64 protein-coding genes and 4 pseudogenes (1 of these 68 running past the window's edge) are annotated in these 57,671 nt (G+C 39.9%); 63 read left to right on the plus strand and 5 right to left on the minus strand.

What is annotated here, in order from left to right; translation table 11 throughout:
- Positions 1–466: 466 nt before the first annotated feature.
- Both ROSEINA2194_RS21475 and ROSEINA2194_RS06060 read left to right on the plus strand, forming a co-directional pair.
- The gene (locus ROSEINA2194_RS21475) at positions 467–982 is read left to right on the plus strand and encodes a hypothetical protein (RefSeq protein WP_217284412.1); all 516 of its coding nucleotides are present in this window, start codon (positions 467–469) and stop codon (positions 980–982) included.
- Positions 983–997: 15 nt separating this feature from the next.
- Positions 998–1,237 carry a hypothetical protein gene (locus tag ROSEINA2194_RS06060; protein WP_007884535.1) on the plus strand — a complete coding sequence of 80 codons (240 nt, stop codon included), beginning with the start codon at positions 998–1,000 and terminating at the stop codon, positions 1,235–1,237.
- Between the two features lie 44 nt (positions 1,238–1,281).
- Here ROSEINA2194_RS06060 and ROSEINA2194_RS06065 read toward each other — a convergent pair whose 3' ends face one another.
- Positions 1,282–2,460: an IS110 family RNA-guided transposase gene (locus ROSEINA2194_RS06065; protein WP_007884536.1), complete on the minus strand. Its 1,179-nt coding sequence runs from the start codon at positions 2,458–2,460 to the stop codon at positions 1,282–1,284.
- A 232-nt stretch (positions 2,461–2,692) separates the two neighbouring features.
- Here ROSEINA2194_RS06065 and ROSEINA2194_RS06070 point away from each other — a divergent pair, with 232 nt between their 5' ends.
- The 10 genes and pseudogenes from ROSEINA2194_RS06070 (at position 2,693) to ROSEINA2194_RS06110 (ending at position 7,359) form a co-directional block, all read left to right on the plus strand.
- A complete protein-coding gene (locus tag ROSEINA2194_RS06070) occupies positions 2,693–3,007 on the plus strand; it encodes an SUKH-3 domain-containing protein (RefSeq protein WP_007884537.1) in 315 nt (104 codons plus the stop codon).
- Between the two features lie 265 nt (positions 3,008–3,272).
- Positions 3,273–3,593, plus strand: coding sequence for a hypothetical protein (locus ROSEINA2194_RS06075; protein WP_007884538.1), 321 nt, complete (start codon positions 3,273–3,275; stop codon positions 3,591–3,593).
- Between the two features lie 10 nt (positions 3,594–3,603).
- Positions 3,604–3,945, plus strand: a complete 342-nt coding sequence (locus ROSEINA2194_RS06080) for a PoNe immunity protein domain-containing protein (RefSeq protein ID WP_007884540.1) — start codon at positions 3,604–3,606, stop codon at positions 3,943–3,945.
- The gene (locus ROSEINA2194_RS06085; protein WP_007884542.1) at positions 3,939–4,286 is read left to right on the plus strand and encodes a PoNe immunity protein domain-containing protein; all 348 of its coding nucleotides are present in this window, start codon (positions 3,939–3,941) and stop codon (positions 4,284–4,286) included. Before ROSEINA2194_RS06080 ends, ROSEINA2194_RS06085 begins: the two co-directional genes overlap by 7 nt.
- Positions 4,287–4,618: 332 nt before the next feature.
- A complete protein-coding gene (locus tag ROSEINA2194_RS06090; RefSeq protein ID WP_007884543.1) occupies positions 4,619–4,798 on the plus strand; it encodes a hypothetical protein in 180 nt (59 codons plus the stop codon).
- A 245-nt stretch (positions 4,799–5,043) separates the two neighbouring features.
- Positions 5,044–5,157: pseudogene (locus tag ROSEINA2194_RS23495) on the plus strand (RHS repeat-associated core domain-containing protein); the annotation flags it as partial.
- Between the two features lie 54 nt (positions 5,158–5,211).
- The gene (locus ROSEINA2194_RS20935) at positions 5,212–5,763 is read left to right on the plus strand and encodes a YwqJ-related putative deaminase (RefSeq protein WP_172727053.1); all 552 of its coding nucleotides are present in this window, start codon (positions 5,212–5,214) and stop codon (positions 5,761–5,763) included.
- Positions 5,764–5,785: 22 nt separating this feature from the next.
- Positions 5,786–6,223, plus strand: a complete 438-nt coding sequence (locus ROSEINA2194_RS06100) for an SUKH-3 domain-containing protein (protein ID WP_007884548.1) — start codon at positions 5,786–5,788, stop codon at positions 6,221–6,223.
- 29 nt (positions 6,224–6,252) lie between these two features.
- Entirely contained in the window at positions 6,253–6,942 is a 690-nt protein-coding gene (locus ROSEINA2194_RS06105) for a restriction endonuclease fold toxin (RefSeq protein WP_007884551.1), read from the plus strand.
- An 18-nt stretch (positions 6,943–6,960) separates the two neighbouring features.
- The gene (locus tag ROSEINA2194_RS06110) at positions 6,961–7,359 is read left to right on the plus strand and encodes an Imm7 family immunity protein (protein ID WP_007884552.1); all 399 of its coding nucleotides are present in this window, start codon (positions 6,961–6,963) and stop codon (positions 7,357–7,359) included.
- Between the two features lie 67 nt (positions 7,360–7,426).
- On the opposite strand, the gene ROSEINA2194_RS06115 is transcribed toward ROSEINA2194_RS06110, so the two are convergent.
- A complete protein-coding gene (locus ROSEINA2194_RS06115) occupies positions 7,427–8,605 on the minus strand; it encodes an IS110 family RNA-guided transposase (protein WP_007884555.1) in 1,179 nt (392 codons plus the stop codon).
- A 449-nt stretch (positions 8,606–9,054) separates the two neighbouring features.
- Here ROSEINA2194_RS06115 and ROSEINA2194_RS06125 point away from each other — a divergent pair, with 449 nt between their 5' ends.
- Positions 9,055–9,447, plus strand: coding sequence for a hypothetical protein (locus ROSEINA2194_RS06125; RefSeq protein ID WP_007884557.1), 393 nt, complete (start codon positions 9,055–9,057; stop codon positions 9,445–9,447).
- Positions 9,448–9,551: 104 nt separating this feature from the next.
- On the plus strand, positions 9,552–9,842 hold the full coding sequence (locus ROSEINA2194_RS06130; RefSeq protein ID WP_044927351.1) for a hypothetical protein: 291 nt from the start codon (positions 9,552–9,554) through the stop codon (positions 9,840–9,842).
- Positions 9,843–9,850: 8 nt separating this feature from the next.
- Here the strand turns inward: ROSEINA2194_RS06130 and ROSEINA2194_RS23860 are convergent.
- Positions 9,851–9,975 (minus strand): annotated as a pseudogene (locus tag ROSEINA2194_RS23860) (IS110 family transposase); the annotation flags it as partial.
- Between the two features lie 180 nt (positions 9,976–10,155).
- Between ROSEINA2194_RS23860 and ROSEINA2194_RS06135 the strand changes: the two are divergent.
- The 10 genes and pseudogenes from ROSEINA2194_RS06135 (at position 10,156) to ROSEINA2194_RS06175 (ending at position 16,427) form a co-directional block, all read left to right on the plus strand.
- Positions 10,156–10,536 (plus strand): SMI1/KNR4 family protein, encoded by a 381-nt coding sequence (locus ROSEINA2194_RS06135; RefSeq protein WP_007884561.1) that lies wholly within the window; start codon positions 10,156–10,158, stop codon positions 10,534–10,536.
- A gap of 166 nt (positions 10,537–10,702) precedes the next feature.
- Entirely contained in the window at positions 10,703–11,155 is a 453-nt protein-coding gene (locus ROSEINA2194_RS06140) for an Imm30 family immunity protein (RefSeq protein WP_007884562.1), read from the plus strand.
- 214 nt (positions 11,156–11,369) lie between these two features.
- Positions 11,370–11,576 (plus strand): hypothetical protein, encoded by a 207-nt coding sequence (locus ROSEINA2194_RS20940; RefSeq protein ID WP_007884564.1) that lies wholly within the window; start codon positions 11,370–11,372, stop codon positions 11,574–11,576.
- A complete protein-coding gene (locus tag ROSEINA2194_RS06145; RefSeq protein WP_007884566.1) occupies positions 11,573–11,953 on the plus strand; it encodes a hypothetical protein in 381 nt (126 codons plus the stop codon). The genes ROSEINA2194_RS20940 and ROSEINA2194_RS06145 overlap by 4 nt, the downstream gene beginning before the upstream one ends.
- A gap of 348 nt (positions 11,954–12,301) precedes the next feature.
- Complete coding sequence (locus ROSEINA2194_RS06150; RefSeq protein ID WP_007884567.1) at positions 12,302–12,961, plus strand: hypothetical protein; 660 nt, start codon at positions 12,302–12,304, stop codon at positions 12,959–12,961.
- 435 nt (positions 12,962–13,396) lie between these two features.
- Positions 13,397–13,633: pseudogene (locus ROSEINA2194_RS23500) on the plus strand (DUF6572 domain-containing protein); the annotation flags it as partial.
- Positions 13,620–14,339 (plus strand): T6SS immunity protein Tdi1 domain-containing protein, encoded by a 720-nt coding sequence (locus ROSEINA2194_RS06160; protein ID WP_007884569.1) that lies wholly within the window; start codon positions 13,620–13,622, stop codon positions 14,337–14,339. The pseudogene ROSEINA2194_RS23500 and the gene ROSEINA2194_RS06160, both read left to right, overlap by 14 nt.
- An 83-nt stretch (positions 14,340–14,422) precedes the next feature.
- Positions 14,423–14,992 carry a glycoside hydrolase family 19 protein gene (locus ROSEINA2194_RS06165; protein ID WP_007884570.1) on the plus strand — a complete coding sequence of 190 codons (570 nt, stop codon included), beginning with the start codon at positions 14,423–14,425 and terminating at the stop codon, positions 14,990–14,992.
- Complete coding sequence (locus ROSEINA2194_RS06170) at positions 14,989–16,110, plus strand: PDDEXK nuclease domain-containing protein (RefSeq protein WP_007884572.1); 1,122 nt, start codon at positions 14,989–14,991, stop codon at positions 16,108–16,110. The genes ROSEINA2194_RS06165 and ROSEINA2194_RS06170 overlap by 4 nt, the downstream gene beginning before the upstream one ends.
- 44 nt (positions 16,111–16,154) lie before the next feature.
- On the plus strand, positions 16,155–16,427 hold the full coding sequence (locus ROSEINA2194_RS06175) for a hypothetical protein (protein WP_007884575.1): 273 nt from the start codon (positions 16,155–16,157) through the stop codon (positions 16,425–16,427).
- A 714-nt stretch (positions 16,428–17,141) separates the two neighbouring features.
- Here ROSEINA2194_RS06175 and ROSEINA2194_RS06180 read toward each other — a convergent pair.
- On the minus strand, positions 17,142–18,026 hold the full coding sequence (locus tag ROSEINA2194_RS06180) for a LysR family transcriptional regulator (RefSeq protein ID WP_007884582.1): 885 nt from the start codon (positions 18,024–18,026) through the stop codon (positions 17,142–17,144).
- A gap of 373 nt (positions 18,027–18,399) precedes the next feature.
- Here ROSEINA2194_RS06180 and ROSEINA2194_RS06185 point away from each other — a divergent pair, with 373 nt between their 5' ends.
- Positions 18,400–22,203, plus strand: a complete 3,804-nt coding sequence (locus ROSEINA2194_RS06185) for a phosphoribosylformylglycinamidine synthase (RefSeq protein ID WP_044927353.1) — start codon at positions 18,400–18,402, stop codon at positions 22,201–22,203.
- A 187-nt stretch (positions 22,204–22,390) separates the two neighbouring features.
- Positions 22,391–23,383, plus strand: coding sequence for a metallopeptidase TldD-related protein (locus ROSEINA2194_RS06190; protein ID WP_044927368.1), 993 nt, complete (start codon positions 22,391–22,393; stop codon positions 23,381–23,383).
- Between the two features lie 307 nt (positions 23,384–23,690).
- On the opposite strand, the gene ROSEINA2194_RS06195 is transcribed toward ROSEINA2194_RS06190, so the two are convergent.
- On the minus strand, positions 23,691–23,927 hold the full coding sequence (locus ROSEINA2194_RS06195) for a helix-turn-helix domain-containing protein (RefSeq protein ID WP_005341369.1): 237 nt from the start codon (positions 23,925–23,927) through the stop codon (positions 23,691–23,693).
- Positions 23,928–24,137: 210 nt separating this feature from the next.
- Here ROSEINA2194_RS06195 and ROSEINA2194_RS06200 point away from each other — a divergent pair, with 210 nt between their 5' ends.
- The 37 genes and pseudogenes from ROSEINA2194_RS06200 to ROSEINA2194_RS06360 form a co-directional block, all read left to right on the plus strand.
- Positions 24,138–24,449, plus strand: coding sequence for a hypothetical protein (locus tag ROSEINA2194_RS06200; RefSeq protein WP_215727210.1), 312 nt, complete (start codon positions 24,138–24,140; stop codon positions 24,447–24,449).
- Between the two features lie 40 nt (positions 24,450–24,489).
- Entirely contained in the window at positions 24,490–24,822 is a 333-nt protein-coding gene (locus ROSEINA2194_RS06205) for a DUF5720 family protein (protein ID WP_005341391.1), read from the plus strand.
- Between the two features lie 187 nt (positions 24,823–25,009).
- Positions 25,010–25,917: pseudogene (locus tag ROSEINA2194_RS06210) on the plus strand (ParM/StbA family protein).
- Positions 25,914–26,204 (plus strand): hypothetical protein, encoded by a 291-nt coding sequence (locus ROSEINA2194_RS06215; RefSeq protein WP_007884594.1) that lies wholly within the window; start codon positions 25,914–25,916, stop codon positions 26,202–26,204. The pseudogene ROSEINA2194_RS06210 and the gene ROSEINA2194_RS06215 overlap by 4 nt, the downstream one beginning before the upstream one ends.
- A 154-nt stretch (positions 26,205–26,358) precedes the next feature.
- Complete coding sequence (locus ROSEINA2194_RS06220) at positions 26,359–26,910, plus strand: hypothetical protein (protein ID WP_007884604.1); 552 nt, start codon at positions 26,359–26,361, stop codon at positions 26,908–26,910.
- Between the two features lie 70 nt (positions 26,911–26,980).
- Positions 26,981–28,276, plus strand: coding sequence for a DNA (cytosine-5-)-methyltransferase (dcm, locus tag ROSEINA2194_RS06225; protein ID WP_007884607.1), 1,296 nt, complete (start codon positions 26,981–26,983; stop codon positions 28,274–28,276).
- A 2-nt stretch (positions 28,277–28,278) separates the two neighbouring features.
- Positions 28,279–29,235, plus strand: coding sequence for an amidoligase family protein (locus ROSEINA2194_RS06230; protein ID WP_006426990.1), 957 nt, complete (start codon positions 28,279–28,281; stop codon positions 29,233–29,235).
- Positions 29,236–29,247: 12 nt separating this feature from the next.
- Positions 29,248–29,730 carry a gamma-glutamylcyclotransferase family protein gene (locus tag ROSEINA2194_RS06235; RefSeq protein WP_006426989.1) on the plus strand — a complete coding sequence of 161 codons (483 nt, stop codon included), beginning with the start codon at positions 29,248–29,250 and terminating at the stop codon, positions 29,728–29,730.
- 73 nt (positions 29,731–29,803) lie between these two features.
- On the plus strand, positions 29,804–31,963 hold the full coding sequence (locus tag ROSEINA2194_RS23865) for a thioester domain-containing protein (RefSeq protein WP_330370307.1): 2,160 nt from the start codon (positions 29,804–29,806) through the stop codon (positions 31,961–31,963).
- 113 nt (positions 31,964–32,076) lie between these two features.
- The gene (locus ROSEINA2194_RS23870) at positions 32,077–34,179 is read left to right on the plus strand and encodes an MSCRAMM family protein (RefSeq protein ID WP_438942527.1); all 2,103 of its coding nucleotides are present in this window, start codon (positions 32,077–32,079) and stop codon (positions 34,177–34,179) included.
- 88 nt (positions 34,180–34,267) lie between these two features.
- On the plus strand, positions 34,268–35,428 hold the full coding sequence (gene metK / locus ROSEINA2194_RS06245) for a methionine adenosyltransferase (protein ID WP_167528845.1): 1,161 nt from the start codon (positions 34,268–34,270) through the stop codon (positions 35,426–35,428).
- Positions 35,428–35,793: a hypothetical protein gene (locus ROSEINA2194_RS23875; protein WP_007884614.1), complete on the plus strand. Its 366-nt coding sequence runs from the start codon at positions 35,428–35,430 to the stop codon at positions 35,791–35,793. The genes metK and ROSEINA2194_RS23875 overlap by 1 nt, the downstream gene beginning before the upstream one ends.
- 23 nt (positions 35,794–35,816) lie before the next feature.
- Positions 35,817–36,068 (plus strand): DUF3991 domain-containing protein, encoded by a 252-nt coding sequence (locus ROSEINA2194_RS23880; RefSeq protein WP_330370309.1) that lies wholly within the window; start codon positions 35,817–35,819, stop codon positions 36,066–36,068.
- Positions 35,960–36,403 (plus strand): toprim domain-containing protein, encoded by a 444-nt coding sequence (locus ROSEINA2194_RS23885; protein ID WP_007884617.1) that lies wholly within the window; start codon positions 35,960–35,962, stop codon positions 36,401–36,403. Before ROSEINA2194_RS23880 ends, ROSEINA2194_RS23885 begins: the two co-directional genes overlap by 109 nt.
- Before the next feature lie 6 nt (positions 36,404–36,409).
- A complete protein-coding gene (locus tag ROSEINA2194_RS06255) occupies positions 36,410–37,156 on the plus strand; it encodes a hypothetical protein (protein WP_007884619.1) in 747 nt (248 codons plus the stop codon).
- Positions 37,157–37,176: 20 nt separating this feature from the next.
- On the plus strand, positions 37,177–37,980 hold the full coding sequence (locus tag ROSEINA2194_RS06260; RefSeq protein ID WP_226793175.1) for a DNA-methyltransferase: 804 nt from the start codon (positions 37,177–37,179) through the stop codon (positions 37,978–37,980).
- 81 nt (positions 37,981–38,061) lie between these two features.
- Complete coding sequence (locus ROSEINA2194_RS06265; RefSeq protein WP_015513330.1) at positions 38,062–38,385, plus strand: DUF7768 domain-containing protein; 324 nt, start codon at positions 38,062–38,064, stop codon at positions 38,383–38,385.
- 138 nt (positions 38,386–38,523) lie between these two features.
- Positions 38,524–38,694: a DUF3789 domain-containing protein gene (locus tag ROSEINA2194_RS20945; protein WP_117482321.1), complete on the plus strand. Its 171-nt coding sequence runs from the start codon at positions 38,524–38,526 to the stop codon at positions 38,692–38,694.
- Positions 38,673–38,981: a plasmid mobilization protein gene (locus ROSEINA2194_RS06270; RefSeq protein ID WP_024852688.1), complete on the plus strand. Its 309-nt coding sequence runs from the start codon at positions 38,673–38,675 to the stop codon at positions 38,979–38,981. The genes ROSEINA2194_RS20945 and ROSEINA2194_RS06270 overlap by 22 nt, the downstream gene beginning before the upstream one ends.
- A 6-nt stretch (positions 38,982–38,987) precedes the next feature.
- Positions 38,988–40,277 (plus strand): relaxase/mobilization nuclease domain-containing protein, encoded by a 1,290-nt coding sequence (locus tag ROSEINA2194_RS06275; protein WP_007884624.1) that lies wholly within the window; start codon positions 38,988–38,990, stop codon positions 40,275–40,277.
- Between the two features lie 2 nt (positions 40,278–40,279).
- A complete protein-coding gene (locus tag ROSEINA2194_RS06280; RefSeq protein WP_007884625.1) occupies positions 40,280–41,086 on the plus strand; it encodes a PcfB family protein in 807 nt (268 codons plus the stop codon).
- A 5-nt stretch (positions 41,087–41,091) separates the two neighbouring features.
- On the plus strand, positions 41,092–42,066 hold the full coding sequence (locus tag ROSEINA2194_RS06285) for an ArdC family protein (protein ID WP_044927355.1): 975 nt from the start codon (positions 41,092–41,094) through the stop codon (positions 42,064–42,066).
- Positions 42,067–42,115: 49 nt separating this feature from the next.
- Complete coding sequence (locus ROSEINA2194_RS06290; RefSeq protein WP_007884627.1) at positions 42,116–42,460, plus strand: hypothetical protein; 345 nt, start codon at positions 42,116–42,118, stop codon at positions 42,458–42,460.
- 16 nt (positions 42,461–42,476) lie between these two features.
- Positions 42,477–42,755, plus strand: a complete 279-nt coding sequence (locus ROSEINA2194_RS06295; protein WP_024852684.1) for a DUF4314 domain-containing protein — start codon at positions 42,477–42,479, stop codon at positions 42,753–42,755.
- A 254-nt stretch (positions 42,756–43,009) separates the two neighbouring features.
- Positions 43,010–44,503: a VirD4-like conjugal transfer protein, CD1115 family gene (locus tag ROSEINA2194_RS06300; protein ID WP_256922714.1), complete on the plus strand. Its 1,494-nt coding sequence runs from the start codon at positions 43,010–43,012 to the stop codon at positions 44,501–44,503.
- Positions 44,504–44,590: 87 nt separating this feature from the next.
- On the plus strand, positions 44,591–44,908 hold the full coding sequence (locus tag ROSEINA2194_RS06305; protein ID WP_044927371.1) for a glutamyl-tRNA amidotransferase: 318 nt from the start codon (positions 44,591–44,593) through the stop codon (positions 44,906–44,908).
- 87 nt (positions 44,909–44,995) lie between these two features.
- The gene (locus tag ROSEINA2194_RS06310) at positions 44,996–45,838 is read left to right on the plus strand and encodes a VirB6/TrbL-like conjugal transfer protein, CD1112 family (RefSeq protein WP_172590441.1); all 843 of its coding nucleotides are present in this window, start codon (positions 44,996–44,998) and stop codon (positions 45,836–45,838) included.
- 4 nt (positions 45,839–45,842) lie between these two features.
- On the plus strand, positions 45,843–46,274 hold the full coding sequence (locus ROSEINA2194_RS06315) for a DUF4313 domain-containing protein (RefSeq protein WP_007884639.1): 432 nt from the start codon (positions 45,843–45,845) through the stop codon (positions 46,272–46,274).
- 3 nt (positions 46,275–46,277) lie between these two features.
- A complete protein-coding gene (locus tag ROSEINA2194_RS06320; protein WP_007884640.1) occupies positions 46,278–46,718 on the plus strand; it encodes a PrgI family protein in 441 nt (146 codons plus the stop codon).
- The gene (locus tag ROSEINA2194_RS06325; RefSeq protein WP_199596345.1) at positions 46,711–49,041 is read left to right on the plus strand and encodes a VirB4-like conjugal transfer ATPase, CD1110 family; all 2,331 of its coding nucleotides are present in this window, start codon (positions 46,711–46,713) and stop codon (positions 49,039–49,041) included. The genes ROSEINA2194_RS06320 and ROSEINA2194_RS06325 overlap by 8 nt, the downstream gene beginning before the upstream one ends.
- Positions 49,041–49,391, plus strand: coding sequence for a hypothetical protein (locus ROSEINA2194_RS06330; RefSeq protein WP_006426970.1), 351 nt, complete (start codon positions 49,041–49,043; stop codon positions 49,389–49,391). The genes ROSEINA2194_RS06325 and ROSEINA2194_RS06330 overlap by 1 nt, the downstream gene beginning before the upstream one ends.
- A gap of 29 nt (positions 49,392–49,420) precedes the next feature.
- Complete coding sequence (locus ROSEINA2194_RS06335) at positions 49,421–51,112, plus strand: lysozyme family protein (protein ID WP_006426969.1); 1,692 nt, start codon at positions 49,421–49,423, stop codon at positions 51,110–51,112.
- A gap of 170 nt (positions 51,113–51,282) precedes the next feature.
- Entirely contained in the window at positions 51,283–53,544 is a 2,262-nt protein-coding gene (locus tag ROSEINA2194_RS06340; protein WP_007884642.1) for a glycoside hydrolase domain-containing protein, read from the plus strand.
- A gap of 80 nt (positions 53,545–53,624) precedes the next feature.
- Positions 53,625–54,185, plus strand: coding sequence for a hypothetical protein (locus ROSEINA2194_RS06345; protein ID WP_006426967.1), 561 nt, complete (start codon positions 53,625–53,627; stop codon positions 54,183–54,185).
- 403 nt (positions 54,186–54,588) lie between these two features.
- Positions 54,589–55,302, plus strand: coding sequence for a LytR/AlgR family response regulator transcription factor (locus ROSEINA2194_RS06350; protein WP_007884644.1), 714 nt, complete (start codon positions 54,589–54,591; stop codon positions 55,300–55,302).
- Positions 55,299–56,573, plus strand: a complete 1,275-nt coding sequence (locus ROSEINA2194_RS06355) for a sensor histidine kinase (RefSeq protein ID WP_007884649.1) — start codon at positions 55,299–55,301, stop codon at positions 56,571–56,573. Before ROSEINA2194_RS06350 ends, ROSEINA2194_RS06355 begins: the two co-directional genes overlap by 4 nt.
- 191 nt (positions 56,574–56,764) lie before the next feature.
- Positions 56,765–57,671, plus strand: partial view of a DNRLRE domain-containing protein gene (locus tag ROSEINA2194_RS06360; protein ID WP_007884650.1) — the beginning only. The gene runs 6,875 nt beyond the window's last position; only the first 907 of its 7,782 coding nucleotides appear in the window; the start codon lies at positions 56,765–56,767; its stop codon lies beyond the right edge, outside the window.

Raw genomic sequence — 57,671 nt, forward strand, 5'->3', positions numbered from 1 at the left:
GCCTAGTCAACGTTATGGATTGCACCACAAAATCTGCAATTTACATTATGGAACTCACGGTTATGGGATGAGTGCCTATATTGGGTTCTGCCGCTCGTAACATGGATTGACGGATTTTCATTGACACAATTCTAAGATTGCTTTATACTAAGCCTACATCAAAGTCGCAGACAAATAACAGTTACGATTATGAAAAATTCATAATCGTGATCATTCTTAACAACGTTTCTGTCTGCAGATTCAAAACCTGATATATGGTCAAGGATATGATCTCAAAATTCAGTGCCGGTTCGGCAGGAGATTCCATTTTGATGAACAATTCAATGCAGGGAGCATCTCATCTCAAAAAAGCCAATGCAGATCGATGTGCTGGTCAAAAATGAAAAACATGTAAAGCTCAAAAAGAATATCAGGAGAATCTTCCGGCAGTACAATATCATAGAATACAAATCACCGGAAGATGGCAGTGGAACAGGAAGACAGCGGCATATACTACCCCATCGGGGATGCCATCCCAATACAGCTTGTCATAGTCCCAAAGCTGTCAAAGGAGCATAACTACTGGCTGAATAATTTAAGGAATGACCTTAAGGCAGGCAGTGAAATCAAAAAAATTACAGAGACCAGTTATGGGAAGTCAAGCGAAAAATTAAACTGGGACGCAATTGTTAGTAAGAAAGGTGAAACCAGGGTTGAGCATATTAAGCGACATATGGTTCAAAATAATAGTCGAGAAACACATAGTGTATTTAACGGGAATCCGATAGATATGGTAAATGATGCATGGGAACAACGTCATTTGGTTGAACCGATATCGGATGGAATGGGAGGAACAATTTATAACATTCCGTACAAAAATGCAGGCTATGAAAGTGGATATATTAATACTGGTGCTCAAATGGATTATATAACAATAGTAACGCTGGATGAAAGTACTGATTTAATAACCGCATTTCCGTCTTTTGGAGATTATCATAAGTGATAGGAGGAACCTAAAATGTATAATATTGGTTACTGTAAGATATGTAAGCAAGGCTTACTTGAAATTGTAAAAGATAAATTAACTAAAAAAATATTTATATGTTGTGATGAATGCGAAGCAGAGTGGAATAATCCAGAGGATGCATTAAAAGGTATCAATGGAACAAGAAATAAACATGGAGAAATAGAATATCCAACTATAGAAGATATACTAAGAGAAAAATGGAGTGTTTCAATAAATGAGCATCACAACTAAGCCTCCCCACCGGCAGGCTTAAATCCTAGTCTTACTACCAGACATTAACAAAAACTTTTAGGCTCATAAGGCTTACCATCTCGCAATACAGCATAGATTACGGTGGTAAGCTTTCTTGCTACTGCGCCAGTGGCAGTCAGATGGTGTTTGCCCTGTTCACGCTTCTTTTTATAATAGGCATTTAAAGGACTGTTGTGAAAAGAACAGGTGGTTGCAGCAAGGAAGATTGCATGTCTCAGGTAAGGGGAACCTCGTTTCGACATGTGGTTATGTATGCTGTTAAATTCGCCGGATTGCCTTACGGTTGGATCAATACCGGCAAAGGCAACTAAGGCAGATGAATTTTTAAACCTGTGTATATCTCCAATTTCAGCTAAAATGGCTGCAGCAGCAATCATGCCGATTCCCGGAATTGTATGGAGGTAACAATCAAACTTCTCATAGTAACTGAGAATTTCATGGTCAAGAGCTTCCAGCTGTTCATTAAGGAAATTCAATCTGTCAATCAGCTGTTTTAACTGGAAAGCGAACGCATCTTGTGCTATTTTAATACCAAAGGTATCAGCCGCAGCATCTTTGATAGAAACAGCTTTTTTTATGGTAAGTTTGTTGTGGCTCTTATCTTTTATAATTTCAAAGAGCTCATCTATGGGGGCGTTCTGAATGTTCTCAGGGGTGAGGTACTTTTCAAGAATGCCCATGGATGTGCCGAGCCATAGAGAGGAAAACTGTTTTTCGTATTCCGGGAAAATCTGTTCCATAATCGTACTGATGCGAAGCTTGATTTCTGTTCTGGAGGAAACAACAGAATCCCGGTAACGGCATAACTGCCGCATGGCAAGTATGTTTTCATCTGCCATGGAAGTAGCCTCAAACTGCCCAAAGCGTATTACTTCTGCAATCAGAAAAGAATCGATGGAATCATTTTTTGTTTGTCGGATATACATTTTTCTGAGAGAATCGGACTGGATAGGATTGATCACATAGATGGTATATCCTTTGAATTTGAGAAATGAATAAATTGGATACCAGTAATGACCGGTGGCTTCCATGCCAAAGACACAAGGGGAATCACCGATGTTTTTGAATATAAAGCTTATAAGAGAATCTGCACCTTTGTGTGTAGTTGCAAAGCGGAGAGAATGTCCGATTTGCCTGCCTTTCGGAGAAACAATGGAAGCTTCATGATGATTTTTGCCAATATCAATGCCTATGATGTACATAATGAAATTCCTTTCTTTTGTTTAGTGTAAGTAGATAGAATCCTCACTTCAATGCGGGTTACAATCTGGTTCGAGATACGAAGTACAGTGAATATACTGCCAACATCTAGCTAATACGCAAAATCCTGCAAAGCAGAGGGAGCAGTCTCAGGTTACGAGGTCACAAGTGCCTCAAGAGTGGTGACGCACACCTCTATCTATTACAGGATGATTGTGATATAGGAAGGTTAATATGGTTAGTAATTTATTAGATGAATATGTATTAAATGTATTGAAAAATAGTGGATGGAGTGATGGGAGAAAACAAGACATAACTCAATGGATTCAAATTTTGACAGAAGAAGGATATATTGTTAATGAATATGCAAAATCAATTTTATCTGAATTAGGGGATTTACAAGTTAGAGTTTCTAGTGATAAAAATCACTTAGGGGTAACAATGCATTTTAATCCCGTAAATGCCGCAAGTGGTGAATATGATAGAATGGAAATATTTAATCAAGCAAGCAATGAAGAGTTATTTCCAATAGGTGAATGTTATGACTAGGTTATTTATGTAAGTGATAGCAAAAAAGTATATCTTGGTGATTGGATGAGCTTGTCGATTGCGGGAGATACAATAGAAGATTTTTTGAACAATATATTCAATCCTCAATTTCAGTTAAAAGAGATATACACAAATAAAAATTAGGAGTGTAATGATAAAATGATATTAGAACCAGCTGTGTATTGATAACGTCAGCTGGCTCTTGCTTACCAGGGGAACCCATTGTAGATATTCATGATTTTGATTAGAAGGAGCGAATAATAATATGGATACTGTAGGAATAAAAGTGATATCCCGGAATGAAATTAATCGTTGTATAAAGATCCTGAGAAAATATTGCAAACTTTCAATTGGTGAAATAAAAGAGGCAATTATTAGCAATAATTATGTTGTTGAATGCAGTTATGTAAAAGAGGAGGGGATTGTAAATATTATTAAGTTATACAAGGAATTATGTGATAATAACATTCAAGCTCAATTGTATGAACATGAACGAATAACAAATGTTGAGTTTCTTGAAAATTTGGTTGAAACATATTATGAAATAAATGAAGAAATCGCTGACAGAATCTGGATTAAGGAGTAAAGGAATTGATATGAGAGATAAAATAAAAGATATAGAATATTTTAACACATTTATAAATGAAGATTTGGCAAGAGTAAAAAAATTTTCTGATAAACTAGAAAATGGAGAGGTAAAAGAAGATAGAATACTTCCTGTGAAATCAAAAGTACATGACTTAAAACTTGGAATAATGATAGCTGGATATTCTAAAGGCGATGAGTTAACTTTATTGGAAGAAGAGTATTTAGACTTGTTAGCAGAATGGGAGGAAGTTTGGGAACCAGAATATTATAATAAAAATTTAAAGATGATTTCTTTGGGTATTTTATTTCAGGTAGATAGAGCATTTGTAAAAAAAGTAAAAATATGTTGAAAAAATCAAACATAAATGATTGGCTATATAATTTTTTGTTAGATTCATTAGATGGTGAACAAATAGAGGTGAGCAAAGAAATGCTTTTTCCTAATTCCTTTACTACCTTGCAGAGGGTAGTATATGAAGAAAATAAAATAGAACTATTGAAGAAATATTTGAATAATGATTGGTATAATGAAGATTGTGGTTGCTATGAAGCACACAAAAGCAAGCAGAATATATACTATGGATATTGGAGTTTTGAGGCAGGCGCAATTGCAAAAATTTTGAAAATAAATGATACACAATTGCGTGATACGCAATATTATCCATATGACATGGTTCATTATAAAGAATAGTGTTTTTGTCTGTGCCTATGGAGAACTGATAGAACCTATTTCGTCAGGTCAGGAACAATTCTTTTAGATCAGAAAAAAAGTAACCGGGTATTTCAGAAGATTTCATTTGTTATGATGTTGTTACGAGGACAAGCCTGTCGCTGGGGGACAGGGTAACATGTGAAGGAAGGGAGCTGCTTGTTTCTCGGAAAAAACAGAACTGGCAGAAGGGGCATCCAGTCTTTGTGCGAACGGCAGTGTGGATATGCTGGGCAGGTATGAATAATTTGAGATTGCCAGACATGAATAATAGAGAGACATTTCAACTATTTTCTCCAGAAGGTGATTAGGAAATGATATGTGAAAAATGTAAAGGAAAAATGAATTGGAGTATCGAAGGTGCTACTCAAGGATGGAGATGCCCTATGTGTGGGTGGAATATAATAACAACATACATTGAAGATATAGATAGAGATGAAACGGAATACAGTCTGTATATAAAAAATGTAACAGAAGTTGATGCAGAAAAATAAAATTTGTTGCAAAAACAGCTAATGTTAATTTTGTTATTGCGAAGCAAATGCTTGAAAAAAGAGAAGTATGTATATTAAAAGCTAAGGCACCTAAGATTAAACCAATAATTACAAAATTACAAGAATTGGGGATTGATTTTAATGTAAATCCTTCATTCAATTATTGAGAATGTCTTAAAGATAATTTGCAGATTGTAACTAATTAGTAATTAGTAAAAGCCAGCAAGGATAATCATAACGATTTTCTGCGGGCGAGATTTTACAATCCGGTGCTGGGAAGGTTTGTGCAGGAGGATGGGTACCGCGGGGACGGGCTGAATCTGTATGCGTACTGTAAGAATAATCCGGTGGTGTACTATGATCCGAGTGGGTACAAGGATAAACGTCAGACCCCATGCAAGGAAGAAACAAGTGTGGGGGAAAGTGGTGCTGGAGAGAGTGGTAATTACTCTAGCTTAAGAGAGCTGATGTTACCAGAAGAAGTTGCCAGGTATGACGAGCATTGGCTTGATGTTGCAGAAAAGATAAGTAATGAGGCTCTTGATAATCAAATTGATTTTATTAAAAATGGTGGAATAACTAAGCCGGGAGGTGGTGCATATAAACCTGCGAAGATAAGTGCTGCTGTAGATTTAAATACTGGTGATATATATTTTGGATATAACGGTGCTAATAAGTTTAATCCTTCAATTCAAGAAATACATCCAGATTTACAACAAAGAATAAATAGAACTATGAGTCTGGCAGGAAATTCAATTGATAATGAATATGCAAGTAGAATGAGCTTTGAAAAGTGGAGTGTAGATAATTGTGCAGAAATATATTCTGTAAACAATGCATTACAAAATCAAGCAACGTTAGATAATATTTTTATTAATACAAAATATTTTAAAGATGGAAAATACGCTTTGCCGTGTCGAAATTGCCAAGTGACATTTGAAGGATGTTTATTCCCAAAACAATAGGATTGAAAGGAATGTTAATATTATGGAAAAAGTGACGGAGGAGAGACTAGTAAAAGCTGGTTGGGATGAAAAAAGAACAATAGATATATCTAATATTAAAGATGTGTATCAGAAGCTTGGGCTTGTCATGCCGATGAATGTAGAAAAATTTTTGACGGTATACGGTATGCTTGTTTTTGAAGATGATGAAAGAAAAGAAAATTTGGAGTTTATCCCAGAAAAAGCACTGGGATGCAATTTGGATAAAGTATATTTTGAAGAGTTACTGGAAGAATATGATATTAATGAAATAGTATATCCTGTAGGGGTTGCGTGTAGAGGAAATTTAATGGTGTTAATGACGGAACAAGATGTGTTTTATTGTTATACAGATGGGTATTTAGAAAAAGCAGGAGAGAATGTTGAACAAATGCTTGACTGTTTAGTAGGAGAATGCAATGAGGCAGTAGTAATAAGTTAAAGATGTATCAGCGGTATTTTTAAGGCTCTTTGCTTGGTGCTGGAAGTATTTTAGCCGGGGTGTTTATAGGTGCGGGTATTGGTGCATTATCTACGACAGCGATGAAAGAAGGAGAGGAGATTTCGACTGGAAATGTCCGAAGTGCAGGTGAAAGACTTGCGTATGCAGTCTTTGATGACAGTATGTCATGGGATGAGAAGTGGGCATATGCTTTTGATCCAGGACAGATGGTGGCAGATTTTGTAACAGGTGTTGTCATAGGAGAAATCCTCGATGGGATAATGGCAGCAACACAGAATAAGTTAAGAAGTATTTTTGCAAATTATGATGCTACGATGCGTGAGGCTATTGAGACCAGCTATGGGAAGTCAAGGGAAATAATTCAATGTAATACTAAAGATGCAGCAGCTGATGAATTAGCTAAAAGAATTGGAGGTCAATCGAGATCTGCTTTTGCGGATGATCCAATTCAGCGTGAATTTGATGTGATTTCAGATCAATATATTGCACAAGCTAAACCACCATTAAAATGTGTTAATAAAACGGTTAGAACACAGATGAAAGCGACTTTTGAAGCAGCAAAAAAATACGAAAGAAAAGTTTATTATCAATTTGAGGGAATTCCGAGTCAGGAAGTACTTGATAAATTATACGAGTATAGCGAGAGATATGGGGTTGAGGTAATAATAGATACTGAACCTTTGGGAATTTTAAATTAGAAAAGAAAGAGGATTACTATGGTAACGATTTATGCGTGGTTAGAGATAAGAGCTACATATTTGGATGAAGATTTACATCCAGAAATAGATGAAAAAAAAGTATTTGATGACATTGATAATTTAATCAAGAAGTTAAAATACAATGAATTAAAAGTAATAGAAAAAAATTATTCGCGTTTTGTTCAGTTTAGTGTGATGGAAAACCATAAGACAGAAAGAACAGAAGAGATGATTAGTATGTATGAGAACATTACTAAGATTGCCACGGGTAGTTATGGCTTGCTGTATTATTTGGATGATGAAGATGAAGTATATAGTGATGAATTTAGGGTTCTAGTATCTAAGAAAGGTAAGTGTGAATGGAAAAGAGATGAAAATTTTAGTCCATGTAGCATTATGATAGAGGAGTTTGATTAAGCTTTACACATGCAAACTAAGCCTCCCCACGGGCAGGCTTAAATCCTAGTCTCACTATACCAGACATTTAACAGAACTTCTTAGGTTCATAAGGTTTACTATCCCGTAACACGGCATAAATTACGGTGGTAAGCTTTCTTGCCACGGCTCCTGTGGCAGTTAAGTGATGTTTACCTTGGTCACGTTTCTTTTTGTAATATGCATTCAACGGGCTATTGTGAAAAGAGCAGGTGGTAGCCGCAAGAAAAATGGCATGTCTTAAGTAAGGTGAACCACGTTTTGACATATGGTTATGTGTGCTGTTAAATTCACCCGACTGACGTACAGTTGGATCAATGCCAGCAAAGGCAACTAATGCAGAGGAATTTTTAAATCTGCTTATATCACCGATTTCAGCAAGAATAGTAGCAGCACCAATTATGCCTATTCCCGGGATTGTATGTAAGTAACAATCAAACTGCTCATAGTATTTCATGATTTCAATATCAAGAGCTTCAATCTGCTTATCATGAAAATTCATTCTGTCAATGAGCTGTTTTAACTGGAAAGAGAAAGCATCCTGTGCTATCTTAATACCAAAGGTATCAGCTGCAGCTTCTTTGATGGAAATGGCTTTAGCTTTGGTAAGTCGGTTGTGGCTCTTATCTTTTATGATTTCAAAGAGCTCATCTATTGGTGCATTCTCAATATTCTCAGGGGTGAGATACTTTTCCAGAATGCCCATGGATGTGCTCACCCAAAGAGAAGAAAACTGTTTTTCGTACTCTGGGAAGATTTGTTCCATAATTGTGCCGATTCGGAGCTTAATTTCAGTTCTGGAAGAAATGACAGAATCACGATAACGACATAACTGACGCATGGCAAGGATGTTTTCATCAGCCATGGAAGTAGTCCCAAACTGACCGAAACGTATCACTTCTGCAATTAAAAAAGAGTCAATTGAATCGTTTTTGGTTTGTCGTATATACATTTTTCTTAAAGAATCAGACTGGATAGGATTGATTACACAGATGGTATATCCTTTTGCTTTTAGAAATGAATAAATGGGATACCAGTAATGACCTGTAGCTTCCATGCCAAATACACAAGGGGAATTACCGATGTTTTTGAAGATAAAGCTCATAAGAGAATCTGCACCTTTGTGTGTAGTTGCAAAGCGAAGAGAACGGCCGATTTGTTTGCCTTCAGGTGAAACAATGGATGCTTCATGATGATTTTTGCCAATATCAATGCCTACGATGTACATAATTGAAATCCTTTCTAATGTGAATTGTAAGTAGATAGAATCCTCACTTCAATGCGGGTTACAATCTGGTTAGATATACGAAGTACAGCACAAATGCTGTCAACATCCAGCTAATACGCAAAATCCTGCAAAGCAGAGGGAGCAGTCTCAATGAACGAAGTCACAAGTGCTTCAAGAGTGGTGACGCACACCTCTATCTATTACAGGATAATTGTGAAATAGGAATAAAAGAAAAGCAATAGATAGAAAAAGACTGCTTTGATTCCTATGTGTTTAGCATACCAGAGTGGTAGTACAACCGCAGATATTTACTCTTTTGGTAATAAATCAGCGCCAAGAGGAGCAAGACCTCAACAGGACTTTAATGTTGAAAACTTTGATAGTATTGTAGGCTATAATGAGTTTAATGAGTTATACAAATCATTACCATGGCAATACGGAGGAAAAAAATGACAAATATGTATGAAACATGGTTGATGGAGCAAATACATAGTATTGCTAATTTTCCATATGAAGATATAAAGATATTGGATAAATATCCATTGGATGTGTCAAAACAAGTTCTTAAAGTTTTAATTGAGAATTCATGTTTAGGACAAAATTATGGTCCTATAGATATTAGTCGTAAAAAAATCAATGAAATTAATAAAGATTGGCTAAATCAATTTCTTCTTGAGGTTGCGAGCACGTGTATTGATTGTTCAGATGAATGGGAATATAGACGATTAGTTGAATTAGTTGTTCTTGTGCTTCCTGAATTGAAGCAAGAAGTATTAAAATTGGGTGCACAATCTGAGAATGAAGAAGTGAGAGAAGTAGTAGAAGATTTTCAAAATTTGTGAAATCTGCTTATGCAAAAAAGAATAACAGTTTTCGTACACATACACCAATCTTGGATCCATATCAAAATTGAATTAGTGGGTGATTAATGGAGGTGTTAAGGATATTGGATGAAAAAAAATTAGAGGAGTTGGTCTCCAATATGGATGATAGAATTAGAATGCACGATTATTCCAAAGAACAACTTTTGTTGTTAATTGAAGACTATGTAACAATTAATTTTCAAGGTATGAAGTATCAGACAAGAGAGGCAATATTGAATATGATATGTGATGCTGTGAATTATTATGATATAGGAAAAGATTTAAATTGGGAATCAATTATTGCTATAAGGGAAGATTTGGAAGATGATTTGAAAGAATATGTTGATGAGATTATTTCTATGCACCACAATTAAGCCTCCTCATCAGCCGCAGCATCTTTGATAGAAACATCTTTTTTATGGTAAGTTTGTTGTGGCTCTTATCTTTTATAATTTCAAAGAGCTCATCTATTGGGGCGTTCTGAATGTTCTCAGGGGTGAGGTACTTTGACCGGTGGCTTCCATGCCAAAGACACAGGGGGAATCACCGATGTTTTTGAATATAAGAGTGGTGACGCACACCTCTATCTATTACAGGATGATTGTGATATAGGAACGTAATAAAAGCAATAGATAGAAAAAGACTGCTTAGAAATTCTCAATTTCCGTATTATGGAGGCAATAAATAATGGTTAGTTTAGTATGTATCGAGAAGAAGCAAAATATCAAATTCCCAGAGGTATATACGAAATTGTATCAATCAAATTTTAAAGGCATAAGTAAAATGAAGATCCAAATAGATGAAGATTCTATAAATATCAGAAAATTTTTAAATGCAAATGAAATTAATGATGTTTTAGATGAGTTTTATGATTATTTTGGATATGATATAGTTCCGATTGCTGAAGTGGAATACGAGGATTTTATATGCTTGGATTTTAGAGTTAACAAGCAAAATCCAGAAATAGTATATTGGAACTATGAATTGGCATTAGAAAATCCAATAGAAGGAATAACACTATTGTATAGTAGTATGGATGAATTAATAATCGAACTGAAAAAAGGATGAAAGATTATTTTTATTATTATGTCTCCACATAAGGACATTTGAAATCAAAAAAGAATAATGTTCCATCTGAATATATGTCTCAGCATGGAGTGGGAAAAAAAGATGGTCTATGTATGAATATGGAAATGCCTGAATTATTTGATAAATAGGGAAGGAGAATTTAGTAATGGACAAAAATAATCACATACAGCAATTAATCAATTCAAGGAAGCTGAGTACTAACGAAGAATATGAATTATTTGAAGGTGCATTACAGGCGTTACATATGAGCATATCGATTGATGATATTGCTGACATATGTAAAGCTTTTTGCGATGATACAAAAGATGATGAAGTTATGTTTGGAATTATTCATCTAATTGAACAATTGCAAGGAGAGGAATATTTAAAGACGATTGCAATATGCACACCAGATATGAAGGATGCTCATGATTGGGCAATGACGTTAAATAAACGAATAATTAATAGTCAAAAATATTTTGAAAAATACATTGAGATTATTGGCGAGTTAGAAAAGGACTATAAGGAAAAAATATTAAAATTGTTAGTTGATGTTAAAAATGATAATCCTAAAAGATTTGGTAACAAAATAGATATGCTGATTGAACGGACAGAATAATGACTTTATTTATGTCTCCACTTAAGGATGTCCACCACCTAAAACTTTACCCACGGTCTTTAAATTAATCGGAATGGCTCTCACCGAAGGTGCTGTAATCCATGTAGATTAATTTGAAGACTCTAGGGCAAAATTTGCCATCTGGGTGTACATAAGGACATCCGAAATCAAAACTTAATATTGTTTCATCAAAGATGCAGAACGCATTGTTTTCATGACACTTGGCAGGAGAGGAGATTTCGACGGGAAATGTCCGAAGTGCAGGATAGGAGAAATCCTTGATGGGATAATGGCAGCAACACAGAATAAGTTAAGAAGTATTTTTGCAAATTATGATGCTGCGATGCGTGAGGCTCTTGAGAGTGGTTTAGATGCTAATCTATTAGATGACATGGGGGAATTTACGGAGGAAGTGCAATGATAGAATTAAATTCTAAGATTAAGAATGCTCTAATAAAAATAGACTTTATTAAGCGATATGAAGAATTATCTAATAAATTTAATGCTGAAAGAACACCTTCAAGTAACCGGTTAGTTTATATTGAGGGTAAAGAAGTTATGGAGACAATTCAAGCTTTAGGCTATTCTCCGCTGTTTGATGCAAAAGAAAAACTATATAAAATCAAGGAAGAACAAATTGGAAAGATTACTTTGGGAGTTCATATTATTCTGCAAGATGGAATGGTTGATTTAGTTTGGGTAGTCAGAGAGAATGGAGAATTGCTTCTTGGGGCTCCTTGGGGGACATATTCAAGGAGACTAATTGATAGCAGTTACAGGATAAAAAACCAATCATAGGAACATATGAGGATTTAGAAGAAATTTTGAAAATTACATTTAAAATGTATGAAGACTTTAAGAATGTACTAACTGGTAACTAGTACATTGAATAATAAATAACTGCTAATTATTATGAACCTCATAGATTTATTATTGAGGTGAAAAACAGCCATGAAATACAGAAAGAACGGCGGACCATTAGCCTGTAGGTAACCAATCCACGTATAACAGAGTGACCAACTGCCGGGGACTGTTAAACTAGGGCTCTTTTCCAATGCTGTCAGAAAAACAAATGTGACTGGAGTTAAGAAAAAATTTCCTGAAATTAACCCTTGACAAAAGTCACTTCATAACAGGAGATAGACAATGAATACAATTTTTGAGTTTACGGATAGAACCAGTGTTTATAGTAAATGTATATTTGCTTCTATTTGCCATGCAGTAATGGTTGGAAAATATACATTGTTGTCAGATGAAATTTCTTGGGATGGAACTAGTTTTCTATTCCAAAATATGGAAGGAACTAGAGGCGTTATATCCTTTTCTGAAAAGAATTTTTTGTGTGGAATACAGAGTGAAGAAAATTATTTAGAAGGGGAAAACAATATAGAAAATACATTGTTAAAGGATGCTGAATTAGATATAATTTATAGAGTAAGAGGAGAAATATTTCCATATTTGCTTGTCGAAAACGATGGTGATGATATTCCAGCTATATCTGCTATTTTTTGGGGAGAAGAAGAAAAAATATGTTCAGACATGAACGAAAAGGAGTTTATGCATAAAAGCGATAATATTTTATTGCCATATCTTTATGAAGAGAAAGATATGAAAAAATATTGGAGAGATTATTATGAAATGAATCAGGAGCATGAGCAAATTGTAGAAGAATTGTATCTAAAAAAAATGACAAATGATAGTTTTTTATTGGATGCTGTACAAAAAGAAAAATTAATGGAATGGTTTGGCGAAGAAATAACATATTGCAAACAATCTTTAGAGGAAATTGGAATTATGTTTGACTAATCTAAGGATTTTTAATTATGGTTATACTTTCGGACTCCCAACAACCTACAACTCCTGCATGTCTATTAATTAACCATCATGGCTGTTGCGAAGCAATTAAGAATCCATGATGTTAATTAATAGACACTAGCGAAATTTTGCCGAGTTGGGTATACGGACGAACATAGCGAATTTAATATGCTAATGTAACGCAATCTTAGCAACAGAATGCTGCGAAAGGGTGCGTTTTTCTGTGAAAGTTTACTATAAACGGATATAAAAATTGGTCAAAAAAGCGGTAATTTAGACTCAAATATTGTTTCGAAAGGCGGTAAATTAGGAGGCATTATGTCAGTAGTAGATAATAAAACGGTAGATGGAGTAGCATTAACGGATGATAAGAAAGGTATTATTTTATTAATAACAGACCATTTAGAGTGAAAAGATGAATATCAACATTTGATAATGCTACAAGCAAAAATTAATGCATATATTTCATTTTTAGAGGAAAAACAATATAAAGATATATACCAAGACATGAGTATTATGTATGGAATTATAGAAATACATTTTCTACATTGTTTAACTAAAAATGCGGAAAAGTTTTTGCATTCAGTTAATAATCAATTAAACGAATTGGGTATAAAAATACAATATTCTGTTTTGCAAGGAGAAGATAATGAAGTTAGATAAAGAACAACAAAAGCATTTTGCTGAAGCAATACGCAATGCTTCTAAGAAGAAAGGATTTAAAGTAAAGGGCTGTTCTATATATGATGACATTTTTTGGAAAGTATTACAAATGCCAAGTAATAGTAAACAAGCTGATTCACTAAGAGCAGTTGGGGCATTTAAAGCTCCGTCAATTTTAATAGAAAAAGGTCAAGATATAAAACAGGAATTACTTCACAGATATAAAACAATATTACCTGATGAATTAATAAAAATATGGGAAGATAATGGATTGGCAAGATTGATGGGAGGATATCTAAAAGTAGTAAATCCAGAAGATTATCAGGAACTGCTTAAGGAAACATATTTTAGAGGAAATATTTCGATTCCGATACTAGTGACGGCTTTTGGGGATATAGTAACATTTGAAGAAGACCAATATATTGGTATGGTGAAGTACAAAAATGGTAATTTCGTCATGCTCGCAAAAAATTTTAAACGTTTTATACAAAACCTTGGAGATGACTATTTTTTAGAAAAGTATTTTCAGATACCCCAGTATATAGAAGCAGTAAATAAATTAGGTAAACTGGAGCAGGATGAGTGCTTTGGTTATGTGCCATTATTGGGATTAGGTGGTAGCGAAAAGATTCAAAATCTGAAAAAAGTAAAAATTAGAGAATACATTGAATTAATATCACAGCTGGTGGGAAAAATTGGAATGTAGTAATGTTTATAAAGGAAAAATAGTTTAAAATAAGTATTTGATCTAAGTTCCGGGATATGGTCTCGTACGACCTGACGACCTCAATGCCCGAATACGCAGACGGAACGAGGGGGATTACGCAGGAGGATGTGGATGAACTGAACCGGATACTGTGGAAGTATGAGATAAACACGCCCAACCGTATTGCACATTTTTTGGCACAATGCGCTGTTGAGTCGCAAAGAGGATATGGCAGGGTGGAGCAATATAACCCGCCCGATCCGATTACTTATTTCACGGGAGAATATGAAAATAATAATAGAGCAAAGAATCTTGGCAATACCGAGAAGGGAGATGGCCCTTTATTCAGTGGAGCAGGGGCAATACATATTACCGGAAGAGCAAATTATCAGGCGTTCAGTGATTATATGGGAGATGAGCGCATTATCACGGATGGAGCGCTTTATGTAGGGCAAAACTATTATTGGGAATCCGCAGGGTTTTACTGGAGCATTGGGAAACCGAGGACAGCGAATGATGATAGGTATGATTTAAATAAGAAATGTGATGAAAATGCGAGTGTGGAGGTAATTACACGCATTATCAATGGAGGAAAATCGAAGCTGGAGGAAAGAGAAAAGGCATACGCATATTTTTCGGAGGTAATTCAATGAAAACAATCCAAAAAGCAATAAAAAAAGATGGTTTTTTAGAAATAATGTGGTTAATAAATCTCGCACCATTGGTGCGAGAAATGGAGATGGATATGGAAAAAAGTGAAATTGTGGGATATGAGCCGTTGGTCAATGACTTAAAGCTATTGATAAATAAAAAGCAATATCATGTTTTGAAAATGATAAATGCGGAGACTATTAATTTATATTGGGAAATTGGAGAAGAGATTTATAAACAACAAGAACAAAATGGATGGGGAAAATCTATTGTACAAGTATTGTCAAAAGAATTACAGAAAGAATTTCCGGGAGCAAAAGGTTATTCAGCCGCTAATCTGTGGAGAATGCGTAATTTTTACTTGACTTATCGTGATTCTGAAAAACTCGCACCATTGGTGCGAGAAATTAGCTGGAGCAATAATATAATTATCATGGAGAAATGCAAAGATGATTTACAAAGAGAATTTTATATTCAGATGACAAAGCGATATGGTTGGACAAAGCGTGTATTGACTAATTTTATTGAAGCACAAACATATGAAAAATATTTGTTGAATCAGACCAATTTTGATTTAACATTAACCGAAGAGAGAAGAGTACAGGCAAAATTAGCAGTAAAGGACGAATATACCTTTGATTTTGCGGAACTCTCACCGGAATATTCAGAACACGAGCTGGAAATGCAGTTAGTAAACAATATTAGGTCATTTTTGATAGAAATGGGTGGTGATTTTACATTTATTGGAAATCAATACCATTTGATGATAGGAAGCAGGGATTTATATATTGATCTATTGCTTTTTCATAGAAGGTTGAGAAGTCTGATAGCCATAGAGTTAAAAATAGGTGAATTTGAAGCAGAATATGCTGGAAAGATGCAGATGTATTTGACGGCATTGGATGAACAAGTTAAATTGCCTGACGAGAATCCATCTATTGGTATTATTATTTGTAAGAGCAAGGATAAAATGTATGTAGAATATGCCTTGAAGCAAATAAATGCACCGATTGGGGTGGCTACATATCAGTTACGAAATACACTACCAGAAGAGATGAAAGCAATGTTGCCGGAACCGGAGGAGATTGTTAAGAGGTTGAGGATATTTGAGAAAGAATGAAATGAGAAAAATGTTACATCCTTAGAATATTGTGATATACAAAAATGATAAAAATTGGAGACATGATAATGAGGATTTTACTAGTAGAACCTAATTATAAAAACAAATATCCGCCAATGGGATTGATGAAGATAAGTACATACCATAAAGGGCGTGGGGATGAAGTGACTTTTTACAAGGGGGTTATGGATTCAGCGGAATTTTATGGAAAGCATTATGATAGGGTATATATAACATCATTGTTTACGTTTTATTATAATCAGACTGTAAAAACAATAAAGAGTTATGAAAAACTTATTTCGCCAGAGATTAACTGATTCAAGCATTTTGGGGTTAGGTGATTCTGTAAATATTGATATACTTCCGTTAGACTATTCCATTTTGGATGATATAGTATATAAGTATCCGGCAGGGGATAATTATTTTGCTTATATTAGTCGAGGTTGTACAAACAAGTGTAGCTTTTGTGCAGTTCCGATACTGGAACCTGAATTTTGTATGACTAATAATATAGTACAATAAGTTAAAACAATAGGTGAGGAGTTCGGAGAAAAAAAGAATTTATTGTGTATGAATAATATTACAAAAAATAGATTGATTGATTCAGGTTGGAAAGAACAACGAAAAATTAATACTGACGCAGAGACCATATACAAACAGCTGCGTGAAAAAGAAGAGTAGCTGGCAGCGGTTCTTCCACAATCGTGAGTTCCATAACGTAAATTGCAGATTCTGTGGTGCACTCCATAACGTTGATTGGGCAAATATAAGCGTCCTCTCACAAGTCATTCGTAACGTAAATGAAAGAAAAACGGTGCAGACAAATATGATTTCCTTCGTGAGCCATGGAGATAAGACTCTTCAGAGGCTTATCGGAATGCCCGGCGAACAGGAACATCATATTTCGTCTGTACCGTTTTTCTTTTCATAAACCTATAAAATTCTGACTTGTGAGAGGACGCTTATATCTGCCCTTCACAACCTATAATCGCACCACAGAATCTGCGACACTACGCCAGTTAAACTCCGGTTTATAATTCCGGCAGGAGTTTTAAAAATTCTTCCGTAGACTGTGACACTGGCAAAGTTGGATTTATGGAAGCTACCATCTGGCGGGACGGGAGTTTTTCTTTGGTTCTCACAACATACAGGTCTTTGGATTCCCGGCTTAAGCAGTAGTCTGGGATAAAGGCAATTCCAAGTCCGATGCGGGCAAGGTCAATTAACAGGTCATTACTGCTTAATTCCACTTCCGGGATTAACTCTAACTGATGCTGTAAAAACAGGTTGTGCAGAAATTCACTTGTGGTACTCTTGCGGTCAAGCATGAGGATCGGATACTGTTTCAGTTCTTCAAACGGAATCTCCTGCTGTTTCAGATTGAAGTAGGCAGGGTTTGCAATGAAAACATCGGTAAAATTGCAGACTGTTTTCTGAATATAGGAATGATTCAAATGTGCATTTGGGAAGTTCGTCACGATCAGATCCACTTTTCCCTGCTCTAAGAGATCCACACAGCTTACAGAAGTTGCATTGGTTACTTTGATTGGCACATTTGGAAACTTCTTGTGGAACTGCTTTAAATAAGGAACTAAAAAGTAACGGCAGATCGTATCGCTGGCACCGATGTGGAGCTGTCCAAGTCCAAGGCTGCCAGAATCGAGAAGCTGGCTCTCACCGCGCTGGATTAAGTTCATGGCAGGCTCAATGTGCTTTAAGAGTACTTTTCCGGCAGGGGTGAGCTGTACTTTTTTCGTGCTCCGGATGAAAAGAGGCTGCTCTAATTTTTTCTCCAATGTCTTGATCGACTGGCTGACAGCCGACTGTGAAATGTATAACTGTTTACTTGCCTCGGAAAAACTCAAAGAGGTTGCAACATAATAAAAAACTTTATATAACTCGTAGTTGATATCCATAAAAATGCGTGTACCTTTCCAATAAGGTTTCCAGGTTAGAGAAAACCTCAGATTATAATGAGCGTATATACAGACTGATGTGCCTGAATAGATATAATTATAAGACGTACTTATAATTGTGTCAATCGATTCTTATGATTAAATGAGTGTGAAGTGTGCGTGATAAATAGTAGATTAAATATTAAATGAACTTATAAAACAAATTAAATATATTAATTATGCTAATCTAATACCATATGTTATACTATCCTAAGATTGAATCGCAATGACTCAGTACGTCATAATTGCGAAGCGTAATATCTGGCGTGGCAGAAAAAATCATGCCAGAAGCAGAATAAAAGAAAACATATCGCGAAAGGAAAAGGGAACATTTATGAGCAAGGTAAGAAGAGTTTATGTAGAAAAGAAACCGGCTTTTGCAGTCAAGGCAAAAGAGTTACAGGCTGAGATTAAGAGCTATCTTGGAATTTCTTCCGTGACAGGTGTACGTGAACTGATTCGTTATGATATAGAAAATATTTCAGAGGAGACCTACAAGAAGGCACTGGTCACTGTTTTTTCAGAGCCGCCGGTAGATACGGTTTTCGAGGAAACCTTCGAACTTGGCAATGCAAAAACTTTTTCTGTAGAATATTTACCGGGACAGTTTGATCAGAGAGCAGATTCCGCAGAACAGTGTGTGAAATTATTAAACGAAGAGGAAGAACCGGTTATCCGTACCGCAACTACTTATGTGATCGAAGGCGATATCACAGAGGAGCAGTTAGAGGCAATCAAGCATCACTGCATCAATCCGGTTGATTCCAGAGAGACTGGTCTTGAGAAACCGGAGACTTTGGTACAGAATTTTGAAGATCCTGCAGATGTGATCTCTTTTGTGGGATTTGCAGATATGCCGGAAGCACAGTTGAAAGAGCTTTACAGTTCTTTAAACCTTGCTATGACATTCAAGGATTTCTTACATATCCAGAACTACTTTAAAAAGGAAGAACACAGAGATCCATCCGTAACAGAGATCCGTGTTCTTGATACCTACTGGTCAGACCACTGCCGTCATACGACATTCTCCACAGAGTTAAAGGACGTGAAGTTTGATGACGGATTTTACAAAAAACCGATCGAAGAGACTTACAATGACTATCTGAATACATTCAAAAATCTTTATGAAGGACGTTCCGACAAGTTTGTCTGCTTAATGGATATCGCATTACTTGCCATGAAGCGCCTGAAAAAAGAAGGAAAATTACAGGATCAGGAAGAATCCGATGAGATCAACGCATGCTCTATCGTAGTTCCGGTTGAAGTGGACGGACAGACAGAAGAATGGCTTGTAAACTTCAAAAATGAGACACATAACCACCCGACAGAGATCGAACCGTTCGGTGGTGCAGCTACCTGTCTCGGTGGTGCGATCCGTGATCCGTTGTCAGGACGTACCTATGTATACCAGGCAATGCGTGTGACAGGAGCAGCAGACCCGACTGTATCTGTGAAAGACACGTTGCCGGGAAAACTTCCACAGAAGAAAATTGTCCGCGAGGCAGCTCACGGTTACAGCTCTTATGGTAACCAGATCGGACTTGCAACCGGTTATGTAAAAGAAGTATACCATCCAGACTATGTCGCAAAACGTATGGAGATCGGTGCTGTTATGGGTGCTGCTCCAAGACGTGCAGTGCAGAGACTGACTTCTGATCCGGGAGATATCATTATTTTACTCGGAGGACGTACCGGACGTGACGGTATCGGTGGTGCAACAGGTTCCTCCAAGGCACACAATACACAGTCCACTTCTGTCTGCGGTGCAGAGGTGCAGAAAGGTAATGCTCCGACAGAGCGTAAGATCCAGAGATTATTCCGCCGTGAGGAAGTTGCCCACATTATCAAAAAATGTAACGATTTCGGTGCAGGCGGTGTGTCTGTAGCAATCGGTGAATTAGCAGACGGACTTCGTATTAACTTAGATAAAGTTCCGAAAAAATACGCCGGACTTGACGGAACAGAGCTTGCAATCTCTGAATCCCAGGAGCGTATGGCAGTTGTTGTAGCTCCGGAGGATGTACAGACCTTCTTAGGCTACGCAGCTGAGGAAAACTTAGAGGCAGTGGAAGTTGCAGTTGTGACAGAGGATCCAAGACTTGTATTAGAGTGGAGAGGAAAAGAGATCGTAAATCTTTCCAGAGCATTCTTAGATACAAACGGTGCACATCAGGAGACCAACGTAGAAGTTGAGATGCCTGAGGAAAAAGAAAATTATTTCAAAAAGATCGCAGCACCAAAGGTAGCAGAGGCAGTTGCGGCAAATGATATGAAAGCCGCATGGATGACAGAGCTTGCAGACTTAAATGTCTGCTCCCAGAAAGGTCTTGTGGAGATGTTCGACGGTTCCATCGGTGTGAACAGCGTTTACATGCCATTCGGTGGAAAATATCAGCTCACAGAGACTCAGTCCATGGTTGCAAAGCTTCCGGTTGCAAAGGGAGACTGCGATACCGTGACCATGATGTCTTATGGTTTTGATCCATACTTATCAAGCTGGAGCCCATACCACGGGTCTGTTTACGCAGTATTAGAATCCTTGTCCAGAATTGTAACAGCAGGCGGTGATTACAAGAAAGTACGTTTCACTTTCCAGGAGTACTTCCGCAGAATGAGCGAGGATCCAAAACGCTGGAGCCAGCCATTTGCAGCATTACTTGGTGCTTACAATGCACAGATCGGCTTCGGTCTTCCATCCATCGGTGGAAAAGATTCCATGTCCGGAACCTTCAATGACATTGATGTTCCACCAACACTTGTTTCCTTTGCTGTGGATATCGCAAAAGAAAAAGATATCATCACACCGGAATTAAAAGCAGTGGGAGACCAGTTAGTACTGTTTACAATCAAAAAAGATGAATTTGACCTTCCGGATTACGCACAGGTCATGAAATTATACGATACTATCCATGCACTGATCCAGGCTGGCGTGATCGTATCCGCTTATGCACTTGACGGAAAAGGACTTGCAGCTGCAGTCAGCAAAATGGCATTCGGTAACAAGCTTGGCGTCACAGTAAATGAAGATGTTTCTAAAGAAACATTATTCGCTCCGGGATTCGGTAACATTGTGGCAGAAGTTCCGGCTGAAAAAGTTGCAGAGGTAAAAGCAGCATTCGATGCAGCAGGACTTGCAGGATACGAAGCACTTGTCGGATGGGTAAATGAGGAAGAAAGCTTTATTTACGGTGATATGAGAATTTCCATGGAGGAAGCATTACACGCATGGACAGCTACATTAGAAAAAGTTTTCCCAACCCGTGTAACAGAGAATAAGGATGAAGTTAAAACAGGATTATACAAAGCAGACAGCATTTATGTATGCAAAAACAAAGTGGCAAAACCAACTGTATTCATCCCGGTATTCCCGGGAACTAACTGCGAGTACGACAGTGCAGACGCATTTGAGCGTGCAGGTGCCGATACGATCGTAAAGGTATTCAAAAACATGAATGCAAATGACATCCGTGAATCTGTAGATGAGTTTGTAAAAGCAATCGAACAGTCCCAGATCATCATGTTCCCGGGTGGATTCTCCGCCGGTGACGAACCGGATGGATCTGCAAAATTCTTCGCAACTGCATTCCGCAATGCAAAGATGACAGAGGCAGTCATGAAGCTGTTAAATGAGAGAGACGGACTTGCACTTGGTATCTGTAACGGATTCCAGGCACTCATCAAATTAGGATTGGTTCCTTACGGAGAGATCCGCCCACAGTCAGCTGAGTCACCAACCTTAACATACAACACCATCGGACGTCATGTGAGCAAAATGGTTTACACAAAAGTTGTTTCCAACAAGTCCCCATGGTTACAGGGAGCAGAGCTTGGAAAAGTATATTGCAATCCGGCATCCCATGGCGAAGGACGTTTTGTAGCACCACAGGAGTGGTTAGACAAGCTCTTTGCAAACGGACAGGTTGCTACCCAGTATGTGAATGAAGCAGGTGTTCCGACTATGGATGAAGAATGGAATGTCAATGGTTCCTACATGGCGATCGAAGGTATCACAAGCCCGGATGGCCGTGTACTTGGCAAGATGGCTCACTCTGAGAGACGTGACAGAAGTGTTGCAATGAACATCTATGGTGAGCAGGATATCAAGATCTTTGAATCCGGTGTGGCTTACTTCAAATAAAACAGGCAATATTATTTATAAAAGATGAAAAAGACTTTGTGGAGTGTATAAACTCTGCAAGGTCTTTTTTACGTCTTACGGTACAAACTTTACCACTTACATGAAAGCTATTTACAAATATAACACCATTTTCTATACTGAGATAGTCGATAAGGACAACGAAAACTTGAAAGGTAAAGGGAAAAAGATGAAGGTTGTATCAAGTAAACTGATTGAACAGAAAAAACCGATCCTGAAACAATTATTAGATAGATTGCTGCAGACATATTCGTATGCATCCATTCTGATGACAGATTCAAAAGGCAAACAGTACACCATTTCAAAACAGGGAATCAGCATTACGGAGAACATGTTTGTGGAGTTAGGATATGTGGTAAAAGTATACGATGGCGAGAGCTATGGAGAATATGCGTTCAGCCACATTGATGAGAATGAGATTGACAGCGTTGCAGAGGAAATCAAAAATCATGTGATGCCGTGGGCAAAAAAGCTTCCGGATGACATGAAAGTGAAACAGTATCCAGAAATTCCGGACGAAGCATATCATTTTGAAAAAAGCACTGACTATGAAGTTTTGCCGGAAGAATTAGGCGATGAGGAGATCGTAAAACGCCTTGGCGCAGTGCGTGAAAAAGCAATGGCACAGGATGAAAAAATCGTTGAGATCAAGACAGCATGCGTTTACCAGATTTATCATAAATTATTTTTATCTCCAAACAAAGACATGACGCAGAACGTCATGTGGACAAACGGCATGATCATGGGACTGATCCCGAAGGGCGAGGAGATGAAGATGGCATTTGACAGCTGCTCCGGCTGTGGCGGAATGGAAATTTTAGATGACATGGAAACAAAAATTCCACCATTAGTGCAGAAACTCAATGATCTTGCCACAAGTGAACCAATCACACCGGGCGAGTATGACTGCATCTGTGCACCGGATGTCACAGGCATGATCGTGCATGAAGCGTTCGGACATGGCGTTGAAATGGATATGTTTGTGAAAAAACGTGCGCTGGCAGAAAAATACATTGGCGAATATGTGGCATCCCCGTTAGTTACCATGCACGACGGCGCTGCAGCAGCATCTGAGACAGCAACCTTCTTTTTTGATGATGAGGGAACACTTGCGCAGGATACCGTCATCATTGATAAAGGTAAAATGGAGTACAGTTTATAGTAGTGTATAGCGTGTACCAAGTTATAATTATGGGGTTGAAAATAACAGTATACACAGATAATGTGGAAAAATGTGTATGACGTTTATATAGAAAATAACATTGAAAAAGAAATTCAAGAATGGGTAAATTCATTAAATTTAAAATAGAATAATAATTACATGAGTGACAGAAGATAAGAATCTGAATTCCCTGTCACTTTTATATTATTTGATAAGAAAAAAGAACTGGTTTATATCCGATAAGAATATAGACTGGTTCTTATTTTTAATATGCTATTATATACACAGGGAGTCGGGGAATGTCGAACTATAGCAAGCCGGAAAAGAAAGCATTGATATCGGTATGAAAGAGTTTTGCAAGTGCAACTAATTCAGATGCCTTAATGTTCATGCGATTTGTTTCCAGTTTGGCATAGGTACTTTTGGTGATGGAGATACCCATAAGATTTAATTTTGCAACTACTTGGTCTTGAGTCATATTGTTTTTATATCGAATTGCTTGGATATTTTTACCAATATCCATATCTGGTCTAATCTTTTGCATAATGATGAACTCCCCTTATAAAATAAAAAGATTCGTAATACAGAAATATATATATTGATTCTAAAGAATTTAAATTTTATAATGTTTCGTAATAAGGAATTATTTTTAACAGGAAGAGGTAAAAGTATAATGGATGTGGAGATGGAAAAGAGAAAATTTTTAAATCTATGTGGCAAAAGAGATCGAGCATTATTGTCAGGTGAAAAAAGAATGACATTGGGGGATATGGAACGATTGACATATCTGACAGAATTTTTTGAACTGGAGAACTATGGAATCGCCTTATGGAAAGAATTTGGTGATGATGTAAAAGAGCCATTTGAAGCGATGATGAAAATGTTAGATGAGCCGGAGTGCATAGAAGATCGATGGCTTGATGACGAAGCAAAAGGGGAAAAGTGGTTGTTAGAATTTCAGGAACTGGCATTAACGGAAGAATACAGGGAATGGATTCGAAATTATATCGATAAAAAATATGAAGAAAGAGGATTACCATATCCGACAGGAGCAGACTTCGATTAAGAGGTCTGCTTTTTTCTGGTCTTTTGGGAGGTGATAAGAGGTGGAAGTAAGTATTTATGAACTCTTGGCGGCAGCAAGAGAATCGGCTAAATCTGATTATATAAAAGGGGACAGCATTTTGTGTGAGAAGAGATTTCATCCAGATACCCATTACATGGTAGAAATAGAACTGCTGAAAAATGATAACAAGCTGGGAAAAAAGGGCAATTATATACGGAAGTTTTTGACAGAACCGGAGTATCTTCCCATTTTACAAAAGCAGGAAAAACATCTCATAAAAATAAAAAGACAGGCAATTGTTCAAAAAGGAAACTTGCGATATATCCCTCCCCCGGACAGGCTGGACCGCCGCCGGGAGAGGGATCTTTTATAACCGGCTGGGAAGGAACAGTAGTGTTCCTCTGGCGATAGTGGTATAAAAAAACCAGATTTTCCGCAGGTTTTGGGACGCTGGAACATAGAAAAGTGTTCACGAATGGCACTTTTGCAACGATCCGTTGCAGCAGTGACAACATTTTTGACCTTACGTTAAACAGAAAAAATGAAAGGATGTGATTGCGATAATCATAGGAATTGATCATGGCTATTATGCCATTAAAACAAGACAAGTGTCTTTCCCAAGTGGAATTATTGGGTATGATTACGAGCCGTATACCATGCAGAATGTTCTGCAATATCAAGGAAAGTATTATGTCTGCGGTACGGGAAGACAGACGCTGGTAAAAAATAAAACGTCCAATGATAATTATTATCTGCTGACGTTGGCAGCCATTGCAGAAGAAATCAAGCATCGGAAAGCGGAACGAAAGACAGAGGTAATTCTGGCTGTTGGACTTCCGCTTTCAAGTTTTGGAAGAGAGAAACAGGGATTCAGGGAGTATCTGTTGCGGAAAGAGCAGCCAGTGCGATTTTTATATGAAAGTGAGTTATATGAGATAACAATAAAAGATGTGAAACTGTTCCCACAGGGATACTCTGCGCTTGCTCTGCATCCAGAGTATCTGAAGAATGAACCGTCTGTTCTGCTTGTTGATATTGGTGGCTGGACCGTTGACCTTATGAGGCTGGACAATGCTGTTCCGAATGCAGCAACGTGCAGAAGTCTGGAACTTGGAGTAATCCGATGTATTGATGAGACAGCAGAACAAGTGCGTAGAAATACCGGACTGTCTGTGACAGAAACTCAAATTGAGCGTGTGCTTCGGAGGGAATCTTGCAGTATGGCAGAGGAGGCCAGACGGATCATACAGGAAAACGGACGGAAATATATAGAAAGAATACTGTCTGCGGTGACAGAATCCGGGTTTGATCTCCGGGCAGTACCCACCGTATTTATGGGGGAGGCTCCGCAATTTTAAAACGCCACGTGACCGCACAGGACGCGATTTGCCGCCCCGTTTTTATAGAGGACGTCCATGCCAACGCAACAGGGTATGAACGGATTGTAGAGCAGATGTGGACGAGATGACACGCCCGGTATATTCGTTCCGCCCGAACCTGAAAAATCCAGAACACCAGAGGGCATGGGAGAAATTTCAAAGTGTTCCAGAAGGGCAGAAAAGCCAGTATCTGGTTCAGGCAATTCTGGAAAAAGAGGATCGGAAATGGATGGAAGAAGTCATTCAAAAGACGATAAAAGAAAGTGTTCGGGAATTAGGAATATGTGGCACTACGGAACAATCGACAACGAAACTATCATCGGAAGAAATACCAGATCAGATGATGGATTTTCTATCTCAAATGGAAAATTTGTAAAGGGGGTGAGGCCTATGATTGCACGATACATACATTGTTGGATCTGCTAGGGGTAAGGCAAGAAATGCATCGATATCTTTGGTGGGTATTGTGAATAGCTTTCCATGCGGCTTTGGAGTATGTTGTGTGTAGCAAAAGTGAAAGGAGAAAGGTTATGGCAGAGATGAAAAATATCTGCGGAAAGATCCCGATGGACTTACATGAGAAAGTAAGAGAAGAGATTGAACTCACAGAAAGCAGCACACAAAAATTTTTACAACAGGTCATTGAAGAACATTTCAACAGAGTGGAAGGAAAAGGAGAAATAAGCATGGGAGCAGTAAGAACAGTAGCAGTACAGGTATCAGAGGAATTATTCCAGAGATTAAAAGTAGTCATCGGAAAGAAACACATGAAACAGAAAGACTTCTTAATTCAGATTATAGAAGAAGCACTGGAAAAGGTAGAGGTCGAATGGCAAAGCAAAGAGCAGCCTGAAGAATCCGAACAGACAACTGGAGAATTGGGAACAGAAGAAACTCAACCGGAAGAAAGAACTGAGCCGGAAAGGGAAAGTGAACCAGAAGAGGAAGCCGAACCGGATGGAGAAAGTGAACCGAAAGAGGAAAACAAACCAGAAGGGGAAAGTGAACCGGAAGAGGAAACTGAACCAGAAGGAGAGACTGATCCGGAAGAATCTAAAGCAGAAGAACCAACAGAATGGTAACCAATTGATACAGAATAACGAAGGGCGGTATGAGAGATCATGCCGCCTGTTTTTATCAGCAAAAAGGAGGTTGATAGCCGCAACCATTCAATTTTTTGATCTCTTTAGCGGAATCGGGGGATTTCGTGAAGGCTTAAGACGGGCAGGAAACTTTGTCTGTGTCGGACATTGCGAGGTGGATACTTATGCGGATAAGAACTACCAATTGCTGTTTGATACGGAAGGGGAGTGGTATTGTAATGACGCAAGAACAATCGAACCAGAACGAATGCCAGATTTTGATTTACTCTGTGCAGGATTTCCTTGCCAGGCATTCTCTATCGCCGGAAAGCGAGAAGGATTTGCAGATGCAAGAGGAACCCTCTTTTTCGAGATTGCCCGGCTTCTTAAAGCTAAAAGACCCCAGTATTTTATCCTTGAAAATGTTCCCGGTCTGCTTTCGCATGACAAGGGGCGGACATTTTGCACCATCCTCAGTACGCTTTCGCAACTGGGGTACCATGTCGAATGGAAAGTGCTTAACAGCAAGGATTTCGGAGTCCCCCAAGCAAGGAAACGGGTGTATATTGTCGGATATTTTGATTTCCGATGTGCCGGAAAAGTATTACCTGAACCAGAAACAAATGGAGCAGCTCTTGTTCAAGTCCGGGCAGGAAGTCAGGGGAAAAGAGTCTACAGTCCCAAAGGACTAAGCTGTACCCTGACATCACAGGCAGGTGGAATGGGCGGCAAGACAGGATTATATGATGTAGGTGTTCCAATCAAAGAGAATACAAAGCTCGGCTACAAACTTGCAAGAGAAGGGGACAGCATCGATCTGGGTTATGCGAATCTCAACAGCAGGAGAGGAAGAGTCGGACACCAGATCGCACATACCCTGACAACAGGTGTTCAACAGGGAACGCTGCACTTTGTCGATCTTTCACCTCCGCCGGTGGTAACGGAAGAATGCAGAAGCCTGAATACCAGACAATGCGGTGTCCACAAATACAAAGGAGAATGTTCTGGTGTATTAGCAGAGGATGGAGCAAGAGCAGTCTTAACACCAGCAAAAGAGAATGTTCGTCAGAACGGCAGACGTATGAAAGAACCCGAAGAACCGATGTTTACAATTACTGCAACCGATCGTCATGGCATCTTGTATCACGGCAGAATAAGAAGGTTAGTTCCGAGGGAATGTCTGCGACTGCAGGGTTATTACGACTGGCAGATTGATAAGATCATAGACAGCACTTCTGACGCACAGCTTTATAAACAGGCTGGAAACGGAGTAACTGTCAATGTTATCGAGGCAATTGGCAGATTGTTACAAAAGGCAGACTCCGAACTTAACACACAGAAAGTGTCTGAGAAAGGAATCCATTAGGCATGATCGGAATAAAAGACCAATACTTTGGCACAGAAATCGAAATGACAGGGATTACCAGACAACGTGCTGCAGAAGTTGTTGCTGAAATGTTTGGAACAGAAGCATATTATGACGGCACTACTTATGGAGTCTGGTCAGTGATAGATCTGGAAGGAAAAAAGTGGAAATTTATGTCTGATGGGAGCATTTATACACAACGGAAAGTATACGGTCGAATTGTAGACGCAGGTGGAGAATATTCAACAGAAATGGTATCACCGAAATTATCCTATGATGAAATGGGAAAGTTACAGGAAGTAGTACGATGTCTGCGACAGCATGGAGGTTTTGTAAATGAGTCCTGTGGTCAGCATGTTCATGTAGATGCATCGAATCATACACCGCAGAGTCTGAAAAATGCACTGACAATTATGTATGCAAAGGAAGATATCCTGTTCAAAGCACTGAAAGTGCAGGAGAGAAGAGCAAATAGTTATTGTCAGAGGGTGCGACCGGAGGTATTGGAGAAAATCCGAAAAATACCAAATAAATCAATCACAATGGACCGAGTAAGAAATGTCTGGTATGGAGGCAGGGATGGAAGTCATACCCATTATGATCATACCCGTTATTATGCTCTGAATCTTCATGCTGTGTTTTCCAAGGGAACTTTGGAATGGCGTTGTTTTGAAAGCACACTACATGCAGGAAAGGTGAGAGCAAATATTACACTGGCATTAGCCATTTCCGCACAGGCAATCAATCAGAGATCGACACAGATGAAAAAGACACTGATATCAGAAAACCCGGCATTTACATTTCGTACATTTTTATTGAGACTTGGGTTAATTGGAGACGAATATAAAAATGTTCGAAAACATCTGCTGGCAAATCTGGATGGTGATCTTGCGTGGAGATATGATAAAAGCACGTATGAGTGTCTGAAGAAAAATCAAAGGACAGAAGGAGTCAGATAGAGGTGAGAAAAAATGAAAGATAGATATTACTTCGCTTATGGCAGCAACATGAATCTGGAGCAGATGAAGTACAGGTGTCCGGCTGCGGAAGTTGTGGAAAACGTCCGGCTTGAAAATTATCGGCTGGCATTTCGGGGAAGGGCTCCGGGCAATGGGGTAGCAACGGTTCTGCCGGAAAAAGGAAGCTATGTCGAAGGAGTCTTATGGAAAATCACAGAAGCGTGTGAGAAGAGTCTGGATTTTTATGAAGGATTCCCAAGTTTTTATGGGAAAGAATCGATTCGGGTAAAAAATCAGGATGGTGTGGAGAAAGAAGTGTTTGTATATATGATGAACGCTCCGCACAAAGATGTTCCGGCAAAGCCATCGAAATTTTATCTGGATGGAATTCTGGAAGGATGTAAGGATAACCAGATTCCAACGGAGTCTGTCATGGAAGCGGTAAAACGTACCAGACAGGAAGTAAAAAAAGAAAAAAATCGATATGCAAGATAAAACGTACCGCAGAGGAAACATCTTCTGCGGTATTTTACTGAAAAAATCTATTTATAATAGGAAGGAAAAGCACATGAAGGTTAGAAAATTAAAGACCAGAATTGCTGCTTTTGGACTGGCTGTCCTGATGGGCATCAGTACCTTGAGCAGTGCGAATGCGTTTGCGGCCGAACAGACAGGCTCGGAACAGCAGACGGAAGTACAGGCATCTGAACAGGCGGTAACAAGCCAGAAAGATACATCAGTTACAGCAGATGATATCACAAAAGCAGTTTCAGATGATACATTTGCAGTGGAAACCAGTATGGAAGGAATCCATTATGATGCAGAAAAAGAAGATGTTACGCTTGTAAGTATCAAAGATGAGAATGGTGGAGAGTATCATTCAGACAAAGCAGGAACATATATTGCCACTTATATGGTCGTTCCAAAAGATAAGAGTGACAGCTATACCATCACCCGTAAAGTGACTCTGACGGATACCGAAGGACAGGCACATTCCGAAGAAAATGGTGGAGAGAAACAGAAGTCAGATACAGAATCTGAAGATGATTCGGATTCGCCTGTGCAGAACTACACAGATGTAGAAATTGAAACATCCGAAGAAGATGCATCTGCACAGGCAATCAAAGAACTGAAAGAGGACATCGAAGAGGGAAATGTGATGGTATTGTCTGCGGCTGAAAGAGCTACAAGCAGCGGTTCCACAGTTACATTGACAAAGGGGAGAACTATTTATTATCCAAGTTATATTGGAAATTATCTTACTTGCCTGTTTACAGTCAATGGAAAAATTGCATACTGCCTTCAGTCCCAGAAAGCATCCCCACCGAGTGGAAGTTATGTAGCACAGGTACTGGACAGCAATAAAAATCTGCAGAAAGTCCTTTATTATGGTTATGGCGGGGCAGGAGATCTGACAGGAAGTTATCTGTCTGGAAAAACGGAAGATGAAAAGTATGTGTATACACACATTGCAGCCAGCTATGCTTATGCAGGAGAAGCCGGATTTACAGGGTGTAATTATAATGACCTTGTAAATGCAGGGGTTATCGCATATATCAATTATCTGTTTGGACAGGAAGAACCGCCAAAAGGTGAACTGAGCCTTTCAAGCACAAAGCTGAATGCAGTACGGGATGGAAACATCCAGAAAACACCAAATATCACACTGTCTGGAGATCACAGAAACTATGTGACACTGAGTGTACCAGAAAATGTGACAGCACATAATCTTTCCAAAGGAACAAGTGTTACAAATGGAAAAATCCAGATTTATGGTGGAGATACATTCTATCTGTCCGCAGATTTATTACTGACAGGCAGTTATGCTTCCGGCAACTTATATGGTTCTGTCGGAAAGACATGGAGAACACTGGTGTTGACAACCGGAGATTCCAAGCAGGATATCGGTGTATTTGAAAGCGAAACAGCAGCGCCGGTAAGCTTCAGTGTACAGTGGCTGAATATGACACGCATTGAACTTATGAAGAAAGATGTCAATACACAGAATCCACTGTCAGGAGCAGTTTATGGTATTTATACTGATAAGAAGTGTGAAAATCTGCTGATGACAATGTCAGCAACCGGAACAGACGGAAAAGCAGTCAGCGATTATTTTGATTCTGCACTGAAAACAGTGTACGTGAAAGAGATCACTGCTCCGACAGGATACAAACTGAATACAGAAGTATATAAAGTGGCTGTTACTGCCGGAAAGACAATGACTGTAACAGCAACAGATGAGAGAGTCACCGGAAAGGTGAAAATCGCAAAGATCGATAAAGAAACACTTGCATTTAAAGCGCAGGGGGACAGTGTTCTTCGTGGTGCTGTGTATGGTCTGTATGCAAAAGAGGACATCGTGCATCCGGATGGCACAACAGGGGTTCTGTATAAACAGGACAGCCTGATTGCACAGGGAGTCATCGGAGATGACGGAACACTGGAATTTTCAGAATTATACCTTGGAGAAATGTATGTAAAAGAGATCACTCCACCGGAAGGATATACACTGGATACTACCAAATACGAGGTATCAGTAACTTATGAAGGTCAGGATGTTGCCGAAGTGACAAGAGACCTTACGGTAAAAGAGCAGGTAAAGAAACAGGCATTCCAGTTAATCAAAATCAGTGAAGATGGAGAGCAGACAGAAACAGACCTGGTTGCAGGAGCAGGATTTAAGGTATATCTGATCAGCGACCTGACACAGGTAAAAATGGAAAACTGAAGCCAGCCAATGGAGAAAGCTATACAGCAAGCGATTTCAAAAATTATGACTTCAGCAAAGAGCAGGTTGCAGTTACTTACGAGAATGGAACAGCCGTACCAGTACCAGAACTGATCACTGATACAAAAGGATATGCAGTCAGCCCGGAACTGCCGTATGGAAGTTATGTTGTAGTGGAAAGTACTACCCCTGAGAATTTGAAAACCATTGATCCATTTGTTGTAAATGTGGAAAATGACAGCAGAGAGCCAATGCAGTGGAGAGTATTTGATGACCGCCCGTTTGAATTTTTGCTGAAAATTGTAAAGAAGGATGCACAGACTGGAAATACTGTTTTAAAGGCTGGTGCTTCTTATAAGATTTACGATGTGACAAATAAGAAATATGTGGAACAGGTTGTTCAGTATCCGAAGAAAGAAAAGATCAGTGTATTCGAAACAAACGAGGAAGGATATCTGATCACACCGCAGGAACTGAAGTGCTCTACCTACCGAATCGAAGAAGTGAAAGCACCGGAAGGATTTGTAAGACAGGGAAGCGAGGAGTCCCTGTATGATGGAACAACGATTATTTCACCATTAGAACAGACTACAAAAGGAACATATAAAGAAAATCCACAGAGTGGTATTGTAATTACAGTATCCTCAAACACTGCACATCAGATTGATCCAGATACAGGAGCTGCGATTGTAGAGGTAGAACAGAAAAACGATGAACAGGTAGGAAGCCTGCTCCTGACGAAAAAGGGAGAACAGCTTACCGAAGTAACCGGAGATTCTGTTCTGGCAAAAGTAAAAGCACTGGTTTCAAAAGTAAGAAATGCCGTATCTGGAAAAGAAGAAACAGGTATTTATAAAGGCTTTAAATATGAAGAAACCGGAGTAGAAGGCGCTGAATTCGAAATATATGCCAAAGATACCATCTATTCACCGGACGGAGCAAAGGACGAAGCAGGAAATCCAGTTGTCCGATATGAGAAAGATGACCTGGTAGCCAAACTGACTACAGATGAAAATGGAACAGCAGTTATCAACAATCTGCCACTGGGAACGTATTATCTGAAAGAAGTTGTAGCAGGAGAGAATTTTGTCCTAAATACAGAACAGAAAGAATTTACCCTGACAGCAGAGGATGATACACAGGCAGTTGTTTATGAAGGCGTTACCTATAAAAATGAAAGACAGAAAGTTTTCGTATCAGTAGAAAAGAAAGATTCTGTCACAGGCGAAAAGCTGGAAGGTGTTATTTTTGGACTGTATGCTGCAGAAGATATTCTTTCTAATCAGGGAGAGGTTCTCGTAGAGAAAGATACCTTGCTGGAAAAGAAAGCAACGGATGCAAAGGGAACACTTACTTTCGACAGTGATCTTCCACATGGAAAATACTATGTCAAAGAGGAAGTCAGAAAAGCTGGATATCTTCCAAATGAGGAAGTATGGAATGTAGATGCAACTTACGAAAATCAGAATCTTGCAAAGATTGAACTGAACAAAGAAGTTGAGAATCAGCCGACAGAAACACGCATTACAAAAACAGATGCAACTACCGGAAATGAGCTGGAAGGAGCCAAACTGCAGGTCATTGATAAAGACGGAAATGTTGTGGAAGAATGGGTAAGCAGTAAGGAAGAACATGTCATTTACGGACTGCCGGAAGGAAGTTATACCTTACATGAGGAACTGGCTCCTTATGAAGATGGCTATGTGTCTGCCAGCGATGTGATGTTTGAAGTCAAAGAAGATGGCAGTGTGACAAAGGTTGAGATGAAAGATGAATATTCCAAAGTGGAAATTTCAAAAACAGACCTTACAACCGGAAAAGAACTGGAAGGGGCAAAGCTTCAGATTATCCGCAAAGACGGAACTGTTCTGGAAGAGTGGATTACAGATGGAAAACCACATTCCGTTGAAAAACTCCCAGTCAATGAAGAACTTACTCTGCGTGAGATCACAGCACCGGATGGTTACGAGATTGCGGAAGATGTCACATTTACATTGAAAGATACAATGGAAGTCCAGAAAGTAGAAATGAAAGATGCCAGAACACCGGAGAAAACAACAGAAAAAACAAATGCACCAAAAACAGGTGATAACCAGAAAATATGGGCGTTTGTTCTGCTTGCACTGGCATCTGCTGGAACAGCTACAGGAGTGACTGTATACCGCAGAAAGAAGTCAAAAATGACAGACAACAAAAAAGAAACAGAAGAAAAATAAAATAAGAATTACAGGATAAACCAATCTGACAGGGCAGGAGATGTGCATAAAGCAGCTTCTGCCCTGTCTGTATATAAGGAGAAGAATGATGAGACGTTTTTATACAGCAGAATCAGTAACAGAAGGACACCCAGACAAAGTATGCGATCAGATAGCAGATGCAATCTTAGATGAATGTCTGCGTTACGATCCATCTTCGAGAGTGGCGTGTGAAGTCCTTGCTACAAGAGGAAATGTGTTTGTAGCAGGAGAAATCACCAGCGGATATGAACCACCAGTGTTTGATGTGATCCGAAAAGTTTTAGAAGAGTGTGGATATTGTACAGATGGGATAGAAATGGATACGTTTGTACACCAGCAGAGTCCAGATATTGCGAAAGCAGTGAGTGTGTCGAAAGAATTTCGGGATAATATCGGCGCAAAATTAAGAGATAGAAGCAGGGGAGCTGGAGATCAGGGTGTTATGGTCGGATATGCGTGTGATGATACTCCGCAGCTTATGCCAATGCCGACTGTTCTGGCACACCGGATCACACGTGAACTTTCGGCTTGCAGAAGAAGCGGATATATCAAAGATATCTTTTCGGATGGAAAAGCACAGGTAACCGTAGAATATGAAGATGGAAAGCCAGTGAGACTGGAAAGTGTTGTTGTTTCCTGCCAGCATGGTGCAGAAAAGAGCCTGAAGAAGTTAGATGCCGAAATCAGAGAGAAAGTGCTTCGCTCAGCACTCAGATTACTGCCGCCGGATGAGGATACGAAGATTCTGATCAATCCGTCAGGAAAATTTGTGTGTGGAGGGTTTGATGCAGATACCGGACTGACCGGAAGAAAGCTGATGGTGGATACTTATGGAAGTATGGTTCCGCATGGCGGCGGTGCATTTTCAGGAAAGGACTGTTCGAAAGTAGACCGTTCGGCAGCTTATATGGCAAGGTATATCGCAAAAAATATAGTAGCTGCTGAGTTTGCAAGCAAGTGTCAGGTGTCTCTGGCTTATGCAATCGGAGTAGCAGAGCCGGTTATGATTGAGGTGGATACCTTTGATACAGGGAAAGTGTGTGCGGATGATTGTCTGGCGGCAGCAATCCCACTGGTGTTTGGAGTGACACCTGTTCAGATCATGGAATCCCTTCGACTGAACCGTCCGATTTTCCGGCAGACGGCAGTTTTTGGTCATTTTGGAAGAAAGGAGTTTCCTTGGGAGCGGACGGATAAGGTACTGGATCTTCAGGATGCAATTCTGTAATGCCCTGGGTAACGGAAGAAGAGATTCAGGCAGCAAAAAATATGACTGCGTATGAGTATTTGCGGACGCATCAGGCACAGCGGTTGCAAAAGACAAGAACCAGAAATGAATGGCAGTTGACGGACCATGACAGTTTTAAAATCAATGAACTGTCCAGCAAATGGCATTGGAAATCCAGAGATATCGGTGGCGTGTCCGCACTGCGGTTCCTGATTGAAGTAGATGGAATGAAATTTACAGATGCCGTAAAACTGTTGTGCGAAGAGAGTCCGTCTTTTATTCCGACACAGTCTGCGAAAAAGGAAAACCACCCTTTAAGCTGCCGGAGAGATATTGTAATTGCAGACGAATCAGGGCTTATTTAAACCACAGAGGAATCAGCGATGAAGTGATCACGTATTGCATTTCGCATGAAATCCTTTATGAAAGTGTCCCGTACCATAACGCTGTTTTTGTTGGAAAAGATGAATCCGGAAAAGCAAGATATGCATTCCTGCGAGGAATCTATGAAAAAAACGGGAAGGATTCAAGATGGAGCAGACCGGGAGTGAAAAAAAGTACAGCTTTTGTATTCCACCTGAAAGAGAAACAAAACGAGTTGTCGTATATGAAGCGTGTATTGATGCACTGGCCCACATGACACTGGAAGAAGGAAAGAGGGATAAATATCGTCTTTCCCTTGGAGGAATCGCTGCTCCGAAAGAAAACACACAGATACAGAGTGAACGTTTTAAAAAGCTGCCGGATGCACTGGAAGAGTTTCTGAAGAACCATCCGGAAATCAAAGAAATTGAAATCTGCACCGATAATGACTTTGCCGGGAGATGGGCGAAAGAACAGATGAAAAAACATTACGAGGGAACGTATCAGATTATTTGCAATCTGCCGGAAAAAGAAGGGGCAGATTATGCAGACCTTGCGAAAGAAAAAAAGCAGACAAATAAATGCAGGGACAGACCATTAGAAAGAAGGTGATAGAGAATGGAAGAAAAAGGAACGATGCACGTACATCTGTTGACGGAGCTGACTGGAAATCTTTATTCAGAAGAATCCGAATGGGAAGAAGAGTGGTCGGAGAGTGATGAATATGGAATGCCATTAGATGGAACAGAACTTGCCGATTATGAAGAAGTCATCCGAGAAGAACTGGAACGCTATGGGGAAGATGATCTCATGCAGTATTTTGACGGAAGTGAGTCCATTCAGGAAAAGATACAAAGTGCAGTTGTTACGATAGAAAACAAAGACGGAATCCTGTACGGCTGTACCAAACTGGAATTAAATGAATTTTTAAGTCAGGAAGAACTACAGGAATTCACCGAATACATTACAGGGCAGTACAGTGACGGGTGGGGTGAAGGATTTGAACAGAGGGATATCAAGGTAGATGGTGGAACGATGAATGTGCATTTTTGGCATCCTAATATGGAACAGCCGAAAATGTATGAAAAGAAAACAGAGCAGATTCCGACAAAGCCTGAGAAACAACGTCCCAAGTTACAGCTCCTTGGACATGATGGGAATATTTTTTCCATTATGGGCGATGCCTCAACTCTTTTGAAAAAGAATAAACAGACAGCAGAAGCAAAAGAAATGCGTAAAAGGGTATTGGAAAGTGGGGACTATTACAAAGCACTTTTGATTATCAGCGAATATGTAGAAACTGAGTTGAGTCCGCCGCCCAAAGAAAATAAAAAGACAAAGAAGAAAAATCAGCCGGAACGCTGAGAAAAGAAAGGATGATGCCTATGACAAATGGCCTGAGTTTGGAAGAACTTATGAAAGAGGGAACATACCCGGAGGAATATACTGAAGGGGAAAACTGGAAAATATTACATGGAGATACATTAAAACTGGTCAAAGCATTCCAGCCGGGAATCTTTGATGCAGTTATTACCGATCCGCCGTATGCATCCGGTGGAACAAAACAGAATGAAAGAAATCGTACTACAAATCAGAAATACAGCAGTATGAGTGCTGCCAATGCACTTCCGGATTTCGATGGGGATAACAAAGACCAGAGATCTTGGACGCACTGGATGGCTGAATGGCTCTATGATGTGCGGAAAGCCTGCAAGAAAGGTGCTCCGATCTGTCTGTTCATTGACTGGCGTCAGTATCCATCGATTACCGATGCATTGCAGTGGGCAGGATGGATCTGGCGAGGAACAGCGGTGTGGGATAAGGGAAACTCCCGTCCACAGAAAGGCCGTTTCCGCCAGCAGGCTGAATATATTGTGTGGGGCAGTAACGGACCGATGCCGATCAACCGTCCGGTATCTTGTCTGCCGGGCGTCTTCCGATATGGCAATCCGCAGAACCGGATTCATGTGACAGAGAAACCGTTGCAGCTTATGAAAGATGTTATCCAGATTTGTGAACCGAGAGGGCTGATCCTGGACCCGTTTGTCGGAGCAGGAACAACTGTCCTTGCAGCGGTTATGACAGGTTATCGTGCAGTGGGAATTGAGGTAACAGATGCCTACTACAAACTGGGAAGTGACAGAGTGAAAATTGCATTAGAAGCAGAGCAGAAAGAGGATGAAAAGTAGCCGGGATGTCCAATTGGACATCTTGTTTTTTATAGAGAAAATGAGTGGCATCCAACTGGATGCAGGAAGGAGATGGAGCGTATGGAACAGGCGCTGGCTTATGTGTGCTGTTCAGCAGAAGAAAGCCGGGTAAAAGTGCAGAAATATTGCAGAAAAATCTATGAACTTGGGTATGTACCAATCTGTCCGAGATTTGTATTCTCACCATTCTTGGAAGAGTCTGATGCAGAAGATATGCAGGGATATGGAAGAATGTCCCATATCCTTTTACGGAGATGCCGGATGGTAGTCGTATGTGGGAAAGAAGTGACAGGAACAATGAATACCGAAATCAGTATGGCAGACAGACTCCATATCATTTGTACGACACTTGATGGACTGGTACAGATAAAAGAATCAAAATAAATCAGAATCGAGTCAATCCGGTGCTACAGAAACTGGCGGTACTCGTTTTGCAAGCATAGCGTTTGGATATCCAAACGCACTTTGGGGAGAACCCCAATCCCCCGGACACAGACGGAAATGGAAAGGAAGGATCAAGTCATGTTAAGAAATGGAGTAATGATTGTAATCGCATTGATGAGCGGAGGATTTATAGGAGTGATAGTGACCTGTTGCATGGTTGCAGCGAAAAAATCCGATGAGGAGCTTGGCGATATGATGAAAGAGAAAAGAGAAGGGACGGTGATGCAATGCGAAAACGAAACCATGTGATCCCGGTGCGGTTAAATGCAAGGGAACTCAGGGAATTGGAGGAACAGGTGGAAAAAAGCGGACTGAGTCGGGAAGAGTTTATGCGTTCGCTGATCTTAGGAGCACAGGTACACGCAAAACCTTGTGAACATCACCCGGAACTGCTTAGGAAGATAGCGGGTCTGTGCAATAATGCGAACCAGCTTGCCCATGTTGCGAATGCTTCGGGAATGGCAAGTGAGCAGAGTGTACAGGAAATGCTCCGGCTTACCAAAGAGACATGGCATCTGGTAAAGGAAGAGTGGTAATGACAGATGGCTTATACAAGTGTTATCCCCGTCCACCGCCTGGACCGTTCCATCGAATATGTGAAAGACAAAGAAAAAACCACACAGAAAGCAGACTCTCTGGAGGCTGCCATTGATTATGCCATGAACCGGACAAAGACGGAACAAGCGGTCTTCGAAGATACCATCGGATGCACCAATGAAAATGCGTATGAAGATATGCTGACAACGAAAAAGAGATTCCATAAGATGGGCGGTGTGGAAGGATACCATCTGGTACAGAGTTTTGCAGAAGGTGAGGTGACACCGGAACTGGCACATCTCATCGGGCAGGAACTGGCAGACCGGCTCTTAAAAGGACAGTTTGAAGTAGTCATAACAACACATCTTAATACCAGACACTATCATAATCATATTGTCTGGAATTCTGTAAGCATGGTGGACGGACATAAGTACCATAGTAATGCTAAGAGTTATTATACGGAGATCCGTAAGATTTCCGATGACCTGTGCAGAAAATATGGTCTGTCTATCATTGAATCCAATCAGAAAAAATCAATCCCTTATGTACAGTGGAAAGCAGAACAGGAAGGAAAACCGACATGGAGAATGGCGATCCGTTTGGATATCAGGGAATCGGTACAGGAAAGCTACTCCTGGTTACAATTCCTAAAAGAGATGGAAAAGCGGGGTTATACATGGAAACTGAACAGGAAATACATTTCTTTAAAAGCTCCGGGAATGGAGCGGTATATCCGTCTGCGTTCTCTCGGAAAAAACTATTCCGAAGAGGAAATACGTGGGCAGATACTACAGCCAAAGGTGAAACGAGTCTATCAAAAGGCAGTACAGATTCATCCCAAAAAGAAACTGACCGGGATTCAGGCACTGTATTATTCCTATTTATATCAAATGGGGGTACTGCCAAAAAGACCGAAAAGGAGTCCATACGCTGTCAGAGAGGATATCCGGAAACTGGACCGCAGGATTGAACAGATTGAATTTCTACTGAAACATGACATCATAACCAGAGAGCAGCTTGCCGCGTACCGAGAGCCATTGCAAAAGCAGATTGCGGAACTTATGAAAGAACGCAGAAGATTGTATCGGAATGGGGGCAGGGAGACTGGGGAAGAACGATTGTCCGAAATCAATGAGGAATTGAAGCGACTCCGTAAGGAAGTTCGTATGACCGTTCAGATTGAGAAACATTCCTTGGAAATCGAAGCGAGACTTCAGGAAGCGGAAGAACAGAGCCAGAATGAAAAACGTGTGGAAGATAAAGAAAGAATGCAGAAAAGTCAGGAGGTGAGATAAGTATGAATTACGGAGCAGAACCGGCAGATCAGGTGGTACGGTACAGTCTGGAAGGGATGGAGTATTCGCTGAAGATCACCGGGAATGTAGCAAAGCATGTGGCAGTCTTTATTGCTGCCGCCTTGAAGGACCAGAAAAAGACAAGAGGGAAAACAAGACTTACCAGAATGTTAAAGGAACAGCGCCCGATGAAATTTTTTACCGTTCCGGGTGACCGTTTAAAAGAATTTGCAAAAGAAGCCAAGGCGAGAGGTATCTTATATGTAGTCATCAAAGATAAGGTGAATCCGGACCAGACAGAGGTCATGGTATTTGCAGATGATGCAGCGAAGATGAATCGGGTATTAGACCGGATGAATCTGGATTTTGTAAAAGCAGAATCAGGCTCTATGGTTACGGAAGCAGTGGAAAAAGAGACTGCACCGGAAAAGGCAGAAAACCAGATGGAAAAAGAAACCGGGGAGAATGTACGGACAGAGACCGTTGTCCTGCCGGAAGGCAAGATAGAATTTGAACTGGACGATGCGGAAGAAATGTTCCAGATCGGGGATGAGGCTTTCCCGGAAGGAAATTTTACACAGGCGCAGGAGGGGGAAGAAAAGAATCCATCCGAACCTTTCTCGCGCAACAGAAATACTTCTTCCGATCGGGAAATTAGCTGGAAAGAAAAGAATGAAAAACCATCTGTGCGGAAAGAACTCGGAGATATCCGCAAGGAACAGGAAGAGAAACGTAAGAGGCCGGACAGACGGAAAAATGCCAGAGAGAGCCGGAAGAAACGTAAGAATATGAAAACGAAAGGCAGGTAATGTATATGGATTTAACAGATATGATTTCAGGGGGAACGGAAGAACAGCAGGTTCCTGAACAGAAATTGACGAAAGAAGAATATGCAGCCAAAAAACAGCAGGAAAGAGAAGAGGTATGGGCTGAAGTAGATTCACAGGCACAGGGAGTTTTTCAGGATGGAGAAAAACTGAAAGGCTTTCTGGACTTTATGGCAGAGTGTAATACCCAGAGAACACCGAATCTGCTTTTGATTTACGGACAGCATCCAGATTTTAAGGTGGTAAGGTCTTATGAACGCTGGAGAGAAGAACACCGTTCGGTCAAAGTCGGGGAACATGGCATTACTTATATGATTTCCACTGAATACGAAAAAGACGGAGAAATGCGGAGAGGGTATACGATTGGAAAAGGATTTGACATCAGTCAGATGTCTGGAAAGCCATTGGAAGAACGCCCTCAGCGAAGTCTGACAGAACTGATAGGAACTGTCTTAAAAGACCAGTCGGTACGTGTGCAGATTGAGGATGATCTGCCAGACAAAGTGCAGGCCCAGTACAATCCGAGATACCGTACCATTTATATCCGCAACGGAATGAGTGAAGTAACGACATTCCATGCACTGAACAGAGAACTGGCGTGTGCAGCACTGGACCAGCATACCGGAACCTACAGCCGACAGAAAGTCAGTGCACAGGCTTATTGTGCAGCCTATGTGATTGCGAAACGTTATGGTGTGGATGTTACCGGATTCAATCTGGAGTATATTGCACAGAGAAATGAATGTGGAAAGAAAGATCCACAGGAACTGAGAGACTTTTTAAATGATGTCCGTCAGGCTTCCTATAGTATCCGAAACCATATCGAACGGAATTTTGGTGCAAAGGAACAGGAGTATGTAACCGATGAGTTCGCAATCGGAGACCCTGTAAAAACACCGGAAACCAAGGATGAAAAAGCATCTGGAAAAGAGAAAAAAGCAAAGAACCAGCCGGAACGATAAAAGTGAAAAAGTTGGACGGTTGGAGTAGCTATTACGGAGGTCTTGTGATATGGTTGGTGTAACAAAAAAGGAGGTCAGCCAGATGACAAAATACTATTTGAAGATGGATAACATTATGAAAAATATGTTCGTGGTGGCACTGAATGATGAGCTACAGGCGCAGAGTGAGCAGGATGAATGTTTGGAAGAAACGAAAGCTCTTCTGAAAAAAGTAAGTGAATACGACCTCGCTCAGAAACGACTGCAGATTACAGCCGGGGAACAAAGGCAGATCCGTAAGGCACTGAACAGACTCAGAAGTAAATATCTTGCAGCCGGAAGATACAGTGATGGAATAGATAAAGTTATTATTCAGGTTGCAAAACCGAATACTAGCAGACACATGTTCTGGTAGAGAAAGGAGTGGTTGATTGGTCATTTATTCAAGAGAAAAAGTGGCAAGACTTAGAGAACAGTATCCGGCAGGAACAAGAATCTGTCTGAATTCGATGGATGGAGAAGCGGGTATGCCGCAGGGACTGGAAGGAACTGTGCAGTATGTGGATGATGCAGGCCAGCTTGGTGTTAAGTGGGACAACGGCAGAAGTCTCTCACTGATACCGGGAGTGGATTCCTTTCATAAGAAAGAAGGACAGGGACATCCAGAAGAAAAGCCACGCAAGAAAAGAGAATCTGACTTGCAGAGATAAGTACAAAAAAGCAGGACTGGGTTCTGTATCTTGTCTTTCTGCCATTTGTCTGGTGGGCGGCAGCGATTACCGCTTGTGCCATTACACCGGATAAGAATTTTATTCAAATCTTAGAAACGCTGAGCGAAAAACTCGAACAGCCGTTTTTTATCACGTATACACCGTATACGTTCAAATGTATTCTGATATTCACAGCAGCCTATTTCTTAGGCATTGGTATTTATGAATCCCAAAAAAGAAATTATAGAAGAGGCGTGGAACATGGTTCCGCAAAATGGGGCAACGTGTCCGAAATCTGCAGACGTTACTGCGAAAAGCAGTACACGAATAATCTGCTTCTGACACAGCATTTCCGCATGGGACTGGATGGATATAAGCATAAACGAAATTTAAATGTGCTGGTAGTCGGAGGTTCCGGGGCAGGAAAGAGCCGGACCTATGCGATTCCGAACATCATGCAGTGCAACTGCTCGATGGTGATCACAGATCCGAAAGCGGAACTTCTGCGCAAAACAGGAGGTGTTCTGGAACGGAATGGATATGAAGTCCGGGTTTTTGATTTGATCAATCCGGAGACTTCCTGGTGTTATAATCCGTTTGCGTATGTCCGGGATGACAAGGATGTGCTGAAACTAATTAACAACCTGATCCGCAACACGACACCGAAAGGTGCACAAAGCTCGGACCCGTTCTGGGAAAAGTCAGAGACTGCACTTTTACAGGCACTTATGCTGTATTTACTGCATGAAGCTCCACCGGAAGAACAGAACTTCCCGATGATCATGGAAATGCTTGGAAGCGCACAGGTCAAAGAAGATGATGAGGATTACCAGTCACCATTGGACATTTTGTTTGAAAGACTGGAAATGCGGGACCCAGAGAGTATTGCGGTCAAGCAGTATGCCATTTATAAGCAGGCGGCCGGAAAGACCGCAAAGTCTATTTTGATATCGGTTGGTGTCCGTCTGGCAGCGTTCAATCTGAAACAAATCGCCAACCTGACCTGTACGGACGAACTGGACTTATACAGTATTGGGGAGAAAAAAGTAGCACTGTTTTGCTGTATTCCGGATGCAGACACCAGCATGAATTATCTGGTCGGCATGATTTACAGTAATCTGTTTCAGACACTGTATTATGTGGCAGATCGGAAGTACGGAGGAAGGCTTCCGATTCCGGTACACTGCATTATGGATGAATGGCCAAACGTAGCCTTGCCGGATGATTTTGACAAGATTCTGGCAACCATGCGTTCCAGAGGGATTTCCTGCAGTATCATCATCCAGAACATTGCACAGATGAAAGCCTTATTTAAAGACTCGTATGAGAGTCTGATCGGCAACTGCGATGAATTTTTATATCTGGGTGGAAATGAAAAAGAAGGACATAAGTATGTCTCGGAATTATTGGGAAAAGAGACATTGGATACCAATACCTACGGACAGACAAAAGGGCGTAGCGGCAGCTATTCGGTGAATTATCAGCAGACAGGAAGGGAACTTTTAACACCGGATGAAATACGGCTTTTAGATAACCGCAAAGCGATTTTGTTTATTCGTGGGGAGCGTCCGATCATGGACGATAAATATGATTTAAAAAAGCATGTGAATTTCAGATACACAGAGGACGGTGGTGCATCGCCTTATGATTATGCGAAAACACCACTGGCTCACGACGACCTAAAGATTGACATTAACAGATTAGACGATTACGAACTGCTGTCTACCGAGGACATCCTTGGTGAATAGCAGTTTTTTGATGGATTGGAGTGATGTGTATTGAAGAAACTTCTCACAGGAGAAAAAAATAGAACAAAAAAGAATACAACTGAAAAAATGATAACCCCGATGCCGATGGGGAGAAAACAGAAAAAGTGGATGAGCCTTTATATGGCACTGGTACTGACCGTAACGGTTGGAGCAACGACCGCATTCGCAGCCGGAGATCCGTTGTCCGTTATCAATAACCTGTCTACCTTTATTTTTTCTCTGATTCGTGCGATCGGTTTGATTTTGCTTGGATTTGGTGTTGTGCAGGTTGGTCTGTCTTTAAAAAGCCATGATCCAAGCCAGAGGGCAAATGGATTTCTGACACTGGCCGGAGGGGTAATTATTACGTTCGCCAAAGAAATCCTCGATTTGATTATGGCGTAAGCCTCTTTGAAAAAATATATCAGGAAACAGCAGGAGTGCCGGAAGGTACTCCTGTATTCAAAAATATGTTTAAGGAGGTGAGAGTTTTTGAGTGATAACTGGATTGTACAGAATCTAAACTCAGCACTATCCACATGGAGTGAAAAGATGGCAGAACTGTGGACTCTGCTGACCGAAAATCCGGCAACTTTTAAGGGCGGCGGCATCTGGCGGATTATGGTAAATATTAATGATGCACTGACAGCCATTGCTTATGGATTACTGGTATTATTTTTCGCAGCCGGAATCATTAAAACGTGTGGCAGTTTTACAGATCTGAAAAAGCCGGAACATGTGCTAAAAGCATTTATCCGGTTTGCACTTGCTCAGGGAGCAATTACATACGGGATGGAACTTATGCAGGCACTGTTTTCCATTGTGCAGGGAATCGTGACAACCGTAATGAGTGGCTCCAGTATGGCAGGAAGCGTGACGGAACTGCCAACGGAGATTGTAGATAAGATTGAGAGCGTGGGAATGCTGGAATCCATTCCGTTGTGGATTGTTACACTGCTTGGCAGTCTGCTGATCACTGTATTGTCATTTGTAATGATCCTGACAGTGTATGGCAGAATGTTCAAAATCTATATGTATACGGCAATCGCCCCGATTCCGATTTCCTCATTTGCAGGAGAACCCACGCAGTCCATTGGAAAGAACTTTATCCGTTCTTATGTAGGCGTATGTCTGGAAGGGGCAATTATTGCACTGGCATGTATTATCTTTTCTGCTTATGCAGCAAGCCCTCCGGCTGTCGGAGATACGGAGTTGAGTGCAGTTACAATCGTGTGGAACTATGTCGGAGAACTGGTATTTAATTTACTGGTGCTGGTTGGAGCAATTAAGGCATCTGACCGTATTGTCAGAGAAATGATGGGACTTGGAGGTTAAAAATATGGATATAAAGAAAACATTAAGATATAACTGGGAATTTGGACGTGAGACAGTAGCAATACGAGTGAGCTCTTATCGGAACAATGGAAATTTATATGTAGGACTCTGCCATAAGGAAGGGAGAGAATGGGAAGATTTTGGAGATGTAACCATTAATCTGCCCTATCAGTTCTTAGAGCCAAATGAGGCTTTTATAACAGGAGATTTTACCAAGGATATGCTTCATTTTATCAAGGAACATAAACTAGGAAAAGTGTTGAATGAAACAGGAAGATCAGGATATGCAACCTATCAGAAGGTAGCGTTTGATCTAGCAAGACTTGCGGAATTTGATCCGGAAGGCGTTGCAGAACACTGTAGATTTGCCGGGATAGAAGTACCGAAAGAAAAACCACAGAAAACGAAGAAACAAAGCAGAGGAAAGGAGCGATAAGTTATGGAAGTCAAGATGAATAAAGAAATCCGGGACTATCAGGAATCCATGTTTATGGGACTGGACCTGAGACAATGTGTGTGTTCTGTTCTTGCGATTCTTACAGCAATCGGAATTTACTTTGGAATGCGTGAAATTACCGGACAGGAAATAACCGGATGGCTGTGTGTGCTTGGTGCTACTCCATTTGCTGCCTGTGGCTTTTTCAAATATCATGGTATGACAGCCGAACAGTTTTTATGGGCAGTGATCAAATCCGAATTGCTGTATCCGAAGAAACTGGTGTTTCAGTCGGAAGATATCCACTACTCCTGCATGCAGGAGACCATCTCGCTGGGAGAAAAGAATCAAAAGGATGGAGCGGAAATCATAAAAGAGCGGGAGCAAAGAGCAGAAGCAAAACAGAGAAAGAAACGCAAGGGAAGGAGTGATGCCTTTGATTAAAACCTTAAGTCAGGCACTTCGGATGGATAAGGAACGCTTCAAAGTTCCGAAATCAGTCCAACAGGCAATTCCCATCCAGCGAATCTGGCCGGATGGAATTTTTCAACAGGGAACGAAATTCTCAAAAACATATCGTTTTACAGATATCAACTATTATATTGCGAGTAAGGACAATAAGACAGAAATGTTTCTGGATTATTCCGAACTCTTAAATTCACTGGATTCCGGCATTTCTGCCAAAATTACCATCAATAACCGGAGAATCAATAAAGAAGAATTTGAAAAATCAATCCTGCTTCCAATGAAGGAAGATGGACTGGACCACTATCGGGAAGAATACAACGAAATGCTCCTGTCTAAGATTACAGGAACAAACAACAGCATCTATCAGGAACGGTATCTGACTGTCAGTGTACATAAAAGATCGATTGACGATGCAAGAACCTATTTTGCACGTATCGGAACAGACATCGTAACACATCTGGCAAAGTTATCGTCCACAGCAGAAGGACTGGACGCAGAGAGCCGGCTCCAGATTTTCAGGGACTTCTTCAAGGGAGATGTCCCACAGGCATTTCCGTTTGATCTGAAACAATTTGCCAAGAAGGGAACAAGTTTCAAGGACTGGATGTGTCCGGATTCTATGGAATTTGAACGTGACCATTTTAAAATCGGTGACAGGTACGGAAGAGTCCTGTATATGCAGGATTATGCAAGTTATGTTAAAGATGACATGATTTCAGAACTGTGTGACTTCAGCCGGAATCTGATATTGTCGATTGATATCCTGCCAGTCCCTACGGATGAAGCGGTAAGGGAAATCCAGAACCGACTGCTTGGTGTGGAAACCAACGTGACCAACTGGCAGAGAAGGCAGAACGCTAATAATAACTTCTCGGCAATCGTACCATACGATATGGAACTTCAGAGAAAAGAAACCAAGGAAATGCTCGATGATCTGACAACCAGAGACCAGCGTATGATGTTCGGAATTTTGACAATGGTACATCTGGCAGACAGTAAAAAACAGTTGGATTCCGATACGGAATTATTATTGTCGATAGCAAGAAAGCATCTGTGCCAGATGGCAACATTAAAGTGGCAGCAAGTGGACGGACTCAATACAGTGCTTCCTTACGGACTGCGAAAGATCAATGCCCTGCGTACATTGACAACGGAATCAACGGCTGTTTTAATCCCGTTCCATACACAGGAAATCCTGCAGCCGGGCGGTATCTATTATGGGCAGAATGCAGTCAGCAAGAACCTTCTGGTAGCCGACCGGAAGAAACTGATGAATGGAAACAGTTTCCGGTTGGGCGTCAGTGGATCAGGAAAGAGCTTTTCGGCAAAAGAAGAGATTGTGCATCTGGCATTGAGTACCGATGACGATATCCTGATTCTTGATCCGGAGTCCGAATTCACAAAATTAGTAGAGGCTCTGGGTGGACAGGTTGTAAAAGTATCTGCGACATCAGACAATCACCTGAATGCAATGGATATGGACGCAGCCTACGGCAATGAAAAGAATCCACTGATTGAAAAATCGGAGTTTATTCTGTCTGTATTTGAACAGTTGGTTGGAGCAGGAAACCTGTCAGCAAAAGAAAAGTCAATCCTGGACCGCTGTGCTGCAGATGTGTACCGGGATTATATCCGAAGTGGTTATACCGGAGAAGTTCCGACATTGAAAGATATGTACCGACAGTTGATGTTACAGCCGGAAGAAGAGGCAAGGGGACTTGCACTGTCATCCGAACTTTTTATCAATGGAAGCCTGAACACCTTTGCACAGCCGACCAATGTGAATAAGAAGAACAGGATCATGGATTATGATATCCGGGAACTGGGGGAACAGCTTATGCCACTGGGAATGCTGGTTACCTTAGACAGTATTTTCAACAGGGTAATTCAGAACTGGAAAGAAGGAAAAACGACATGGATATTTGCCGATGAGTTCTATCTGTTATTCCGCTATGAATACAGTGCAAATTTCTTCTACCGACTGTACAAGAGAATCAGAAAATACAATGGATTCGTGACAGGTTTAACCCAAAATGTTGAGGAACTTCTGAAATCGGACACTGCAAGACTGATGTTGGCAAACAGTGAGTTTTTGATTCTTTTGAATCAGGCAAGTACAGACAGGGAAGAATTGGCAGCTCTTTTGAATATTTCCGAAAACCAACTGTCCTATATTACAAATGTATCGGTTGGCAGTGGCCTAATCCGTTGCTCTGGGAATATCGTACCATTTGAGAATACGTTCCCAAAGAATACAGACCTTTATAAACTAATGACAACAAAACCGGGAGAATCATAATGAAGAAAAAAGAAGAAGTAACGATAACTTTTTATGCTGCAGAGTGCGGTGAGTTCCATGATTTAGGAGAATATACAAAATGCAGAACGCTGGAAGAGGCATATAAAAAGTACCAGAAATATTGTAGAACATCTGCCAATATGTGTCCGGCTATTGAGTTTTCTATTCATGATCCAGAATCAATTTATTCAGACATGGAATATCCATTACCGTTGTCATCAAAAGACAGGGGAGACTTGGAACTTGTGCCATATTACAACGAACATCCACTGGTAAATGAGGCAATCAGACAGGTGGAGCAGTTGCAGAAACAGCAGGAAAAAAAGAAACATCGGGATGTTGCCCGATGAGATAAGAGATACGGAAAGAGGGTGACCGGATGAAAGATATCAAGGAACGGGTAAGGGATAAGAATCCGAAGATTCGAAATCCGGCTGCCCGACTTCCGAAAGAACTGGTTCGCTCAGCGGTTCTGGAAGCAAAAGAAAAGCCAAGGGAACTACATGAAAAAAGCAGTGGGCAGTCAGAATCCCCAACACAGTATGGAACTGAAAAAATAGAATCCGTACAGTACAGAGCGGCGAGTGTGGCAGGAAAAAGTATAGGGAAAACCACATATCAAGGTGGAAAAAAACTTGCTGGAGTGACCTACAGGAAGATAAAGGAAAGAAAAAGCAGACAGGAAGAAGCGAAAGCTGCCGAAGAAGCAATGGAGCAGGGGGCAGAAAGCGGAAAGAAATTAATCAAGTTGAAACCGGAGCAGGCAGCACTTGCCAAGGAGAATGGTAAACGGCAGGTGAAAGCAGCACCGAGAGTGGTAAAAGTATCCGGTCTGTCTCAAGAAAAAATAAAGACACAGGCATCCATGCAGAAACAGCAGATGGAAAAAAGTCTTCAGGCGATGCAGAAAGCAAGAGCAGCCCAGATGGCAAGAAAGTCAGCACAGGCATCGGCAGAAAGTGGAAAAGCAGTCCTTCAGGTAACTGGAAAGGGTTCAAAGTTATCCGTACAGGGAATTACAGCAGCGATTCAAAAAGGGGTAGTAGCTCTTGAAAAAATGGGAAAATGGATTGCTGCCGGAGGTAGTGCATTTCTTCTGGTATTTATTCTGATTGTGGGAATCATTGCAGGAGCAGCTTTCAGCAGTAATTCGGAAAGCTCCGAATCCCTAAGTGAAGAAGTGCTTGCGTATACTTCTGTGATACAGCAGTATGCATCCCAATACGGCATTCCGGAATATGTGTCTGCGATACAGGCCATCATGATGCAGGAATCTGGAGGCAGGGGAACAGACCCGATGCAGTGTTCGGAAAGTCCATATAATACAAGATTCCCACACACTCCTGGTTCTATTACTGATCCGGATTATTCGATAGAGGTTGGAGTACAGACCTTTGCAGACTGTATCAGACAGGCAGGATGCAGCAGTCCACAGGATCTGGACAAGCTGAAACTTGCATGGCAGGGATATAACTATGGAAATGGCTACATAGGATGGGCATTGCAAAGAGGCGGTTATACAGAAGCCAATGCATTGCAGTTTTCACAGGAACAGGCAGCTTCGCATGGATGGAGCAGTTACGGAGATCCCCAATACGTTCCCCATGTGATGCGGTATTATTCCGGTGGCAGCCTGTTTGCTGGTTTGTTTGGTAATCAGCAGATTGTGTCGGTTGCAATGGGGCAGCTTGGAAACAGTGGCGGTCAGAAGTTCTGGAGCTGGTACGGATTTGACAGTCGGGTAGAATGGTGTGCCTGTTTTGTAAGCTGGTGTGCGGATCAGAGCGGTCTGATTGCAAGTGGGAATGTTCCTAAATTCTCATTGTGCAGTGATGGAGTGTCCTGGTTTCAGGGAAAGAATAAGTGGCAGAGTGGCGGAACAACTCCGACAGCTGGAATGATCATCTTTTTTGACTGGGATCATGATGGAACATCGGATCATGTAGGAATAGTAGAAAAGTGTGAAGGTGGAAGAGTTTACACGATTGAGGGAAATTCCAGTGATCAGGTACGGCAGAGAAATTATGCAGTAGATTACAGTTCTATAATGGGATATGGGGTGATAAATTGATGGTTTCTTTCATAATTTGTTAAGGATTTTATAAGGGAGTTAATGAATCCTTTGGAAAATAGTCACAAAATAGGCACAGTTGATTGATAAATTGTTATTGTAACTTTTAGTGATAGACATATAAAGAGTTAGAAATCTTTATAATTGACTTGAATTAGGAGGTAGTGAATATGAGTGATCAGAATGTAAAAGCAGCACAAAAATATTTAAATGCGATGTTTGGTGGACATAAGGATTGGGTAAAACTGGATGAAGATGGAAAGACCGGAACAGCCGTGATGCAGGGAATCATTCGTGCATTTCAGATTCAGAATGGAATCTCAACGATTACAGGAACGGTTGGACCACTTACTATTAATACCATGAAGAAGTTAGCCATTATTACAAAAATGGATCCGAATGATACTCCGCAGGTTAATGTATGCTTGATTCAGTGTGCTCTGTTTTGCAAAGGATATGCTGCTGGAGGAATTACTGGAATTTATTATACATCAGGAGTAAATGCAGTTAAAAAGATGCAGGAAAATGCAGGACTGGAAGTTACGGGCAAAATTGATTGGAAAGTTTGGTCTGGATTGTTATCCCTAAACTGGTTTACAAAGGTTTCTGGTGGGGATTCCAATATTGTTCTTATTCAACAGCAATTAAATAGTGACTGGTCAGATGTTATTGGTGTTGGACCTTGTGATGGAATTGCCTCAAGACAGACAATTTTGTCTTTAGTTGGTGCATTGCAGGCGGCTGAAGGAGTTACAACTGAATTAATTACAGATTTGAATTCAGTTAATTTTGGCGATGCAACAACAAATGCGTTTCCGGGTACATTACAGAACGGACAGAACTCGACGAAATATGTTCCATTTAATAAGATTGCTCAATACGGACTATATTTTAACGGATATAATCCGGGAAGATTCGATGGCGTGTTTGATTCGACTACAGAGTCAAAGGTGTCAGAATTTCAGGAGTTTTATGGTCTGACAGGAATTGGACTTGTAACAAAAGGAAAAGTAAATGTTTCTACTATGAAATCATTGCTTACGAGTAAAGGCGATACAAACAGGGCAGCAAAAGCGTGTGACTGTGCAACAGTATTAAATAAACAACAGGCATTAGATATAAAAAATGCAGGGTATACTCATGTAGGACGTTATCTGACAGGTTCTGTTGGAAAAGAACATACACCGAAATATTTGACATCAACAGAAGTGAAAAACATTGAAAATGCAGGATTATCGGTATTCCCGATATATCAGGATGGAGGATATGAATTAAACTATTTTAAGGATCCGTCCCAGGGAAGTGTTGATGCACAGACAGCAATTTTAGCAGCCGAGAGAATCGGTATACCAAGTGGAACGACTATATACTTTGCAGTGGATTTTGATTGTTATTCATATCAGATTGATACATTTATTATACCTTATTTTGAACAGATTCACATGATCTTTTTCAGTTCGACAAATGATAAAAATTATAAAGTCGGCATTTATGCACCAAGATATGTATGTACTAAAGTTTATGAAGCAGGATTGGCAAGTAAATCATTTGTGGCAGATATGTCAACTGGATTTAGCTGTAATTTGGGATATTCGATGCCGAAGAACTGGGCATTTGATCAATTTTGTGAGTTGAACTCATTTTCTTCATCACCTTCGTTCCCACTGGATAAAGATGCATATTCAGGGAGAGATACTGGATTTAAAAAGTTCGATGCCGTATCGACAAAAACAGATGAGGAAATAGCGCAAGAAAATCTTCGGGCAAAGGTAAAAATAGCACGAAATCAATATGTCTATAATGTAATGGAGCCGCTTGGTTATCTGAATAAAATTATGGATGTGGGTGTGGAGTATGATAAGGAAATTTCACTGGGAACAATGATGAGTCCTCAAGGAGCAATTGATATTTCTACTAAAATATCCACATCGCTTGAAAGTTCAACTGGTAAAATTTATAATATAAAAGTGGATATAGGAAATGATGGAGAATTGACACAAACTTGCAAAAATCAAATTATGGAGATTTCATCAAATTTATCAGATACAGGTATAGAGGGAGCAGATAACTTTGGAAATACGATAGAAAAAATTGCTTTATCGGTTAAATCTGGTAATATTGCTTTTGAAATAAATAATGTTTTTGCCAATAGTGTAGAGTTTTCCATTGTATTTAGTACATCAGATTTGCTGCCAGAAGAGGAAAAAGAGTGGACAATATCGGTTGCTTTGATTTTTACAATGACATTAAATTCTAATAGTGGTCTTGAATTTAATGTTGTAGAATTCACAAAAGAGCATAGTAATATACTGGCAGGAGCCGTAATATTAGTTCTTGCGGGTGCATTAGTTGTAAATGCAATTCCGTCAATTATTGCTTTATTTTCAGCTGGAGCAGGTACTGTTTTTGGTTTGTTGATTCAAGCGCTGTAAATTGTAAAAGAATAAAAGAGACAATGGCCAGAGGTTCGATTTTATAAAGAGGACCTCTGGCAAAAGGAGGATTAAGAAGAATGCATATTAAATCAATTGTGTCAGATGAGGATAGGGAAGAATTAGAAAGAATGCTTTCGCTTGGGTTTATAATTCCTAATCAATTATTTAAAACAAGACAGAAAAGTAGAATGATTATCTATATTTTTACACCTGTAGAATTTTTACTGTCGATTAATTGTTATCTGTCGGAAAGTTATTTGATGTTTGGAATAGGGATTGGAACTTGTGTGGCTTGTGTGGCTTGGATTATTTGGTATCAAATGATTGGTAAAAATTTTGAAAAAAATGTTCATGAATTTGTCTGGGGTAGATCAGGATATGAAACGGTGGATATCGATGAAAACGCAATTAAAATAGATGAAGATCAAATTTATGAATTTAAAAATATTGATAGAATGTTCTTATATAAAAACTTCTTTTTTTTCATAACAAATGAAAAGAAAATATTTATATTTAAAACGACAGATATGGAGTCGGATGAACTTATAAAAATTATTAAAACAACAGGGATTTTATTTGAAAAAAAAGAAAAACCATTTAATATTTATAAGTATTGTAAAAAAGGAAAAAGTTTTTAAAAATAAGCAGAGGATGGTGGATTTATCATCCTTTTAGAGAAGAGCATGTATTTTAAAGGGAATCTGGTTTTGCAGGTTCCCTTTTTGCCATCAAAAACGTTGATGTTTTATCAAATGACGCTAAAAATAAAAAGAATAATGCAGGGGGTGACATTATTAGTTATCGCTGTAATATTTGGATAAAATATAAATAAAACATAAAAAATATAAATAAATTATAAAATGGCGACAGTTTTTTCTTGTTCAAGTGTTTATTATATAGAGGACAAAATAAGACAGCAAAGGAAGTGGTGCTGTTGCATCGGAAAAATGACACAAAATTAGTGATGTCCATTCGGGAAAAGAATTGAAGGGGATTCTTTTCCCCATTTGTCGTGTTACGAAAGACTGAGGGTAAGAAAATATGCTAGAACTTGCAATCTGTGATGATGACATCATCCTATGTAATTGGTTAGAACAGAAGCTGCTCCATTATGGGAAAGCGAATGACTGTCAGATATCTATAGAAATATACTATTCTGCGGAGCAGCTTCTTAACAGGCTGGAAGAAGAATCCTACGATATGTTATTCCTTGATATTTGTCTGGAACATGAGAATGGAATTGATATCGGAACGGAGATACGAAAGAAAAATTATGGAAAAGAACTGCGGATTACCTATATTTCAACATATCAGGAATATGCTATGAAATTATTCCGTATTCATCCATTTGATTTTCTTGTAAAGCCAATCCGAGAGGAAGAACTTTTCCGGGTGATAGGTAAATTACGGGAACTGTTAAAAGAACGGAAGAAAATATTTGAATATACGGATACAAAAGGAATCCACAAGATTTCTTATGACAAGATCCTGTATTTTTATAGTCTGGGAAAAAGAGTACATATCGTGACATCGGAAAAAGAATATGAATATCGAGGAAAATTAAAGGATGTAGCGGATGTAACAGAAGAATATTTCTTACTGATTCACAAGTCCTATCTCATCAATATGGAACACGTGGAGCATTACGAATATGACAACGTGGTTATGAAAGACAAGACACGTCTCAGTATCAGTAAAGCAAATCGCAAGAAGGTCAGGGAAAGACTATTACAAACGGAGAAGAAAAGATTATGAATATCCATTTGATCACTTATCTGACAAGTAAATTATTCTGGATTTATACTGTGTTCCGTTACAATACCATCCTGTATCCAAAAAATGAGGATACACAAAAGCTATTTGCATATTTTTGTGCATATCTGCTTTCATGCTGGGGAAGCATGCAGTGGGGAACGATGTACGGAGATCTGATCTTTGAGCTGATAGCTCTGTTAATTATAACAGTGGCATATCAGGCAGACTGGCAACATCATGTCTGGAATACACTTATGGTATATATTATGGGAATTTTATGTGATGGGATTCCAATCGTGTTCTTTCAACGGTATGCGGTAGCAAGAAATCCGGTGCATCATCACATGGGACCGGGAACTATTGTAATGGGAAATTTTATATTCTTTTTACTGGAAGTCATTATTGAAAGAAAAGTAGGTGTAAAGAGAAGTTATTATATAAAGAACCGTCATTGGCTTGCTATGCTTTCTGTCCCGGTGATCAGCATTATAGTCTGTATCAGGATATTGCTGCCAGACAGAAGAGGTGTGCGGTCTACGATTGTATTATTCTTACTGTTTATCAATGTGTTTATTTTCTATCTGCACGATGAGGTTCAGAAAAGTTATATTGAAACAGCAAAACAGGAAGAGATGAAAATTCAGATGAGCCAGTATGCAAAAGAACTGGAGATGATGATGAAATTACAGGACAGGCTGAATAAGATACATCATGATTACAAGCACCATCTTACAACAATAGGGGCAATGGCAAAAACGGGAGGAAATGAAGAGATTCTATCGTATCTGAAACAAATGGAGAATATAGCCGGAACAGCCTTATGTCATCATTTATATACAGAAAACCGTAATATGAATAATCTGCTGAATTATATTTTGGAAGATTCGAAATCAGTAATTGAAAATCCGGAGATTTCTGTAGAAATACCGAATCATATAGGGGAAGAATTATTTGATATAAGTATAATAGTGGGAAATCTTATGGATAATGCTATTCGTGGGACAGCAGCTTCAGATGAAAGGAGATTATCGTTTCAGATGTATTATGGAAAAGGAATCATGAATATCCAGATTGAGAATAGCATAAAAGATACACCAAAAGTGCGGAATGGAATTTATCTGACAACGAAAAGCAGGAAAGAAGGACATGGAATAGGATTACAAAATGTGAAACTCGTAGTAGAAAAATATCATGGTCAGATGGAGATCTGCCATACGGAGAAATCCTTTCAAGTGAAAATATTATTATATATGAAATTAGATGAAAAATAGTAAGGCGATGGTGTCTTACTATTTTTTTCGACCGATTTCGTCTATTTTTGCCACCTCAAGGGGCATTTTTACCATTTATGAAAATTTTGTGATTTTTTAGATTATAGTAGTGCCAAAGTCAGAAAAAAGGAGGGTAGCGGTTATTTTGTAAAGGAATTATAGAAAAAGATTACAAGAGAGAGAAAGAGACTATGAAGAGATTTCGAAAGTCGGCTATAGCCTTAGTACTTGCACTCCTGATGGCACTACAGGGAACAGAGCCTATTTTTGTACAGGCAAAAGAGGCCATTGAGGATGTACAGAAGAATGCAGATTTCTCCAGACCAGAGGCTTTGACGGAAGAGGAAGCAGGGATTACAGATTCCACATCTGGAGAACAAGATAAGAGTCAGCAGTCTGATGCGGACGTACAAAATGAAACGACGCCATCAGAAGATACAGAGACGCAGGAAGAACAGACAACTCCAGCGGAAGAAACAGAAGAAAATCCGCAGGAAAAAGAAGTGGAGTTGAAAGAACCACAGGATTACTATCCGATTCCAGAAGAACCGGAAGGTGAACTGATTGATTATGATGCCATTTCCAAGACTTATAAGACAGGGGACAAGCAGTATACAACCGTTTATGGAGGTTATGTCGGAACTTATAAGAATGAGGATGGAGATACCGAGCTGGTTGATAATACACTTGTAAAACCAGAAGAAGCAGATACTCCGGCATCCGAAGAAGCACAGGAAGCCAGCAGTGTAGTGGCAACTGAAGAAAAGGAAGAGAAAACAGAAGTTTATCAGAACAAGGCAAACGATTATGCTATCCTTCTTCCGGAACAGATGTCAGAAGAGAATGGTGTAACGATTGAAAATGGAAAGACCAGAATCGGGATCATTCCGGTAGATGGAGATTATACACATTCCGTTATTAAAGACAATGCGATCCTTTATAATGAAGTTTACGAGGGCGCAGATGTTCAGTATACAGTACTGGATTCCAGCATTAAGGAAGATATCGTACTTCAGCAGCCAACAGACAGGGAAGTCTATGAATACGAGCTGCAGATTCCGGGGTATCAGGCAGAAGTAAAAGACAATCAGGTCTATA

The organism is Roseburia inulinivorans DSM 16841, assembly GCF_000174195.1.
In the GTDB taxonomy this organism is placed as follows: Bacteria; Bacillota; Clostridia; order Lachnospirales; family Lachnospiraceae; genus Roseburia; species Roseburia inulinivorans.

Coding starts and splice junctions, on each gene's coding strand:
- ROSEINA2194_RS06060 (WP_007884535.1), top strand. CDS start 998: ATGTATAATATTGGTTACTGTAAGATATGTAAGCAAGGCTTACTTGAA.
- ROSEINA2194_RS06065 (WP_007884536.1), bottom strand. CDS start 2,460: ATGTACATCATAGGCATTGATATTGGCAAAAATCATCATGAAGCTTCC.
- ROSEINA2194_RS06070 (WP_007884537.1), top strand. CDS start 2,693: ATGGTTAGTAATTTATTAGATGAATATGTATTAAATGTATTGAAAAAT.
- ROSEINA2194_RS06075 (WP_007884538.1), top strand. CDS start 3,273: ATGGATACTGTAGGAATAAAAGTGATATCCCGGAATGAAATTAATCGT.
- ROSEINA2194_RS06080 (WP_007884540.1), top strand. CDS start 3,604: ATGAGAGATAAAATAAAAGATATAGAATATTTTAACACATTTATAAAT.
- ROSEINA2194_RS06085 (WP_007884542.1), top strand. CDS start 3,939: ATGTTGAAAAAATCAAACATAAATGATTGGCTATATAATTTTTTGTTA.
- ROSEINA2194_RS06090 (WP_007884543.1), top strand. CDS start 4,619: ATGATATGTGAAAAATGTAAAGGAAAAATGAATTGGAGTATCGAAGGT.
- ROSEINA2194_RS06100 (WP_007884548.1), top strand. CDS start 5,786: ATGGAAAAAGTGACGGAGGAGAGACTAGTAAAAGCTGGTTGGGATGAA.
- ROSEINA2194_RS06110 (WP_007884552.1), top strand. CDS start 6,961: ATGGTAACGATTTATGCGTGGTTAGAGATAAGAGCTACATATTTGGAT.
- ROSEINA2194_RS06115 (WP_007884555.1), bottom strand. CDS start 8,605: ATGTACATCGTAGGCATTGATATTGGCAAAAATCATCATGAAGCATCC.
- ROSEINA2194_RS06125 (WP_007884557.1), top strand. CDS start 9,055: ATGACAAATATGTATGAAACATGGTTGATGGAGCAAATACATAGTATT.
- ROSEINA2194_RS06135 (WP_007884561.1), top strand. CDS start 10,156: ATGGTTAGTTTAGTATGTATCGAGAAGAAGCAAAATATCAAATTCCCA.
- ROSEINA2194_RS06140 (WP_007884562.1), top strand. CDS start 10,703: ATGGACAAAAATAATCACATACAGCAATTAATCAATTCAAGGAAGCTG.
- ROSEINA2194_RS20940 (WP_007884564.1), top strand. CDS start 11,370: ATGACACTTGGCAGGAGAGGAGATTTCGACGGGAAATGTCCGAAGTGC.
- ROSEINA2194_RS06145 (WP_007884566.1), top strand. CDS start 11,573: ATGATAGAATTAAATTCTAAGATTAAGAATGCTCTAATAAAAATAGAC.
- ROSEINA2194_RS06150 (WP_007884567.1), top strand. CDS start 12,302: ATGAATACAATTTTTGAGTTTACGGATAGAACCAGTGTTTATAGTAAA.
- ROSEINA2194_RS06160 (WP_007884569.1), top strand. CDS start 13,620: ATGAAGTTAGATAAAGAACAACAAAAGCATTTTGCTGAAGCAATACGC.
- ROSEINA2194_RS06165 (WP_007884570.1), top strand. CDS start 14,423: ATGCCCGAATACGCAGACGGAACGAGGGGGATTACGCAGGAGGATGTG.
- ROSEINA2194_RS06170 (WP_007884572.1), top strand. CDS start 14,989: ATGAAAACAATCCAAAAAGCAATAAAAAAAGATGGTTTTTTAGAAATA.
- ROSEINA2194_RS06175 (WP_007884575.1), top strand. CDS start 16,155: ATGATAAAAATTGGAGACATGATAATGAGGATTTTACTAGTAGAACCT.
- ROSEINA2194_RS06180 (WP_007884582.1), bottom strand. CDS start 18,026: ATGGATATCAACTACGAGTTATATAAAGTTTTTTATTATGTTGCAACC.
- ROSEINA2194_RS06185 (WP_044927353.1), top strand. CDS start 18,400: ATGAGCAAGGTAAGAAGAGTTTATGTAGAAAAGAAACCGGCTTTTGCA.
- ROSEINA2194_RS06190 (WP_044927368.1), top strand. CDS start 22,391: ATGAAGGTTGTATCAAGTAAACTGATTGAACAGAAAAAACCGATCCTG.
- ROSEINA2194_RS06195 (WP_005341369.1), bottom strand. CDS start 23,927: ATGCAAAAGATTAGACCAGATATGGATATTGGTAAAAATATCCAAGCA.
- ROSEINA2194_RS06200 (WP_215727210.1), top strand. CDS start 24,138: ATGACATTGGGGGATATGGAACGATTGACATATCTGACAGAATTTTTT.
- ROSEINA2194_RS06215 (WP_007884594.1), top strand. CDS start 25,914: ATGACACGCCCGGTATATTCGTTCCGCCCGAACCTGAAAAATCCAGAA.
- ROSEINA2194_RS06220 (WP_007884604.1), top strand. CDS start 26,359: ATGGCAGAGATGAAAAATATCTGCGGAAAGATCCCGATGGACTTACAT.
- ROSEINA2194_RS06230 (WP_006426990.1), top strand. CDS start 28,279: ATGATCGGAATAAAAGACCAATACTTTGGCACAGAAATCGAAATGACA.
- ROSEINA2194_RS06235 (WP_006426989.1), top strand. CDS start 29,248: ATGAAAGATAGATATTACTTCGCTTATGGCAGCAACATGAATCTGGAG.
- ROSEINA2194_RS23865 (WP_330370307.1), top strand. CDS start 29,804: ATGAAGGTTAGAAAATTAAAGACCAGAATTGCTGCTTTTGGACTGGCT.
- metK (WP_167528845.1), top strand. CDS start 34,268: ATGAGACGTTTTTATACAGCAGAATCAGTAACAGAAGGACACCCAGAC.
- ROSEINA2194_RS23875 (WP_007884614.1), top strand. CDS start 35,428: ATGCCCTGGGTAACGGAAGAAGAGATTCAGGCAGCAAAAAATATGACT.
- ROSEINA2194_RS23885 (WP_007884617.1), top strand. CDS start 35,960: ATGGAGCAGACCGGGAGTGAAAAAAAGTACAGCTTTTGTATTCCACCT.
- ROSEINA2194_RS06255 (WP_007884619.1), top strand. CDS start 36,410: ATGGAAGAAAAAGGAACGATGCACGTACATCTGTTGACGGAGCTGACT.
- ROSEINA2194_RS06260 (WP_226793175.1), top strand. CDS start 37,177: ATGACAAATGGCCTGAGTTTGGAAGAACTTATGAAAGAGGGAACATAC.
- ROSEINA2194_RS06265 (WP_015513330.1), top strand. CDS start 38,062: ATGGAACAGGCGCTGGCTTATGTGTGCTGTTCAGCAGAAGAAAGCCGG.
- ROSEINA2194_RS20945 (WP_117482321.1), top strand. CDS start 38,524: ATGTTAAGAAATGGAGTAATGATTGTAATCGCATTGATGAGCGGAGGA.
- ROSEINA2194_RS06270 (WP_024852688.1), top strand. CDS start 38,673: ATGCGAAAACGAAACCATGTGATCCCGGTGCGGTTAAATGCAAGGGAA.
- ROSEINA2194_RS06275 (WP_007884624.1), top strand. CDS start 38,988: ATGGCTTATACAAGTGTTATCCCCGTCCACCGCCTGGACCGTTCCATC.
- ROSEINA2194_RS06280 (WP_007884625.1), top strand. CDS start 40,280: ATGAATTACGGAGCAGAACCGGCAGATCAGGTGGTACGGTACAGTCTG.
- ROSEINA2194_RS06285 (WP_044927355.1), top strand. CDS start 41,092: ATGGATTTAACAGATATGATTTCAGGGGGAACGGAAGAACAGCAGGTT.
- ROSEINA2194_RS06290 (WP_007884627.1), top strand. CDS start 42,116: ATGGTTGGTGTAACAAAAAAGGAGGTCAGCCAGATGACAAAATACTAT.
- ROSEINA2194_RS06305 (WP_044927371.1), top strand. CDS start 44,591: ATGATAACCCCGATGCCGATGGGGAGAAAACAGAAAAAGTGGATGAGC.
- ROSEINA2194_RS06315 (WP_007884639.1), top strand. CDS start 45,843: ATGGATATAAAGAAAACATTAAGATATAACTGGGAATTTGGACGTGAG.
- ROSEINA2194_RS06320 (WP_007884640.1), top strand. CDS start 46,278: ATGGAAGTCAAGATGAATAAAGAAATCCGGGACTATCAGGAATCCATG.
- ROSEINA2194_RS06330 (WP_006426970.1), top strand. CDS start 49,041: ATGAAGAAAAAAGAAGAAGTAACGATAACTTTTTATGCTGCAGAGTGC.
- ROSEINA2194_RS06335 (WP_006426969.1), top strand. CDS start 49,421: ATGAAAGATATCAAGGAACGGGTAAGGGATAAGAATCCGAAGATTCGA.
- ROSEINA2194_RS06340 (WP_007884642.1), top strand. CDS start 51,283: ATGAGTGATCAGAATGTAAAAGCAGCACAAAAATATTTAAATGCGATG.
- ROSEINA2194_RS06345 (WP_006426967.1), top strand. CDS start 53,625: ATGCATATTAAATCAATTGTGTCAGATGAGGATAGGGAAGAATTAGAA.
- ROSEINA2194_RS06350 (WP_007884644.1), top strand. CDS start 54,589: ATGCTAGAACTTGCAATCTGTGATGATGACATCATCCTATGTAATTGG.
- ROSEINA2194_RS06355 (WP_007884649.1), top strand. CDS start 55,299: ATGAATATCCATTTGATCACTTATCTGACAAGTAAATTATTCTGGATT.